Raw genomic sequence first — 57,671 nt, 5'->3', positions numbered from 1 at the left:
ATCACGGTCGAAGGAATAGCCATCCTTCATGATGAAGTCACGGCTGCGCATCAGGCCGAAGCGCGGACGACGTTCGTCACGGAATTTGTCCTGAATCTGGTACAGGTTCAGCGGCAGCTGACGATAGGAACGCACATCGTTCTTAACCAGGGTAGTAACCATTTCCTCATGGGTAGGACCAAGGCAGTATTCATGACCGTGACGGTCCTTCAAGCGTACCATTTCTGCGCCGTAAGCGTCCCAACGGCCGCTTTCCTTCCAGATTTCTGCCGGCTGCATAATCGGCATCATGATTTCCTGGCAGCCTGCATGGTCCATCTCTTCGCGGATAATATTTTCGATTTTTTTAATAACACGCCAAGCCAGCGGCAGATAGGTGTACATGCCATTGGTGGATTTACGCATAAAACCGGCACGCAGCAACAGCTGATGGCTCGGGATTTCAGCCTCGGACGGAACCTCACGCAGAGTGGGTGCATACATTTTAGAAACTTTCATTAACGGGATACCTTCCTCTCAAGTAAAATTTTATCTATTTCAGCAAAAAGCTCGCTTACAAGCTGCTCTTCGGGAACCTTGCGCAGGATTTCGCCCTTGCGGAAAACAAGTCCCTCGCCGATGCCGCCGGCAATGCCGACGTCAGCCTCACGCGCTTCACCGGGTCCGTTGACCACACATCCCATAACGGCAACCGTAATGGGTTCTTCAACATCCGCCAGACGGCGTTCAACCTCCAGCGCCAGCTTTTCCAGACTGATGCGGGTGCGTCCGCAGGTCGGGCAGCTGATTAAAGTAGGTCCGTGCTCACGCAGTCCCAAGGACTTCAGAATATCATAAGCCACACGCACCTCGTTTACCGGGTCACCGGTCAGCGAAACGCGAATAGTATCGCCGATGCCTTCGGCAAGCAGCGTACCGATGCCTACTGCGGATTTGATAATACCGCTGTTGACGGTGCCTGCCTCCGTAATGCCGACATGCAACGGATAATCACACTGCGCTGCCATCAGACGATAAGCCTCCAGTGTCAGCGGCACATCGTGTGCCTTGAGCGAAATCTTAATGTTACGGTAATCCATCGCTTCGAGAATGCGGACGTGGCGCCAAGCCGCCTCCACAAGAGCCTTCGCGGTTGGATGGCCGTATTTTTCCAGCAAATTCTTCGGCAGGGAGCCGGCGTTAACACCGATGCGGATAGGAATATTGCGTTCCTTCGCTGCTTCCACCACAGCGCGCACCTTCTCCTCGCCGCCGATATTGCCGGGGTTTAAGCGCAGGCCGTCAACGCCTGCTTCAATCGCTGCCAAAGCCAGCTTATAATCAAAATGAATATCGGCAATGACAGGAATCGGACTTTCCTTACAAATTGTTTTCAGGCCCTCCGCCGCTGCCATATCAGGCACGGCACAGCGGATAATATCACAGCCTGCATCTGCCAGACGCTGAATCTGCTCCAAGGTTGCAGCAGCATCGTCTGTATGTGTGTTAGTCATAGACTGAACGGCAATCGGAGCATCGCCGCCCACAGCCACGCTGCCTACATGCAGCTGACGGGTTTTTCTACGTTCTATCACTTTCGTTCACCTCTTAACGTGTTATATCCTTAAAGGTGGAAAATACTGTCAGCGCTAAAATCAGCGCAATACCAACCATCTGGATGTTTGTCATAGCCCTGCTGCCGAGCGGTTTACCGCGCAGGCCTTCCAAAAGCAGCAGTACAAAGTGTCCGCCGTCCAGTGCCGGCAGCGGCAGCAGGTTGATAACGCCCAGGTTGATGCTCAAAAAGGCAACAAAGGTAATCAACGGCAGCATGCCCTTTTCCGCCACCTGACCGGCCATCTGCGCCACACCGATAGGACCGGCCACCTCAGCCGGAGCCTTACCGGAAACAATCTTGTACAGGCCGTTCAGCATAGAAACGATAATATTTTTGGTATATACGCAGCCTTCTTTTATTGAGCCGAAAAAGCCCAGGCTGACCTTGTTAAACTTGGGGCTGATGCCGATTAAGGGACGGCCTGCCTCTCTGTCATACACGGGAGTCATGGTGTAGCTTTTTACAGCGCCCTGGCTTTCTGCTGTCAGCGTTACCGGATTAGTACCGCTGGCACGCAAATTGGTAACAACCTCAGTCCAGGTAGCAACAGGCTTATTGTTAATCGTCAGAATGCGGTCGCCGTTACGCAGTCCCGCTCTTTCCGCAGCCATGCCGTCTACAACAGAGCCCAGGATTGGTTCGTTCACCAGCTCCTGTCTGCCCTCCAGCATAAAAATGCCGCTAAAAAGAATAATAGGCAACAGGAAATTCATCAGCGCACCTGCCAGAATAACCAGCATTCTGGAGGGAATCGGCTTAGATTTAAAGGTTCCCGGTTCAGGCGGATCGTCAGGATCCATACCTGCGATTTTATTATAGCCACCCAGAGGAATAGCCCGCAGGCTGTACAGAGTATCGCCGTCCTTTTGCTGATACAACTTAGGACCAAAGCCGATGGCAAATTCATCAACACGCATACCTGTGAGCTTCGCCGTAATAAAATGACCGAATTCATGTACCGTAACCAGCACACCAAAAACAAAAACAGCGGCTAATATTGTTAGCATTTTACCTCCTTACGATAGTCGGCAAGCTTTGCCGGCCTTCAGTCTATAATTTAGCAATAACCACTTGGGCAGCAGCACGCGCCCAGGCATCCGTTGCTTCAATATCCTCCAGCTGCGGACGCAGAACATTGTTATGCTGCGCTGTAACCGTAGCAGTGATATAAGGGATATCCAAATATTTAATTTTGCCTGCCAAAAAGGCATATACAGCCTCCTCGTTGGCAGCATTAAAGGCACAGGGCAGAGTGCCGCCGGCCTTACCGCAGTCAATAGCAATCTTCAAGGAAGGAAATGCTTCTAAATCAGGTGCTTCAAAGGTAAGGTTACCCGCAGCAACAAGATCAAGCTGTTCAAAGCTGTAATCATAGCGCTCCGGCCAGCTCAAAGCGAACTGAATCGGCAGACGCATATCAGGCACACCCAGTTGGGCAATCACACTGCCGTCGCAAAATTCTACCAGACTGTGTACGATGCTCTGCGGATGCACAACGACCGCAATTTTATCATAAGGCATATCAAACAGCCAATGTGCCTCCATAACCTCCAGGCCCTTATTGGCCAATGTAGAGGAATCAAGCGTTACCTTCTGTCCCATGCTCCAATTTGGGTGATTGAGGCATTGCTCGAGGGTAACATTTTCCAGCTCACTGCGTTTTTTGCTGCGGAACGGGCCGCCGCTCGCCGTAATAATCAGGCGCTTGACTTCCTTTTCCGTACTGCCGCGCAGAGATTGGAAAATAGCGCTGTGCTCACTGTCCACAGGAGTCAGGCTTACACCATGCTTACGCACAGCCTCCATAACAATGCTGCCGGCAGCAACAAGCGTTTCCTTATTAGCCAGCGCAATGTTCTTGCCGCAGGCAATAGCAGCCAACGTCGGGCGCAGGCCGGCATAGCCTACCATAGAACCGAGAACGGTATCCGCTCCCTCGTAGGTAGCAGCAGCCAGAAGACCTTCCTCCCCGGCTAAGATTTCCGTCTTGCCGTGATAGCGGTCAGCCAAACGTTTAGCAGCGTCCTTATCCGTCAAAACGGCAATATCAGGCTCAAACTGCTTAATCTGCTGCTCCAAAAGCTCATCGCTTTTATGCGCAGCCAACGCGCGTACCTTCAGCTTTTCAGGATTGGCAGCAGCAACCTCCAGGGTCTGACGGCCGATAGAGCCTGTACTGCCCAAAATAGAAATATTCTTCATTTGCTATCCTCTATTCTTGAAACATAGATAAAGCGCTGATAATCATCAGCAGATAATACACAACCGGTGCCGTAAACAGCAGACTGTCGAAACGGTCCAGCACACCGCCGTGACCGGGGAAAATTTTACCGGAATCCTTGATATCAAAGCTGCGTTTGACAATGGATTCGATCAAATCGCCGACCGGAGCAAAAATTGCCACCGCCAGCGCCACTGCCACAGCATGCCACAGGGCAATGCCCAAGCAGATAATGCACAGAAACAGTACAGTCACAAAGCAGCCGACAAAGCCGCAGACAGCGCCCTCAAAGGATTTCTTCGGGCTGACGCTGCAGAATGGAGTCTTGCCGAAGGCACGGCCGAAGAAATATGCAAAGGTATCGCTGGCCCAAGTGCCCAAAAGCACAATCCACAGGCAGATTTCGCCGTACTCAAATACACGGAAGCCCAAATCGATATGCGGACCGCCGTCAAAGGTGCGCAGCAGAATAATGTGCGCAAACAAAAGACCGCAGTACAGCATACCCCAGGCAGTAAGCGCACTGTTTTCTGCCCAATGCTGCTCACCTCGGTTGCAATGCAGCCACAGGCCCTCAATTGTACTGAAAATGAAGAACAGCGCTGTGAGCATCACAATAAATGCCAGCGTATAAACGCCCTCCAGCTCAAAATAATAGCCTGCACCGGCAACCAGCACCATCAGCAGTGCGCCAACGCCACCGGTCAGCGTGTAGGCATGATAGCCCTTGTTCTCCACCATCTTGTGGTATTCGTACCAGGCAACAGCAGCCAAAACAGCAACAGCAGCATTAAAAAACATGCCACCCTTAGTGATAATGCCGACTGCCGCAATAATACCGATTACACCGGTAATAATACGTGTTAACATAGTTAAAATACATCCTTCTTTGAATTATAAAATTGATTGGAGCCCTGACAAAGTATATGGCGTCTTACCGGCTGACTAAACCGCCGAAACGGCGCTCGCGCCCTTGATAAGCCAAAATTGCCTCCACCAGATGATCCGGCGTAAACTCCGGCCAGTACACCTTGGTCGTCCAGATTTCCGCATAAGCAATCTGCCAGAGTAAAAAGTTGCTGATACGTAAATCACCGCCCGGACGGATAAGCAGATCCGGCGCAGGCAGGCCCTTGGTATACAAATGGTTTTCAATCACATTATTATCTATATCGTCTACGGCAAGAGTACCGTTGGCAGCTTCTGCCGCAATGGTACGCACAGCATGCAGGATTTCTGCCTGTCCGCCGTAGTTTATAGCCAAATTCAAAATAATACCGGTGTTGTTTTTCGTTGCCTCTATTGCGTGCTCCATCTTCTGCTGCACAATCTCAGGCAGACCTTTACGCGAGCCGATAAAACGCACCTGTACGTTATTTTCGTTAAATTCGTCAATCTCATTGGTCAGGTAACGGCTCAAAAGCTCCATGATGAAGTTTACTTCCGTCACCGGACGCTTCCAGTTTTCGGTTGAAAATGCATAAGCACTGATAACCTTAACTCCCAGCTTATCAGCTGCTCTGACAATAGTTTTCAGTGTTTCTGCTCCGGCCTGATGGCCAAAGGTACGCACCTTGCCCTGAGCCTTAGCCCAGCGACCGTTACCATCCATAATAATAGCAATATGCTGAGGAATATTCTGCATATCCAGATCCTCAGTATGCATTACGATATTATTCTTAGTCTTATTTTTTGTTTGAAACAAGCCTCTAAACACAAGCATCAAGCCTTTCGCTAAAATTTGTAACTTGCTTTTAGTTTTCTTTACTTTTTTCCATGATTAAAGAAGAGGCGAGCCTCCCCCTTGCGGGAGGCCGCCTTCCTGATTTTGCATTGCAGTCTTGAATTACTCGATAGCGCCAACCGGGCAGCTAGCAGCGCAAGCGCCGCATTCTACGCAGTCTTCACCGATTTCATATTTGCCGTCAACTTCAGTAATAGCGCCAACGGGGCAGGTAGCAGCACAAGTACCGCAGCCTACGCAAGAATCCTTATCAATTTTCAGAGCCATTCGTCGCACCTCCTTCCTTATCTATACACAATGGTAAGAGCTAATCTATTAGCAGACAACTGCTGTTGTCTTACTACATATCTGCGCACCTCGCGCCCTTCAAAGTCTGCCTCGCTTGCACGTGGCGGCAGCAGAGGCTGCACCTCATAGGTGCAGCCTGCGGCCTCCAGGCGACGGACAGCCTCCTGGAGAGGCAGTGCCAAAACCTGTGGAATTTCCATTATACTTCCATTACTTCTTTTTCTTTGTTAGCAGCTGCAGCATCGATTTCTTTCATAACCTTATCTGTCAGCTTCTGTACCTTTTCAGTACCCTTCTTAGCCTCGTCCTCGGTGATTTCCTTAGCCTTTTCGGTCTTTTTGATAGCATCGTTGGCATCACGGCGCAAGTTGCGGACTACAACACGGTATTCCTCGGCTTTTTTATGTACAACCTTAACCAGATCCTTACGGCGTTCTTCTGTCAGCTGTGGCAGGTTCAGACGAATGCAGATACCATCGCTGTTCGGGTTCAGACCGAGATCAGATTTCATAATTGCTTTTTCGATATCCTTCAGAATGTTTTTCTCCCACGGTTGAATAACAATCATACGCGGTTCCGGTACGGTTACGCTTGCCACCTGAGTCACAGGTGTCGGGGAACCGTAGTAATCAACCATAACCTTCTCCAGCAGAGAGGGAGTTGCACGACCAGCACGCAGGCTTGCCAGATCCACACGCAGAGCAGCAACGGATTTTTCCATCTTGCTCTCGATACCGCTGATAATTTCATTAACTGTTGCCATTATTCCTTACCTCCCACCAGGGTACCAATTTTTTCGCCTGCAGCAGCACGCAGAATGTTACCCGGTTCATCAATATTAAATACTACAATAGGAATGTTGTTATCCATGCACAGGCTGATTGCAGTGGAATCCATTACGCTGAGATGACGTTTGATAACCTCGATGTAAGGCAGCTCATCAAATTTCTTCGCATCCGGATTAACTGCCGGATCGCTGTCATAAACACCATCTACGCCTTTTTTAGCCATCAGGATAGCATCTGCTTCGATTTCCGCAGCACGCAGAGCAGCGGTGGTATCGGTGGAGAAATAGGGGTTACCGGTACCTGCGGCAAAAATAACGACTCTTGCTTTTTCCATATGGCGGATAGCACGGCGACGAATGTAGGGTTCTGCAATCTGACGCATTTCAATAGCGGTCTGCACACGGGTCGGAACCTCTAAGTTTTCCAAAGCATCCTGCAACGCCAAAGAGTTGATAACGGTTGCCAGCATTCCCATGTAGTCAGCAGTAGCACGGTCCATGCCTTTGTTGCTGCCGCTGAGTCCGCGCCAGAAGTTACCGCCGCCGTTAACGATAGCAACCTCTACCCCTGTCTCAACTACAGCCTTGATTTGCTTGGCCAAGGCATATACTACTGTCGGATCAATGCCAAAGCCTTTTTCACCGGCCAGGGCTTCACCACTAAGCTTTAAAACTACACGTTTGAATTTCTTAAGTTCTGTCACGATAGCGACCTCCCATTTTTTTACTTATTCCTATACTCTATTCAATAATTATACCAAAAATACCTGCTTTATTCTACCAAAAATTTTATGAAGAATTAGCGAAAGAAATTCCCCGGCTAATCTGACCATAGATAATTTTTCTGTTCTGGCAATATTATTATAACCAAACAGAGATATAATAGTTTTTATCATCTTATAAAGAGGGGAATGTTTATATGGAACATATAGAACGTAACGCACAAAAAAGTAACGCCACCCTGGCAATCTGCATCACCGCACTGTTTATGGCGCTCAATATTATGATGAGCTCCTTCGGTCTTCCGGTACCGGGCGGCCATTTATATCTCAATGATGTTATCATCTGCACGGCAGCAATTCTGCTGGACAACCCCAAGGCTGCCTTCATCGTCGGCGGCGTTGGTGCCTTCTTGGGCGATTTATTCTTCTACCCGACACCGATGTTCGTTTCTCTGGTTACTCACGGCATTCAGGCTGTTGTCATCTGCCTCTTGGCACACCGCGGTGGCAAGGTAAGCTTCAAGGGCGCTGCTCTCGGCGTAATTTTGGGCGCTGTCATCATGGTTGTAGGTTATTCTCTGGGACGTGCCTTTATTTACAGCACACCGCACTACGCTTATATCAAGCTGCCCTACCAGATTCTGCAGGCAGCAGTCGGCGCTGTCGGCGGCCTGGTGCTTTGCTTCAAGGCCGGTCTGCTGGAGCGCTTCGACAAAATATTCCGCAAATAATTTTTTACCGCTAACACAAAAGCTGTTGTACGCAAGCAAACGTACAACAGCTTTTTTATTTGTGTCTGCCTGCTGCCCCGTCAAACAACCTTGGCAGCAGACCAATCGCAATATTTTGTTTTTGCAATCACAGTGCATCCTTAAACACGCTGCCGCCGATAAATTCGCGCAGGATAGAGTTATTGGGAATAACCTCATCCTCCAACGGCTTAACGTAGCTTAAAATGTTCAGCAGACGGCGCGCAGTAGTATAGGCCATGCCTGCGGACTGCGGTACAGCACGCAGCAGCGGCTCCGCATATTTTTTCAGTACAGCAAATTCGTAAATCAGCGTAGTATTGAAAATAATATCGGCACTGCTCTGATACGGGAAGATATATTTTTCTTCACCCTCACGCACGTCGGACCAGGTTTTCAGCGTAGTTTCCGCATCATGCGAACGGAACTGACTGTCGCGCACCATGCGGCGCAGCAGACGCATATCGGTAGTACGGATGCGGTTGTACTCGTCAAAGGACATGGGCGTCAGCGCACTGACGTAAATTTTAATTTTATGTTCCACCGGTACGGACGGTGTCAGCTTTTCGTTCAGGCCGTGGATGCCTTCGATAACCAGCACGGAATTTTCCTGTAGCTGCAGCTCATTACCACGATATTCACGGCAGCCGGTACGGAAATTGTACTTGGGCATTTTGACCTTTTCACCTGCCAGCAGACGCTGCAAATGATCGTTGAACAGCTCCAGGTCGATAGCCTCCAGGCATTCAAAATCATAGCTGCCGTCAGCCTTACGCGGTGAATCTACACGGTTTTTATAATAATCGTCCATGGAAATGGCAATCGGACGCAGGCCGTTTACAGCCATCTGAATGCTCAGACGCTGTGCCGTAGAGGTCTTGCCGGAAGAGGACGGACCTGCAATCAGCACCAGCTTCAGCTCATGGTGACTTGCCAGAATATCGGCAATATTAGCCAGCTTCTTTTCATGCAGCGCTTCCGCTACCTGAATAATCTTTTCTGCATAGCCTAAATCAATAATTTTATTGAGCTTGCCAACAGTATTGCAATGAATCATGGCAGACCATTCTTCTGCCTCCTGATAGGCATCGTTAAGGCGCGGCTGGTCTACAAAGGGCGGCAGCACCTGCCAGTTGCCGTCATCAGGGTAATTGATAATCACACCATCAGCATACGGCAGCAGCTCAAAATGCGGCACATAGCCGGCATCCGGGCACATGGGGCCGAAGAGATAACCGGGGACGCCCTCCAGAAGGTTAATCGTCAGCACGGTGTCATCGGGCACCTGAGCCAACAGCGCCAGGTTATCATCGCTGCAGTTAGCGCAGGCCATATCAATAGCCTCGGATTTAGGCAGGCGCAACAGCTTGACAGGCTCTTTGCGCTGCACCATCCGGTGCATATATTCTTCAATGCTGCGGATATCCTCTGCGGTGAGCTTACGCTCGCTGTTATCCTTGCAGTAGAGCGCGCTTCCCAGGGAGTTGCGCACCTCCAGATGTACATCGGGATAAAGCTTTTTGGTTGCCGCAATCAGCATAAACAGCAGCGTGCGCACATAAACACGCATGCCTACGGAATTGTTGACTTCCACGAAATCAACAGTGCCGTCGGCAGTAAGCGGACGCTGCAGGTCACATTCCTCACCGTTATAGAGTCCCATAACGATGGGAGAAGCATATTTATCGCTCAATTTTTGAGCTAAAGGCAGCAGTGTGCTGCCCTCCTCTACTTCGATAATTTGTCCATTGGACAACTGCAGCTTAAGCATTTTATTCGCCAACGGCTTGCATTGCAGCGTTGACCTTAGCAGCCATACCCTTGATTTTCTTCAGAGGTACGGCGCAGACAGCGATGCGTACGCCTGCAGCCAGAGGAACTGCAAAAATGTTGTCCTCATGCAGCTTGTCGCAGATTGCGTCCGGGTTTTTAGCAGGAATAGACAGGAAAAAGCCTGCTACGTACGGCAGCATCGGCAGACCGCATTCTTCCGCTTCCTTAGTGAACAAGTCGGCACGGGCTTTAATCATCTGATAATAGTAATCACGTTCAGCGCAAACCTTTGCCAGCAGCTCGGGATCGCTGTAGATGGTTGCCAGAGTGCGCATTGCCGGACGGTTGATGTTGGACCAGGTTGCGCGGCTGGTGTATTGGTTAATAGCAGCAAACTCGTCGATAACGCTCTTGTCGGAGGAAACGCCGATCATAGCGCCGGTACGCTGACCGTACATGGTGAAGCCTTTGGACATGCTGTAGCCGACAATGCAAAGAATGTTGGCAGGCAGACCGGAAAGCTTTTTAAAGATTTTGCGTACTTCTTCTTTTTCGCCTGCATAATCAATGTAAGCAACGTCCAGGAAGAAAACGATATTTTTGCCCGGTACGGCAGCTTCCTTCAGAATTGCCAGCACGCCGTCCATATCCTCACTGCTCAGGCTGTAGCCGGTAGGATTGTGTGCAGGAGTATTCAGCAGATACAGCAGGTTATCCTGCTTAGCAAGCAGCTCGTCAACCTTTTCCTTCAAAGCAGGCAGGTTGAACTTATTGTTTTCATCCAGCATTTTATAGGTGGTAAAATTACGGCCCATATCCTGGCACAGTACTTTGTAAGCGCCCCAATACCAGTCGGAGCAGAGCACGGTGTCACCGTTATCGGTGTAGTTCCAGATAGCATGGTGGATAGCACCGGTGCCGCCTGCGGTTGCAACTGCAGAAATGTAGCCTTCCGGACGGGAGTTGCCGAAGGCAGCAGTCAGAACACAGTCCAGATATTCAGGCAGACCGCTGATAGGTGCGTAAGCAATCATTTCGTTGGTGGAAAGACCGCGGAAAACCTCCTCTACAGTCGGCAGGCAGACGAGCTTTTCATCCTCGTCTAAAATAGCGCCGATGGTAGCGTTGGTAACGGCATCCTTGCCGTATTTGGCAGCTGCTGCCACAGCAGCAGCGTTAGCACCGAAAATTTTATCTTGGGCAGATTTACCCTTAGCGTGTTTTGCAGCAATACTCATAGTCATAGTTAACTACTCCTTTCAAAATTACAAATCAATTACCGTAGCGCCACTGCCACCGGCCTCCAGCGCTGCCGTTTCCAGCTTCTTGACAAAGCGGTTGGTCGACAGATACGCTGTCAGTCCGGCGCGCAAGGCACCGGTTCCCTTGCCATGGATGAGTCGCAGCTGGCCGATACCGGCAATCAGTGCATCATCAATAGCTTTATCTACAACGGGAATTGCTTCATCCAGCGTCATCCCGCGCAAATCAATTTCCTGTTTGGCACTGCCTGATTTGGCAATGAACATCTGGTGTGCGTAATTGGCAGCAGCATTCTTGCTGAAGCCCTTGCGCTTTTTAGGCGCAGCATCGGTATGCGCAGGCTGTGCCTTGGTCAGCAGGCATTTTTTTGCCGGCACAGTCATTTTCAGGATACCAACCTGCACTGTTACATCGTTGCCGTTGACATCGGTAATAACACCATTCTTTCCTAAGGAAACAACAAAGACATTCAGGCCCTTCTTGGCCGTCTTGGCAGATAACGGTGCGCCCTCCGGCAACGGTGCGTCCTCGCTCAATGTCTTGTTGAGCTTCTTGCGCGCCTCTTCGGCCGCCTGCTCCAGGCGCTTCGTATCGAAGTCAGCCTTCATGGAGCGCAGCTCCTTCAGCACTGCTTCGGATTCACGGCGGCTGCGGCGGTAGATTTCGTCCGCCTGCTCACGCGCCTTGCGCAGCATTTCATTCTTACGGCGCTCAAACTCGCTCTTGGAGTACGCCAGCGCGTTACGCAGCTGCTCGCTTTCACGGCGCAGGTCCTCAATCTCCTTGCTGCCGCTTTCATAACGGCGACGTTCGCTGTCCAGCTCCTGCAGTACATTTTCCATATGCACATGCTCCTGGTTCAGCAGCTCGCCGGCATTTTGGATAATATCCTCAGCCAGGCCCAGACGGCGGCTGATGTTGAAGGCATTACTGCTTCCCGGCACGCCCATCAGCAAGCGATAGGTAGGACGCAGTGATACAGGGTCAAACTCCACGCTGGCATTTTCCATGCCCTCGTGACCATAGGCAAAGGTTTTCAGCTCACTGTAGTGGGTTGTTACCATCGTCAGCACGCCCTGCTCATGCAGGTGCTCCAGCATCGCCATAGCCAGCGCAGCGCCCTCGTTCGGGTCCGTACCGGCACAGATTTCGTCAATCAGCACCAAATCTCCTGCTTTAACCTCGTTTAAAATGCTGATTAAATTCGTCATATGGGCAGAGAAGGTTGACAGGCTCTGCTCAATGCTCTGCTCATCGCCGATATCCGCATAAACTGCGCGGAACACCGGCAGCTTGGCACTGCTTGCAGGGATAAACAGACCGATTTGCGCCATCAGCGCAAAGAGGCCTACAGCCTTTAGTGCTACCGTTTTACCGCCGGTGTTGGGGCCGGTAATCAGCAGCATGGTGAATTTATCGCCCAGCTGTACGTCCAAAGGCACCACCGTATCCTTCGGCAGCAGCGGGTGACGTCCCTGCGCAATTTCCACACCTCCGCTCAGCACCAGCATCGGGCGTACCGCATGCTGCTCCTGCGCCAGTAAAGCTCTGGCACAGATAACGTCCAGCGTAGTAAAGATTTCCAGCGAAGCCAGCAACGCCTTCGCCTCCGCGCCCACGTTCTGCGTAAGCTGACGCAGAATACGCTCGATTTCCTCGTGCTCCTCCGCAACATAACGCTTGATATCATTGTTCAGGTTGACAACAGCCAGCGGCTCGATAAACAGCGTTGCACCAGTACCGCTCTGGTCATGCACAATGCCGGGGAAGTTCATCTTATATTCCTGCTTTACAGGGATAACATAGCGGTCACCGCGCATCGTCACGATATTATCCATGAAATACTTCTGGTTATTGGGGTCATGCAGAATGCTGTCGAGCTTTTCCTTCACGCGGTTTTTTGCAATCTGAATCGCAGTACGCAGACCGCCAAGCTTCGGTGAAGCGTTGTCCTTAATTTCGCCATGCTCGTCAATCGCACTGCCAATCTGCTTTTCCAAACGGCTGAACTGCGTCAGCTCCGCACCATATTCAGCCAAATTAGGCGCTGTTTCCGCATTTTCTGCAGTGAAATCCTTCATCGAAGCAAAGGCCTGCACCGTTGTCTGGATATGCTGCAGCTCCTCCGGCTCCAGCACACTGCCAAGCTCCGCACGCTTCACGTCTGCCGTAATATTAAACGCACCGCCGAAAGGGAAACGTCTGCCTTCATCCAAAATGCGCAGTGCTTCCGCAGTTTCCTCCTGCAGGCGCTTAACCTTACTGAATTCACTTTCAATCTGCAGGGAAATTATTGCCTGCTTGCCTAAAAAGGTTGCGGCCTTGGAGGCCAGCATATTTTTTACTTTATCAAATTCTAATGTCTTTACAGCAAAGCGTGCCATAGTTTTTTGCACCTCTAAATCTAAATCATAATATATTATTATAGCATATTTGCAAAGCTTTGTGCTACTGCCTGCAACAGCTATTCCCTCTTACCGAGGCTGCATAAAAACGCAATCCGTTAAAAGTGCAGGCATCACTTAGCGATAAAAAGCTCACCGTCACGCTCGTAGGCATAGCATTCCTGCTCTAAAATGCGGGCAATACGCACAAAATCATCTGTTATATCGGCAGCGGTATAGGCCACCAGCAGCTTTTCCGCATAGCAGCGTCCCTTATAATAGCCCACGGCATCTTGCACGAAAAAGCCGTCCGTATGCTTATACAGCACCTCAGCAAACTCATCTATCACCTGCTGCCACGGAGCAGACTTCAAAGCACCGTTCTCATAAACAGCGCAGGGAATATGAAAAACGTATCTGTGCACTAAGGCAACCTCCTTCAACCCTCTTTATCCAAAAACGGCCACCGGCAGACGCTTTGCTGCCAATGGCCGTTTACTTTCTGACTCACTGCAACAGCAGCTCAGAGCTACACTGATTTAGTTTTCGTGATGGCGTTCCTTGTTCTTGCGCACATACTCCATGATAATGCCGGCGGTTTCTTCAATCGCACGGTTGGAAACGTTGATAATCTGGCAGTGCAGACGGCGCATAATGCCCTTAGCGTAAGCCAGCTCATCATCAATACGCTTCATATCGGCATAGGTTGCAGTATCGGACAGGCCCATGGTTTTCAGGCGCTCGCTGCGGATTTCGTTCAGCTTGAACGGGTCAATCAACAGGCCGATAATCTTATACGGAGGCACCTTGAAGAGCTCTTCAGGCGGAGCCAGCTCCGGTACCAGCGGCACGTTGGCAACCTTAATCTGCTTGTGTGCCAGATACATGCTCAGCGGTGTTTTGGAGGTACGGGAAACGCCGATAATAACAACGTCCGCCTTCAGCAGGCCCAAAGGATTTTTGCCATCATCGTATTTAACAGCAAATTCCACAGCCTCAACACGCTTGAAGTATTCGTGGTCCAGAGAGTGAATCAGGCCAGCCTGATTTTTCGGCAGCAGACCGGTAGACTTTTCAATGGATTTCAGCATTGGTCCCAAAACATCGACTACCTCAACATCACTGCTCATAGCCTTGTCCGCCATATGCTCGCGCAGCTCCGGCGATACGATTGTGTAGCAGATAACCGCATGATTAGCTGCAGCCTCTTCTACAATTTTATCAATCTGTTCCTTGTCTTTAACGTAAGGAACACGGATAACATCAAATTTTTCTTCTACGAACTGACTGGTAGTTGCCTTAACTACGGACTCCGCAGTTTCACCAATAGAGTCAGATACAGCATAAATAACCGGATTAAGCTTCGTTATTATGATAATTACCCCCCTTACCCTCAGCCAGATCTACCAGCAGACGAGTAAAATTAGTTTTTGTGATACGTCCCAGCACCTGATACATGCGCTTCTTTTCATCAATGATTTTTACTACCGGCAGACAGTCGATTTCATTGTCAATCAGTCTGCGAGCTGCCGAAGCGGCAGGCTCATCCGGAGTAGCTACAATGATTTTGGAAATCGGCGTCATCACCATGACCACGGGAATATCACGCAAATCATTATTATTGATAGCAGCCTTCAGTAAATCCTTTCGCGACAAAATGCCGTTCAGCATGCCTTCCTCATCCAGCACGAACACCGTTCCGACATCCTCAAGAAACATGGTAACAACTGCTTCGTAGGCGCTCTTGTCATGTTTAATCGCTACCGGTACCGACTGCAGATCCTGCACAGTAATAGCAGAAATTTCTTCCATCAGCATACCCAAAGTATTTTTACCGGTATAAAAATAACCAACCTTCGGTCTCGCATCAAGAATACCGCCCATAACAAGGATTGCCAGATCACTGCGTAAGGCAGCGCGGGTTACATTCAGCCTTTCGGCTATATGCTCGCCGGTAATAGGTCCGTCCAGACGTACAATTTCAGCAATTTGCTTCTGCCTGTTGCTTAAAGCTATGATCTTCACACCCTTTCTGTCTAATACAATAGTCTATAATATAGGTATAGTATACACTATTAACAGAAAAAATGCTAGATTACGTCACAAATAATTTCTGCAAAATTTAGCTGTATAGCTTAAATTTCTAATTGTGTTATTTTTATCTGCGCCCCTTATCCTGACCGTGACCGCTGGGAATGTAATAGCGCGTTCCCACCAGCTCATCCGGCAGGTACTGCTGCTCCACCCAGCCCCCGGGGAAGTTATGCGGATATTTATAATCTACGCCATGCCCCAGCTTGGCGGCACCGGGATAATGCGCATCACGCAGATGCTTAGGCACACTGCCGCAGTTACGGCTGCGCACATCAGCACGCGCCTTGGCAATGCCCATATAGGCCGTGTTGCTCTTGGGTGCGTTGGCAATATAACACACCGCCTCCGCCAACGGTATCTGCGCCTCAGGCCAGCCTACAAAATCGGCAGCCTGCGCCGCAGCATTGGCTACCACCAACGCCTGCGGGTCCGCCAGGCCTACATCCTCCGCCGCGCAGATAACAACGCGACGCGCCACAAAGCGCACGTCCTCACCGCCCTCAATCATGCGCGCCAGATAATGCAGCGCTGCATCCGCATCGCCGCCGCGCATGCTTTTTATAAAAGCGCTGATGATATCATAATGCTGGTCGCCCTTTTTATCGTAACGCTGCAGCGCCGTACCGATAACGCTGCGCAGCGTTGCCACCGTCAGCACACGCTCGCCCTCCTCCGGCAGCATGAACTCTGCCTGTTCCAGAATATTCAGCGCACTGCGGGCATCACCTGCTGCAAAATCGGCAATAATCCTCAGCGCCTCAGGCTCTGCCTTAAAGCTGTTGCCAAAACCACGCTCCGAGTCGGCAATTGCACGTTCCAAAATCTGCTGAATCTGCGGTGCCTGCAGCTTTTCCAAACGCACCACCTTCATACGCGAAAGCAGCGGCGAATTTATTTCGAAAAAAGGGTTTTCGGTAGTAGCACCGATGAGCACTATCGTTCCGTTTTCCACATAGGGAAGCAGAACATCCTGCTGCGCCTTGTTGAAGCGATGAATCTCGTCGATAAACACGATAGTACGGCCGCGTCCGTTGCGTCTGTCCTCCTGCGCCTTGGCGATGAGCTTGCGCAGCTCGGGCACACCGCTGGAAACGGCATTGATGGCTTCAAACTTTTCGCCGGTAACATGCGCGATGACCTTCGCCAGCGTTGTTTTGCCTGTTCCCGGAGGTCCGTAAAAGAGTACGGACTGCAGCACATCACGCTCAATCATACGGCGCAACGGACTGCCTGCGCCCACGGCGTTCTCCTGCCCTACAAAGTCGCTGAGGCGTTCGGGACGCATGCGGTCAGCCAAAGGCTTTGTCTGTCGCTTTTCAGTTTCAAATAAATTACCGAATAGATTTTCCATGATCGTCACTCTCTATTTTATTCCAAATCCAGATTCTCTAATTGCTTGAGCTGATCTCTTCTGGCATAAATAACTGCGATTACATTCACTAATTTATTATATTCATCAATCCAATAATAAACCAGGAAATTCTTCACAGGAAATCTACGCACACCTTTTTTTCTGCAATTTGCTTCCTCAACTAAAGCATACATACCAGGAGTCCACTGTAAAAGCAAAATTTCTTTTCTAAAAGTCGCCAAAAGATTTTTGGCAGCTTTCGGTGACATCAGCTCATAAGCTATATAATCTCTGATTGTTTCCATCTGCCTATAAGCATCATGCGTAATATTAACTCTGTACTGTTTTTCCATTAGCTACAGACCTCGCATAAGCTTATCCATTGCTTCTCCAAAAGGAATACTCTCTCCTCTTTTAGCCTGCTCCAAGCTGGCACTAATCATTTGCTCAAATTCTTCATCACTCATAGAATCGCGTGTCGGCAAGCTATGCGGTATGGTAACAGCAAAAGGTATACCACGTTTCAGGATAACCTGCCTATAAGTCATGTTAATAAACGATGATGCAGAAATACCTAATTGTTCTAAGATTGCCTCTGCCTGAGCTTTAATATCAGGCTCAACTCTTACACTTACATTTGCACTTTTGGCTACCATAGAAATCCCACCTTTCACACTCATTATAGCATCAATGTATTGCAAAACGCAATACATTGATTTTTGGCAAAAATTAATCCCCACAATGCCGTCCAGCTCCGTGTTTTGAACCTGCATGTGCAGGTGGGTGCCTTCCCTACCAATCGCAAACGTCCACTCAAAGGAGGCATGTTTTTGAAAGAAGGAGTATCAGGCTCCCTAGGTTAGAGTGTTGGCTCAAAACCTTTGGAGCAATGTAACGAACATCGCAGGGGTATAATTAACAACTATTCTTCAATTGTCTTTAACTTCTATCGACATACATATAATACCAAAAATGGAAGCGTTTTTCAACGCTTCCATTAAAAATTTTTGAATATTTATTTTGCTTTATCCTCTTGACAGAAGCAGGCTAAAGTGCTTATTTGTCTTCTTTGTCCTTCTTCATCAGCAGGCTGGTTTTGATGTGCAGCTCACGCAGCTGTTTTTCATCAACATCGTTAGGAGCCTGAGTCATCAGGTCAGATGCGCTCTGAGTTTTCGGGAAAGCAATTACGTCGCGGATAGAATCGCGCTGAGCCATAATCATGATCAGACGGTCAAGACCGAATGCCAGACCACCGTGTGGCGGAGCACCGTATTCGAATGCGTTCATCATGAAGCCAAACTTCTCTTGTGCTTCCTCATCGGACAGGCCGATAGCTTCGAATACCTTCTTCTGTACGTCGCGGCGATGGATACGGATGGAACCGCCGCCGATTTCAGTGCCGTTCAGAACCATATCATAAGCTTTAGCATAAACCTTGCCGGGGTTGGTCAGCAGCAGCGGCAGGTCCTCGTCACGCGGAGCGGTGAACGGATGGTGCATTGCAACATAACGTTTTTCTTCCTCGTTGTACTCGAACATCGGGAAGTCAACAACCCAGGTGAAGGCCAGCTTATCCGGATCAATCAGACCACGGCGTTTAGCCATTTCGATACGCAGTGCGCCCAGAGAAGCAGCAACTACAGACGGTTTATCGGCAACGAAGAGCAGCAGGTCACCTGCTTCAACTTCAGCAGCTTTTTTGATTGCTTCGATGTTTTCATCGCTGAAGAATTTAGCGATGGAGGATTTTACGCCGCCTTCTGCCGGGAATTGCAGCCAAGCCATACCCTTAGCACCGTAGATGCCGCAGAATTTAACGAGCTCATCCAGCTGACGACGCGGAATATCTGCATAACCCTTAACGTTAATGCATTTTACCTGACCGCCGTTAGCGATAACATTGTTGAATACCTGGAAGGTGCAGCCTTGAACAGCTTCGCTGACATTTTTCAGCTCCATGCCGAAGCGCAGGTCCGGTTTATCGCTGCCGAAACGATCCATAGCATCGTCCCAGGTCAGACGTTGGAAAGGAATCTGGATATCCTTGCCCAGAGCACCCTTGAAGATGTGGTGGATTAAGCCTTCCATCAGCTCCAGGATTTCGTCAACTTCCATGAAGGACATTTCCATATCCAGTTGGGTGAATTCCGGCTGACGATCGGCACGCAGATCCTCATCACGGAAGCAACGTGCGATTTGGAAATAACGCTCCATACCAGCTACCATCAGCAGCTGTTTGAAGATTTGCGGAGATTGCGGCAGTGCATAGAACTTGCCGGGGTTTACACGGCTCGGAACGAGGTAGTCACGAGCACCCTCCGGAGTGGATTTGCACAGCATCGGAGTTTCAATCTCGAGAAAATGATTATCATCAAGATAGTCGCGCATCAGCTTAGCAACTTTGTGACGCAGAATCAGATTGCGTTGCATTTCCGGACGGCGCAGGTCCAGATAACGGTATTTCAGACGCAGGTTTTCATCAGTATCAATGCCGTCTTTGATGTAGAACGGAGGAGTTTTAGCACCGTTCAGCACTTCGATATCATGTGCCAGTACTTCGATAGTACCGGTAGGAATGTTTTCGTTGATGGTGTCCTCATCACGCAGACGTACATTACCAATTACTTTGATAACATATTCGTTACGGATGTCTTCGGCAGTTTTGAAGCTGCTGCCTGCGCTTTCGGGATCGGCAACAACCTGCACGATACCGCTGCGGTCACGCAAATCGATAAAAATCAATCCGCCGTGGTCACGTCGTTTAGCAACCCAGCCGCACAGTACAACCTGTTCGCCGGCTTGCTCCTTGGTCAGCACACCACAATGATGGCTGCGTTTTTCATTAATCATCTTTAGCACCTCTACTTATAAAGTATTGAAATAACTAATAATATCATTAACAGCGATTTCATGTTGCTCGCTTGTTGCCATGTTACGCACAGTAACGGCATTACGGCTGAGCTCATCCTCGCCAAATATTAACACTTGCTTAGCTTGGAATTTGTTGGCCTGCTTCATCTGAGACTTCATGCTGCGGCCGTTAAAGTCGTATTCAACTTTAAAGCCTGCGCGACGCAGCTCGATGGCAGTTTTGAAGGCCAGCGCAAAGTTTTCCTGCTTGGGGCAGACAACATAAGCGTCAATGCTTTCATCAAATTCCGGCAGCAGATTCTGCTTCTCCAGAGCCAGCAGCACGCGCTCCATACCCATAGCAAAACCGATGCCGGGGCGGGCTTCGTCACCGCTGATTTCCTGTACCAGTCCGTCGTAACGGCCGCCGCCGCAAACAGCGCTCTGTGCGCCCAGCGGAGCGTACTGGATTTCAAAAGCAGTTTTTGTATAATAATCAAGGCCGCGCACAAGATTGTGGTCAACCTCATATTCAACACCTGCAGCGGTCAGCAGCTGCTTCAGGCCCTCAAAGTGTTCCTTGCATTCATCGCACAGGCATTCTTCCAGGCTCGGTGCGCCCTCGCCCAGCTCATGGCAGTGCGGATTTTTGCAGTCCAAAAGACGCAGCGGATTACGGTCGAAACGGCCCTGGCAATCCTTGCACAGCTCGTCAAAATTAGGCTTGAAGAAAGCCTGCAGCTTTTCTCTGTGCTGCGGACGGCATTTGGGGCAGCCTACGGAATTGATTTTCAGCTTTAAATCCTTCAGGCCCAGGCTTTGCAGTACCTGCACAGCCAGCAGAATGATTTCCGCATCGACATTCGGACCGGTTACGCCCAGAGCTTCCACACCGAACTGGTGGAACTCACGCAGACGGCCTGCCTGCGGACGGTCATAACGGAACATAGGTCCGATGTAATAGAACTTCGTGGCAGCGTCATCCTTGCTCAGCTTATGCTCAACGTAAGCGCGGACAGCACTGGCGGTGTTTTCCGGACGCAGGGTAATACTGCGGTTACCGCGGTCGGTAAAGGTATACATTTCCTTTTCAACTACGTCGGTGGTATCACCGATACCGCGTTGGAACAGCTCTGTATGCTCAAACACAGGAGTTCTGATTTCTTTGTAGCCATATTGCGCGCAAATCTTGCGCATGGTTTCTTCCAGATAACGCCATGCGTTAACGTCGGAAGGCATAATATCCTTCGTACCTCTGGGTGCTGTTGTCAGCATATTCTATCCTCTCCTAACGGCACTCATACCCATTTACAGGTCTGTGCCTTCTATATTAAACAAATCACGGCGACGCTCTGCCAGCTCCTGCAGGCGCGCCCCATACACTGCCACATTTTTCGGCATATTCAGTTTATGCAGATGGTGTCCGTCAGGCAAAGGCACCTTGCTGGCAGATGCAGGTCCCACACCAATCACCGGATGACGTTCCTCCATCATCTGGATATTATAGATACTTTCCGTACCGGGCTTGGCATAACCGATGTTTGCCAGATGCCCCAACATATAATGCTGGCGGTACAGATAGTAAGGCTCTAACCCTATCGCAGCAGCCATCTCAGCGGCCCGCTGCACCATTTTTTCCGCTGCCTGCGTAGTCAGCACTGCCTGCTCCTGCTTTTGAAAGAGCGGCGCACTGCGCTTCAGCGTAAGCGTATGCACAGTAAGATTCTCCGGCGCCAGCTTCACTGCCTGCTCCAGAGAATATGCAATCTCCTGCTCCGTTTCCTGCGGCAGACCGATAATCAGATCCACATTCACAACAGGAATCCTGCTTTTGCGCACAAGCTCATAGGCATTGTAAAAATCCCTGACGCTATGGCGCCTGCCTATCAGCTGCAGCGTTTTGTCATGGAAGCTTTGCGAATTGACGCTGATGCGGTTCACTCCCGCCGCCTCCATTGCTGCCAATTTAGCCGCACTGAAGCAGTCCGGGCGACCGGCCTCCACCGTAAACTCGCGCAGATACCGCAAGCCTTCGCAGTTGCTTTGCAGCATTCTTCGTTCCACTGCCTGCAGCAAACGTGCAAATACTTTATCACTCAGGCTCGTGGGCGTACCGCCGCCGATATAAAGTGATTTTACACGCAAGCTATGCATACCTATTAATTGTACCACATTTTGCAGGTCTTGTTCAATCATATTTACAAAGTTTTGCTGAGATTCTTCGTCCTGCGGCACAATTCCCGCCGGGAACGAGCAATAGCTGCAGCGCGAAGGACAATACGGCACGCCGATATAAATACCGGTATCCGTAAGGCGCGTACTGTCGCTGAGGATGTGCTTCTGCTTCAGAGCAATATCCGTAAGCAGCCTTCCCTGCGCCATTGGCAGCAAATAATTTTCGCTCAGATATTCCGGCAAGGCCGCAGCATCCACACCGCTGTCCAGCAGCTTATGCGCCAGCTTCGTCGGGCGCACGCCTGTGAGAATCCCCCAGGGCAGCTTAGGCTGCAGGCCGGTAAGCTCGGCAAAAACCTTCAGCACGACAAGCTTCACGCAACGCGTTACCTCGCCGCTCGCCGCAGCTTCGCTGCAAGGCTCGCTAGCTGTAAAGCTTTGCTCCGCACCTTGCAGGCAGGCGCTGACGCAGCCGTGCCCGCGCACAAGCGTCAGCGTCAGCGCGGCAGACGGCGCCGGCTGATAGCCAAAAAATGCGGCCATGTCGCTCACAGGCCGCGTAACATCCAGCTCCAATGTATTACGTAAGCAAAAAAACATTTAATTCTCCCGTCCTTCACCGGCATGCCACAGCTGCTTGTACAGCACTCTGTAGATTGCTGCTACCGGCACGGCAAAAACCATACCGAGAATACCGAACAGCTTAGCACCGATGAGCAGGCTGATAATCAAAACTACAGGATGCAAATCAATCTTTTGACCCATGAGCTTAGGCATAATAAAATTGGCATCCAGCTGATAATATACCAGATAAAAAAGCGCTACATGGAAGGCAGCCTCCGGCGCCTGACCGTATGCGATAAACACGGCAGGCACAGCGCCCATCAGTGGTCCTACTACCGGTACCGTTTCGGCAAGGATGGCCCAAAAGCCGAGCACCAGTGGAAAGTCTATACCCAAAAAGGCCGTGCCGATGGTAATAACGAAGCCGGAAATCAGGCTCAGCTTGCCCATACCGCGCACATAGGCGCTCATGGTTCTGCCGATTTCGTCCACAACCTCCGCCGCCTTCTCCTGCGCGTCGTAGTTGAACAGATTAATCACCATCAAGCGCAGCTCACGCCAGTCCTTAAGAAAATAAAAGGCAAGGAAGGGCACGATAATCAGGCCTATCAAGCTCTGCACAATCCCCAGACTGGACTGCACAAGATTACGCAGCACCGTTCCTACAAAGCCCATCGCCCAGTTCAGCAGACCGTTGACCAGCATATTGAAATCGGACGGCAAGAGCGGAATGGTAGACGGGTCCTTAAGCATGCTGTCCAAATCCTGGATATTGGATTTGGCGGCCAATGCCGGCAGCTTTTGCAGGAACTCGTTCATCTGCCCGAAGAGCGGCAGAATGATGAAGCCGATAATCATAACAATAAAGATACAAAAGGCCAGCAATGCCAGGATAATCGCCACTACGCGCGACAGCTTAATCATGCCGTGCGCCATGCGCACCTGCGCGATAGCATTAACCAGCGGATAAAGTGCGAAGGCCAGGCCTACTGCCAGCAGCAACGGCAGCAGGAAGCCCGCCATTAAATATAAAACATAAGAGATTGCCGTAACAACACCCAGCTTAAAGAAGGTGCTTTTACGTATTTGAGGCCAATATTTCAGCATGATGTTTTATTGCAGGAAAGGATTCCTGCGACGCTCCCAGCCCACGGTAGTAGTAGGTCCGTGGCCCGGCAGCAGCTTAACGTCATCATCAAGCACCATCAGCTTTGTTTTGATGGACTGGATGAGTGCGCGATAGCTGCCTCCCGGCAAATCGGTGCGTCCGATAGATTCGCAGAAAATAGTATCACCGGCAAAAACTACCTTGCCCGGCGCGTAGTAATAGCAGAAGCCGCCTTTGGTATGTCCCGGCGTAGCAAAGGCTTCAAACTTCATGCCTGCCAGCTCCAGCACATCACCGTCATGTACAAGGTGGTCCGCAGGCTCATTTTTCAATTCTTCACCGATAAAGAAGGACAAGTTTCTGTTCGGCTGTGTCAGGCAGTCGGCATCATCCTCGCCGATATATACCGGCGCACCTGTAGCCTTGCGCAGCTCTGCCAACGCACCGATGTGGTCGCTGTGGCCGTGAGTCAGCACAATAGCGACAACCTTGGCTTTGGCCTGCTCAATCATTCGCATAATGGTCGGGCAATCTCCGCCCGGATCGAAAATAACTCCTTCACCGATAGCTTCGTTTACGGCAAAGTAACAGTTGGTAGCAAGCATACCTGCTTCAACATGATAAATCTTCATTCTTCAACCTCCGTTGATAAATCTATGCACAATATAATTATAACAGCTTCGTGCTGTCCAGCAAAATAGTTACCGGACCGTTGTTCACCAGCTCTACCAGCATATGCGCACGAAAGATGCCTGTTTCTACCGGCAATCCTGCCTTGCGGCAGCCGTCGACAAAGCGCTCATAGTAAGCGTTGGCCACATCGGACGCTGCAGCAGCCGTAAAGGACGGACGCTTGCCGTGGCGGCAGTCACCGCACAGAGTAAACTGAGAAACCGCCAGAATCGCACCGCCTACATCCTTCACCGACAGGTTCATCTTGCCTGCCTCATCCTCAAAAATGCGCATGCCGCACACCTTGTCGATAATATAGGCCAGATCCTTATCGGTATCGCCCTCGGCCACACCCAAAAGCACCAGAAGGCCCTTCTGTACCTCGCCGGTAATCTTTTCATCTACAGTAACACTGGCGCGGTCTACACGCTGCACAACTGCTCTCATTTCTTCTTGCCTCCGCTGCCGTTCGCCGTAGAAATCAGGCGTTCAACAGAATAAACACCCTTCATGCGGCGGATACGGTTCATAAAATATTCCAGCTGCTCCAGGCTCATGATATCAAGTCCCATGTGCATGGTAGCAATTTTATTTTTATCTGTATGACATGCAAGCGAGAAAATATTAATCTTCGTTTCGCTCGTCACATTCATAATATCGCTCATCAGTCCAGTTCTGTCTATGGACGTAATCACGATATTAACCTTATAGACATCATCAATGCCTACATCCCAGGCAACCTCAATTAAGCGACGCTGCTCCTCGGGATTATTGGTCAGAATATTGGGGCAGTCCGCACGGTGTACGGAAATGCCGCTGCCACGCGTAATATAGCCGATAACCGGGTCGCCGGGAATCGGGTTGCAGCAGCGCGCCAGCTTAACCATGATGCCTTCCTCGCCCTTAACGAGGATGCCGTGGCTGGCCTTAGCCTTAGATTTACGCGGCTTCAGCTCTGCCAGTACCTGCGCCAGGTCCTTAGTCGTTTCCAGCTTCTGCTCTTTTTTATAGATTTCCACCAGCTTGGACATAACAGTGTTCAGTGTAACACCGCCGTAGCCCAGTGTTGCCAGCAGATTTTCATCCGTATCGATGCGGATTTTGCTGCCTGCTTCCTTCAGTTTTTCTGGAGACATCAGCACCTTAGGCTCGTATCCGAGGCGTTTAACCTCACGCTCCAGCATTTCACGGCCCTTGACGATATTTTCCTCACGGCGCTCCTTCTTGAACCAGCTTTTGATTTTGTTGCGTGTATCGGAAGAGCCTACGACATTAATCCAGTCACGGCTCGGGCCGTTGGACTGCTTGGAGGTGATAACCTCTACGATATCGCCGTTCTTCAGCTGGTAGTCAAGCGGTACGATGCGTCCGTTGACCTTGGCACCTACGCAGCGGTTGCCTACATCCGTATGGATGCGGTAAGCGAAGTCAATCGGCACACTGCCAACAGGTAGGTCGATAACATCACCTCGCGGCGTAAAGACAAAGACCTCATCGGCGAAGATATCCATCTTGACCGTGTTGACAAAGTCACGCGAATCATTCATATCCTTGTGCCATTCCAGCAGCTGACGCAGCCAGCTCAGCTTGGCATCAAAGCCCTTGTCACCGCCGGCAGACGGCTTGCTGCCGCCGCTTTCCTTATAGCGCCAGTGCGCAGCGATACCGTATTCGCTGATGCGGTGCATCTCAAAGGTACGGATTTGGATTTCCAGCGGCTGACCGCCATTAGAAAGCACAGTCGTATGCAAGGACTGATACATATTGGATTTCGGCACCGCTACATAGTCCTTGAAGCGGCCCGGAATAGGACGCCACATGCTGTGTACGATACCCAGCGTGCCATAGCAGTCCTTCACGGTGTCTACCAGCACACGGATAGCCAGCAGATCATAAATTTCGCTCAGCTGCTTATGGTCACGCAGCATTTTCTTATGAATGCTGTAAAAGTTTTTCGGTCTGCCCTGAATTTCGCAGCGGATACCGGCCTTCTCGACAGCGTCCTTCAACGTTGTCATAGCCTCGTTAATCATATCCTCGCGCTCACGGCGTTTAATTTTTACCTGCTCTACCAGGTCGTAATAAATATCCGGCTCCATATAACGGAAGGCCAGATCCTCCAGCTCCCATTTAATGGTATAGATACCAAGACGATGTGCCAACGGCGCATAAATCTCCAATGTTTCCCGGGAAATAGACTGCTGCTTATGCACCGGCATATACTTCATCGTGCGCATATTATGCAGACGGTCAGCCAGCTTAATCAGTACAACGCGGATATCGCGTGCCATCGCCAAAAACATTTTGCGGTAGTTTTCAATCTGGCGGTCTTCCTTGGAAATATATTCGATTTTACCCAGCTTGGTAACACCGTCTACCAGGTTTGCTACCACGGTGCCGAACTGCTCTTTGATATAGTCCAGCTTATAATCCGTATCCTCTACTACATCATGCAGAAAGGCAGCAGCCAATGTTTTGTCATCCATCTGCAATCCCACAAGGATGCTGACAACGCCAATCGGATGGATGATGTACGGTTCACCGGATTTACGTGTCTGCGCAGCGTGTGCCTTGGCTGCCAGCTCATAGGCCTTACGGACAAAAGCTACCTGCTCCGGCGTAAGATATTCTTCTATACGCGCAAACAATTCATCTATATCAGTAATATTAGTTATTGCGTTTGTTGAGGGCATTCTCCCCACTCCCATCTGCACTTCATCAGCAGCGCAACAGCTCGTGCTGACTCAGGCGGTAATTTTCTTTATAAATGTGCTCCAAACGCTCTCTTTCCTGCTGCAGGGTTACATATAGGGGTGCATCCTCCAGCGAGCAGCGTTTAATAGCAGCTTTTTCTATTATACCATTATTATAGCGGATAAAGCCAAGCTCTTCCATAATTTTTACAGCTTGTTCACTTATTTGTTCCGCATGAGCAGACAAAAGCTCTTCGACGCTCACAGTTGTCCGCATTTTAAGTGCATTCATCACCAGCTTATAGGCCTGCATCATCGCATCCCTGTCCGGATGCGTCAAAGCCAGTCGCTGCAAGCGCTCCTGCAAATCCGGCTGATTAAAGAGCAGCGTTACATGTTTTGCTCCCTGCTGCCGCAATCTGCGCATAATATCCGCCAGCGGATAAGCAGGCAAATCCAACAGCACTATTTCTTCGGCCTGCTGCAGCCTTTCCTTGCTCATCCCGGCAGCCTCCTCATAAGAAGCCAGCTCCAGATAATCCCCCGCAGTCTGCAGCACCTCGGCGGGCAGCGACTGCTTATCTTCGGTATAAGCAAGCACCTTGTTATGCACCTTGGCCAAGCCCAGCAGCAGACGCCATTTATCATCGGCAGCCTGACGCATATCCCCCAGCGTCACCTGCTGATGAATGCTTACGGCCTGCAGCTGCACGCTCGTTTCGTTATTCCAGACATTTATTTTCGGCTGAAAGGCAACATCAGCCACCATATTTTCAAACATATACGGCAGTAAATCCGCATTGTTCCACATCAGACCGCGATAGGAATTATAGCCCTTATCCAGCACAAACTGCAAATGATTGCGCTCCTTACCCATAGCGCGCTGATTGTGCAGCAGCGCCTGACGGAAGGCAAATACAGGTGCCTGATTTTCGCAGCCGCAGGGCTCCAGCAGTGCCAGCTGCTCCAAATCCCTGATACTGATTTCACTGCTGCCGCTCAAAACACAGTCAATCGCCTGATGCGGCAGATAATCCTCCGGACGCAGCTTTTGCGCAACGTATTCGCGGAAGCGACGCGTAAATTCCGGCAGCTTATCTGCCGGCAGCGTGAGACCCGCAGCCTGATGGTGACCGCCGTACTGCGTCAGCAAATCACGTTCGGCATCTATTGCTTCGTAAAGATTGAGCGCCGGAATACTGCGGCAGCTGCCCTTGGCAACGCCGTTGTTCAGGCTTATCAGAATCGTCGGCAGGTGGTACTTGTCTACCAGGCGCGATGCTACGATACCGATAACGCCCTGATGCCAGCCCTCGGAAGCAAGCACGATTGCCGTATCTATATGCTTTTCCTGCGCCAGCTGTGCTTCTGCCTCTTCCATAATCTGACGGCTGATTTCCTGCCGCAGTGTGTTTTCACGGTTAAGCTCGGCGGCAATTCTCTCCGCCTTTACGCTGTCGTCGGTTACCAAAAGCTCCACCGCCAGCTGCGCATGCTCCAGCCTGCCCACAGCGTTCAGGCGCGGTGCCAGACCAAAGCCGATGTTATCGGAAGCAATGCCCGTTTCCGGACAGCCGCTGGCCTTAATCAAAGCACGCAATCCCACCAGCTTCGTTGTTTCCATAGCCTTCAGGCCACGGCGCACCAGCTCGCGGTTTTCGCCAACCAGCGGCACAATATCCGCCACCGTTCCAAGCGCCGCCAGCTCTGTAAGTTCCTGCCACTCCGGCAGCCTGCCCGGCTCGCGCTGCTCCAGCGCCTGACACAGCTTGAAGGCAATACCTACACCGCTCAAATCCTTAAACGGATAGCCGCAGTCACGCTGCTTGGCGTTGATAATTGCGTAGGCAGGAGGCAGAACCTCCGGCACCGTATGGTGGTCCGTAATAATAATATCCAGAGATTTCGGTGCATTGGCTACCTCGCGCAGACCGCTAATGCCGCAGTCCACGGTAATAACCAGTGTCGTACCCTTCTCCGCAATATTTTTCAATGCTTCGTCATTAAGGCCGTAGCCCTCGCTTTTACGCTGCGGAATGTAGGTGGCAACCCTGCCGCCGCGCTGCTTCAGATACAGGTACAGCAAGGAGGAGGCACTGATTCCGTCCACATCATAGTCGCCGTAAACCGTAATCTGCTCGCCTGCCGCCAAGGCCCGCTCTATACGCTCAACCGAGTGCTGCATATCCTTCAGCAAAAACGGATCATGAAAGGGTGTAGCACTGCCGTAAAGAAAATCACGCATTGAAGCTGCATCCTGCAGACCGCGCTCCAGCAAAATACCGGTGACCATCGGCGAAATATTCAGCTCCTCCGCCAAATAGTCAGCCATCTGACTGTTATATTCTTTTATATCCCAAATTCGTTCCTTGTGCATCATTGGCGGCTACCGCTCTCGGCAGCAGTCTTTTCTGCAGCCGGCTCAGCCTGCTTGGCAGCATCTGCCTGTGCCGCCTCGTTGTGCAACAGCTGGGTGTGCTGCAGCATGGCAACGCGCTCCTGCAGGCGTTTGTTTTCTGCCTGCAACTGCTGCATTTCCTCACGCATTTTTTTATCCTTCAGATAATGCTTGGCCTTCATTGTCAGCAAGAAGCAGGTGGCAACCAGCACGCCCATTAAAAACGCACCGAGTATTACCAGCACCAGTGAAGCGCTGAAGCTCCAGAAAACAAAGTTCAAGGACACTGCTACCGCATTCTGCACGGCAAACAATGCTACTATCATACAAATAATTATAACTAAGATTAAAAACGGCATTCAGCTCAACTCCTTTAGTATAAATTTTAATATATTATAACTGTTATAATTCTGCCAGCACACAAAAAAATCCTGCTTATGAAGCAGGATTTTTAGTGTATACATACTCATTTAAGGCCTGGTTGTATCTTGTCTGCAAAGACTGAGCGCAGACTGTTATTTTTCCCTCAGCTTCTCCAGGATAAAGGCTGTCACACGGCTCTGCTTGTCAACCTCCAGCGCAAAACGCAGCGGCTGCTCCTTATCATCCTGCCAAAAATATTCGTAGGTCGTATTATCGGCAGCATAAACAACCGCATCAGGCAGGCCGTACTGCCCCACAGCTCGGCCGGCACTGTCACCGATGCTTACGCCACGCATTGTAATATACTTGGGATCGACTACGCGGATTGCCTCCACAGCCTTTTTTTTGCGGGCAACACTGATTACGGCACCCTCAAATGTATAGTTTATCTGCTTACGCTTTTTATCTACTTTCTCCTGCTTGACGGCACCTAAGCGCTTCTCGGCCTCCTGCTCGTCAAACTGCTGTCCGAGTGCTGCATAGCCAAGAGCAAAATCCTCCTGCGTCAGCTCGTCCCTGCTTCCGGCAACGGTATAGGGCGCGTAGATAAAACCGTCCACACCGTCCGATTCGGCCTCCAGCCAGTCACCGCTTTGGCGGATAACACGCAGCAGTGAATGATGCGGCAGCACCTTCAAAACACTGCCGTCCTCGGCGGCGCTGCGGAAGTTAATATCATCCTCTTCCAGCACAACAAAGCTGCCCTTGTCATATCCTTTGATTTTTTCACCCGTATAAAACGCTTCCTGCTTCTCGGCAGCAGCACACAGCTGCATTCCCACTGCCAATAAAAGTGTCAGACCAATTGTTTTGAGCAATCTCATTGCCACTGCATCTCCTAACTAAATTCCGTAAGCGGCATGTGCCAGCTCCTGCACAGCCTTGACAGTATATTGCGAAGTACTGTATAAATAATTGTCATGCAGGCTTTGTACGCGGCCGTTTTTTACAGCCTTAATGCTTTTATAGGCCGGATTTTGTAAAATGCGCTGACGGAATTGCTCCGGGTCGCCTTTTTTACTGTAATCCCAGCTCGGAGTGATAATCAGCTCCGGATTAAGCTCCAGCATTTTTTCCTCCGACAGGTTCCCCTGATACGGAATATCCATGCCGTCCAGCGCGTTATGTACGCCTGCATAATAGCACAGGCCGCTGAAGGTGCCCCTCATGCCCAGCGGTCCGGTAAAGGACAGCGCCAGCACATTAAGCGGCTTATCACCTGCAGCCTGCAGCGCCTGCTTGCGCACAGCCTCCAGCTGCGCTTCCATGTTTTTTGCCATCTCCTCGCCCTTAGCTTCTTCACCTACGGCAGAGCCGATTTCCTTGATAAACTTGAAGATATCCTGCACATTGTTCGGCGTATGGCACACATAAACCTTGAGTCCCGCGCTGCGCAGTCCCTGAATCGGCTCCACGGTATAATCCGGGATGATAACAAGATCAGGCTGCATGGCCAGCACGCTTTCCAGATTGCTTCCTTGCGCTCTGCCCTTGACGGATTTGACCTTGTCACCGGCACTGCAGATACCGGAATCGTCAGCCAGCAGCGACAAGGCTGCCAAGCGCTTACTGTCAACCATATCCAGCAAAATTTCATCGGCAGATACGTTCAGGCTCACAATGCGCTGCGGCTTTTCGCTGAAGCTCAGCTTGGTGCCTGTTGCATCCGTCACCGTGTACAAAATCTTACCGCTGTCGGCGGTATTCTTTTCCTGCGGTCCGCAGCCGGCAAGCAGCAGACACAGCATCAGGCAAACTAAGAACAGAATTTTTTTCATAATATACCTCACCCAAAAATAATATTTGTTTCTATCTGTTACTTATTATACAAAAAAGGTGGAAAATATGCAAATTCACAGGCTGCTTGCAGCTGACTACTGCATTTTAACGCTGTAAAAAAGCACCTGCCATCCCCGCATATTCGTGTAAAGCCATACAGGTAACGTCAAAGGCCTGCAGCTGCGGCACCAGCCAGCGCGGGTTAAACTTACCCTGCGGGTTGAGTGTATAATCACAGGGATAGGCGGCAACCTTAACGCCCTGCTCACCTAAATAACGCTCAAAGAACTGCATGCTGCGAGGCATATGCAGCGCACTTGTCAGCAGCAGCACGTTTTTATAGCCACGTTCATGGCAGAGCGCAGCAGTATAGGCAGCATTTTCCTTCGTTGTTCTGGCCTGCGTTTCGACGATAATCTGCTCCTGCGGCAGCCCCAGCTGCAGCAGAATACGCTCGGCGACAAGCGCCTCGCTCACGCCGTCGCTGAATACCTGCCCGCCGCTGATGATCACCGGCAGCGAATGCTGCTTTGCCAGACGCGCTGCCGTCAGCAGGCGCGCCGCTCCGGCCGACATCAGGCCGCCGCGCTCAGTACCGTCCGGTGCGGAACCGACGCTGCCGCCGCCCAGAACAACTATAACCTGCGCAGAAGCAGGCTGCTGCTGGCTGTAACGGTTCTCCAACGGCTGCCCCAACAGCTTGGCTCCCAATAAGGTAGAGCTGAAATATAACAGCAGCGTCAAAACAGCGCTTAAGCTGAACGTAAAACGGCCGAAGCGCTTGCGCTGCCGCCATAAATAAACACTCAAGATTATTCCCAGCAGCACAAACAAACCCGGAGGCAGCAAAAAGGCTGCGATAAATTTCAAAATATAAATCATTCCAGTTCTCCTTAACAACACCAATAAAAGCAAAAGCTTCTCTTGCGATATCACCTATTATTGTAGCTTTTTCAGCCGCCAAAAACAAGAAAAATAGCCTGCGGCATTCGTTTTTCCGAATGCACACAGGCTATAGTTTTAATTTTAATCTCTGCCGGGTTTCAGCTTACGCAGCATCATCCATAACGGACCTGCGAGGAAGGTGGAGGTATAAGCACCACTGGAGAAGCCTACCAGCATAGCAAAGGAGAAGTTGCGGATAGTTTCACCGCCCCAGATAAAGATAGCTACAACAGCAAACAGAGAGGTACCTACAGTATAGATACTGCGTCCCATGGTCTGCCAGATGCTATTGTCTACCATTTCCGTCATGCTTTCGCTACGGCGATGGATTTTCAGGTTTTCACGGATACGGTCGAAGATAACGATGGTACCGTTGACAGAATAACCTATAACCGTCAGCAAAGCTGCAACGAAGGAGGAATCAAGCTCCATATGGAACAGGGAGAAATAGCTCAGAGTTACCAGTACGTCGATAATCAAAGCGACAATAGCTGCCAGAGCAAAGCGGAATTCAAAGCGGATGGTGATATAAGCAATCATCAGGAACCAGGAAAGCACAATCGCCATAACAGCCTGTTGAATCAGCTCGCTGCCGACGGTAGCACCAACGTTTTCAACACGCTGGATAGCAAAGTCACCAACCTTGCTCTTCAGGTCGGTCATTACCTGCTGACGCTGCTCGTCGCTGATAACGCCGGTACGAATCAGCACGCCCTTAGAGCTCTTGGCATTGCTGTCGCTGCTTTCCAGCTGGATAATAGCATTGCCCAGATCCTTTTCTTTAAGCACCTCACGTACCTGAGAAACGGTAACAGGATTTTTGAATTCCAAATCCATGATACTGCCGCCGGTAAAGTCAATGCCCAGGTTAAAGCCCTTGAAAAGCATGGAGCCGATACCGATAATCAGGAAGGTGATGGTAATAGCGAAGAAAATTTTATAACGCTTAACGATAGAGAACTTCATTATTTAGCCACCTCCTCTTTTGCTTTCGGTGCTTTTGCACCAAACAGGAAGGGACTCTTGGTGATGTTACTGTAAATCAAAAAGCGCAGCAGGAATTTGGTAACGGTTACTGCGGTAAACATACTCAGCAAGGTACCAAGTGCCAGGGTAACAGCAAAGCCCTTGATAGGACCGGTGCCCAGGTAGAACAGTACGGCTGCAGCCATGATAGTAGTAAGGTTGGAGTCAAGGATGGTTACGATAGCGCGGCCAAAGCCGGAATCCATCGCACTGCGCAGAGTTTTGCCGCGCTTAACCTCTTCCTTGAAGCGTTCGAAAATCAGTACGTTAGCGTCAACCGCCATGCCGACAGACAGGATAATACCTGCGATACCGGGCAGTGTCAGTGTTGCACCCAGATAACGCATTACCAGCAGCAGCAGCATTACGTACAGCAGCAGAGCAATGTCCGCAACTACACCTGCCAGACGGTAGAACAGAAGCATAAATACAAATACGCCGATGATACCGATGCTGAAGGCCTTAACACTCTTGTCTTTGGAATCCTGACCGAGGGTAGGACCAACGGTACGGTTTTCCATAACTTCGATTTTAACCGGCAGACTGCCGCTGCGCAGCAGGATTGCCAGATGCTCGGCTTCCTCAACGTTACGGGAGCCAGAAATCTGTGCATGACCGCCGGTGATAGCTTCCTGTACTACAGGAGCTGTCAGTACCTGGCCGTCAAGCTCGATAGCGATTTTTTTGCCTACATTGCGGGCAGTAAGGTCAGCAAATTTTTTGCCGCCCTCATCATTAAATTCCAGGCCTACTACAGCCTGATTGCCTTGGGAAACCTGTGCCTTAGCGTCCTTCAGGTCACTGCCTGTGAGAACAACCTTGCCGCTTTCATCCTTGAACTGCAGCATAGCGGTACGGCCCAGCATAGCAATAGCTTTTTCAGGGTCCTTTACGCCCGGCAGCTCAACAATAATACGATCCTTGCCCTGACGCTGAATAACAGGCTCGGTCAGGCCCAACTCATTTACACGACGCTCAATAACCTTTACACTGCGGTTGACAGCGTCATCGTCAACCTTAAGTTCCGGCGTATCCACAGCCTGTAAAACTACATGAGTACCACCTTGCAGATCCAAGCCCTGTTTAATGGAATTAGCCAGAGGCGAGATGTATACGCAGAAACCGCCGATAATCGCCAAAGCGACAATCAGAAATTTCCCGAATTCATTCCAACGCAAAATAACTTCCTCCTTAAGATTTTTTTGGATTAACTGGATTTAATTTATAAGCTAAGCGGACTGAGAGTGGTAATCCCGCTTTCACTTGCTAAAAGCTGTACAAGCACGTCAAATTCATCCCGCGGCAGACTCGGCTGAATAAAAGCATCGTAAGCGATGCCCATGAGCAATGCGTTTTCCGCCTGCGGCAGAAAACGGTCGTAATAGCCCGCGCCCATCCCCAGTCTGCTGCCGTCGCGGCCGAAGGCCACTCCTGGCACCAGTACAAGGTCAAGCTGCTGCGGCTGCAGCAGCTTCGCCGGTTGGCGGACGCTGCGGATGCCGTAACGGTCAAGCTCAAAGTCCAGCATGTTTTCCAGCTGAACAGGAGCCATCTCCGTTGCCGACTGCACAAGAGGCACGGCAACAGTCTTGCCGTCGCACAAGGCCTGCTGCAAAACCAGGTCTACAGACAGCTCATTGCCAAAAGCCAAATAGCCCATGATGCAGTTCGCTTTGCGATATGCATCACAGGCCAGTATCTGACGGGCAGTCAGCAGGCTGCCGGAGGCAGCCTGCTCTGCGGTCAATTGTGACCGCAGCCTTTTAAAATACTTGCGCAGCTCAACTTTTTCTTCTGCAATCACCATCAGGCATTTTTAGCGGGGTTTTGGAAGCCGCTGACAGCGTTGCGTGCCATTTCGATTACTACGCCTTCGGCAATCTCTACCTTAACGCGTTTTTCGGAAATAGCAGTAATCTTACCATAGATACCGCCTATGGTAATGATTTCGTCGCCTTCCTTAAGGCTATTTAACAAATCCTGTCTTTTCTGCTGCTCTCTTTTTTGGGGTTTCCACAGCATGAAATAGAATATGCCGCCCATTAAAACAAAGGGCCAGAGAGAATTGAGCAAAGCCATTGTATCTCCACCTTGCATATTGAACACCTCCACATTTTATCACTTCCCGCAAATTCGGACATATTTGCAGGTTCCTCTTGCAAACCTTTTAGTATGCAATAGTTTGGTTTATTTATACCACTTCTATATATTCTCTGTAAATCGGAAAAATCCTTGTTATCAACGATAATTTTCTAAGAATCTTTCGCGGAATTCAGGGAAGCAGTCATTAGCGATTGCCTCACGGATTTCCTTGGCAAAATGCAGCAGGAAATGCAGATTGTGAATAGACAAGAGTCTCAGACCGAAAATCTCCTCTGCTTTGAACAGATGACGGATATAAGCACGGCTGAAGTTGCGGCAGGCATAGCAGTCGCAGCCTTCCTCAATCGGACGGAAATCCTCTGCGTAGGTTGCGTTGCGTACTACCAGACGGCCGGTATGCGTCATAGCGGTACCGTTTCTGGCAACACGTGTCGGGAATACACAGTCAAACATATCAACGCCCAGGTTTACTGCCTCTACAATGCAGTCGGCAGTGCCTACGCCCATCAGATAGCGTGCCTTATCCTTCGGCATCAGCTCGGTGGTTTGCGAAAGGATATCGTACATCATCGGCTTAGGCTCGCCTACGGACAGACCGCCAATACCGTAGCCAGCGAAGTCAAGCTCCGTCAGCTGCTGCACGCTCATGCGGCGCAGCTCAGGATACATACCGCCCTGCACGATACCGAACATGGACTGGTCCTCTCGCATATGCGTTTCTAGGCAGCGCTTAGCCCAGCGAGTAGTACGCTCGGTAGAACGCTTGGCGTAATCAAAATCTGCGGGATACGGAATGCATTCGTCAAAGGCCATCGCGATATCAGCGCCCAGTGCCTCCTGCACCTGAGTAGAAACCTCCGGGGAGAGGAACTGCTTGCTGCCGTCGATATGCGAGCGGAACATTACGCCCTCTTCGGTGATTTTGCGCATAGCGCCCAGGCTGAATACCTGGAAGCCGCCGCTGTCGGTAAGCATACCGCGTTTATAGTTCATAAACTTATGCAGACCGCCTGCCTTGCGCACCAGTTCGTGACCGGGACGCAAAAACAGATGATAGGTATTCGACAAAATAACCTGGCTGCCCATATCGTACAGCTCTTCCGGTGCCAGAGTTTTTACCGTTGCCTGTGTGCCGACAGGCATAAACATCGGAGTTTCAAAGGTACCATGCGGCGTATGCAAGCGGCCAAGACGCGCACCGCTGCGCGGACATTCTTTAATTAGTTCGTAGGTTACTGCGTGTTTAGTCATATGCATCTCCTAAAAATATTTATCAGCGCCTTCGGCTTTGCGACGAAGGCAAAAAATCTTATTTATTGAGGTCTGTAATAAACATGGCATCGCCAAAGGAGAAGAAGCGATATTTTTCTTCAACCGCCTTCTTGTAGGTCTGCAGCATAATCTCACGGGTAGACAGAGTGCTTACCAGCATCAGCAGTGTGCTCTGCGGCAGATGGAAGTTGGTTACGAGGTCATCCACCAGACGGAATTTGTAACCGGGGTAGATGAAGATATTCGTCCAGCTGCTGCCGGCGTGCAGCTGACCGTCAGCGCCCGCAGCCTCCAGGGTGCGTACTGCCGTAGTACCTACTGCGATGATGCGGCGTCCTTCAGCCTTCGCCTTATTAACAGCATCCGCAGCCTCCTGCGATACCGTGTAGAACTCCTTATGCATCTTGTGGTCTTCAATCTTCGCCTCGCTTACGGGACGGAAGGTACCAAGGCCTACATGCAGAGTTACAAAAACCTCTTCGCAGCCGATTTCCTTGATTTTCTGCAGCAGCTCTTTGGTAAAGTGCAGGCCTGCAGTCGGAGCGGCAGCACTGCCGCGCTCACGGTTATAAACAGTCTGGTAGCGCTCCTTATCCTCCAGCGGTGCCGTGATATACGGCGGCAGAGGAGTTTCACCCAGACGGTCAAGAATTTCTTCGAAGATACCGTCATACTTAAAGCGTACTACGCGTCCGCCGAAGTCGGTGTGCTCGATAACCTCGCAGCTTAATTCATCGCTGAAGTTAATCTTGGCACCAACCTGCAGCTTTTTGCCGGGGCGTACCAGAACCTCCCAGTCGGTTGCATCTCTACGGGTCAGCAGGAATACCTCGACATGGGCGCCGGTATCCTTCGTGCCGTGCAGACGCGCGGGAATAACACGGGTATCATTAAACACCAGCACATCGCCGGGCTTAAGATAATTTACCAGATCATAAAAATGCTTATGCTCAATTTCACCGGTCTTTTTGTCAACAACCAGCAGGCGCGAATGATCGCGCGGCTCCATAGGATGCTGAGCAATAAGCTCCTGTGGAAGCTCATAATCAAAATCAGTTACTAACATGCAAAATTCTCTCTTTTCTTATATATTACAGGACACATAGCTTCCTGCTAACGAACAAGCTGAATTCCGGGATAATAGTGTGCCAGAATCGTTTTATAGGTAGCCTTGGCATCGGCGTTAGCCATACCGCGCGCACCCCAGGCACTCAAACCGAGGCCGGAGCCTTTGCCCTTGCCGCGGAAAATAATTTTCTCTTCCTTACCGCCGCTCAATAAATGGTAGCTGCGCACTAAATTTTTCCAGACGGGCTTTTTCGACTCATTGACCTTAATGCCTATATCCTTGCTGCCTATTTCCATACCGTAATGATCTTCGATAGGCACCTTGAGCGTTTCCGGTACCGGTGTACCGGTTTCGATATCAAATAAGGTGCTGTTAAGGCCTAACAGGTCCTGCAGCTCGCTGCCGCTGATTTTGACAGCGCCGGCCTCACCTGAAAGGATAATATATTTTACCCGTCCCGTGGGCGTTCTGTCAACACCTGCATCATCGAGCGGTGACAGACGTATGCTCGTCAGCTTGCCGGTGGTATAACCGCGCTGCGCTGCCAGGCTTTCCAGAAGCACCGGAGCAATGCGACTTTCCCAGGTATATTCCGGGCTGTCGCTGTCGTAATCCTCTACCGACTGCAGATAGCTTACGGCAGTACCGCGCAGATTCAGCGCGCTTTCGGTTCTGCCGCCGCTGCTTGAAGTAGTGACAGCCTCTATCGCATTACCGTAAGCATCAGCAAGATACTGTCCCTTCGTCGCCTGAATCAGCTTCGTCACAGCATCCTTTTCAATACGCTTGCCGGTGCCTCCGTAAGGCAGCTCCCTGTCGGTCGCAAGTAAAGCATAGGCCTTATCGCTGTGCTGCATTTTATATAAAGCGTAGCTGCGGGCAGCAACCGCCTGCGCCTTGATAACCTCATCAGGCCATACGGACATCGTTTTGGCCGGCAGCACGCTCGCCAGATAATCCTCCAGCGGCAGTCTGTTGACTACTAAAAGCTTATCGCCCTGCTCGGCCTGCAGTTGAAAATCCCCTTTATAACTGCGTTTATTGATTTGCGGTGACTTTTTGCCTGCCGCCGCAGCAACAACAGCTTCATTACCAAATACATTGTTATCATCAAAGAAAAGCTTTCCCTGCTGCGCATGGATGAAATATTTTCCCTTGGGCATCGTTGTCGTTTTGCCCGATGAATCACGCACTGTGAATTCATCCTCACAGCTCAGCTCTGCCGTTGCCTGCCCCACAACAATTCCTATGCGGATTTGCTCGGCGGCAACTGCAGCAGAGGCAAATATAAAAGTAAATAACAGTACAGACAGTATCAGTAATTTTCTAAGCATATACTTTTCCTCGATTTTCGCACAACCCTTCCGTCTGCTCGCTTCGCTCGCAGCCACCTTCCCTTTCAGGGAAGATATCATGGGCTATCATAAAGATTCCAGTTGGCAATTACTTCGGACTTCTATATGCTCCCTGCAAGGGAGCTGTCAAAATCACTGACGTGATTTTGACTGAGGGTTATTTTACCCTAATTATCTGTTCACCATTTTAATATTTTTGCTTACAACCACAAACTTATCCTTCGTTGCTTCCGCCTTAGGCTTTTTGCGGATTTCGTAGCGGTCACGCTCGCTGAAGACACAGCCGCAGTACTGCTGGCGATACAGCCCCAGCTCCAGGCTGATATCCACACCGCGCTGATAGCCGACGCGGAAGTCCTCATAATAGAACGGAATACCGAACTCCGCCGCTGCTGCCTCTGCCTCTTTTTTAATCAGCTCATGCTTTTGGTACGGACTGACAAGCAGCGTAGTAGAAAAAGCATCATAGCCGTTTTCTTTGGCAAACTGCGCCGCATAGCGCAGACGCATACGGTAGCAGAAGGCACAGCGCACGGTAGGCTCTGACAGCATACCGCGGATGCATTCCTCGATAGGATAGCTTTTGTCGATAATAAGATTGTAGCGTTTCTTCTCACAAAACTCCCGCAGGGTGCTCAGCCTGTGCTTGAACTCCCTGTACGGATGAATGTTAGGATTAAAAAACAAAATATCAAAATCCGTTCCCGCCGCCGTCAGCTGCTCCGTAGGGTAGCAGGCACAGGGACCGCAGCAGGCATGTAATAATAATTTCATTTTTCCTCCTGAGCAGCTTGGCTGCTTTACTGATTTTCGGGAAACGGCATTCCCAGATATCTATAGGTTTCGCGTGTTGCCATACGTCCGCGCGAGGTGCGGTTCAGCATTCCCTGCTGCATCAGATACGGCTCGATTACATCCTCAATGGTTGAGGACTCCTCGCTCACGGCTGCGGCAATCGTTTCAATGCCAACAGGGCCGCCGCCGAAGGTTTTGACGATGGTCGTCAAAATTTTGCGGTCGTTGCGGTCGAAGCCGTAGCGGTCAACCTCCAGCTTGGCCAGCGCTTCGTCTGCCAGCTGACTGTTGATGACCTCCACACCCAGCACCTGAGCGAAATCGCGCACACGCTTCAGCAGACGGTTCGCAATACGCGGGGTACCTCTGCTGCGGCGGGCAATTTCCATAGCGCCTTCCTTGTCAATTTTTACATTAAGGATTTCCGCTGCACGCGTAATAATGAACTGCAGCTCCTCCGGCTTGTAAAACTCCAGGCAGCACTGCACGCCGAAGCGGTCACGCAAAGGTGCTGCTATCGCACCCAAGCGCGTGGTAGCGCCGATAAGCGTAAAATGCGGCAGGTCCAGACGCACGCTGCGCGCCGCAGGACCCTTGCCGATAATAATATCTAAGGCAAAATCCTCCATAGCGGAATACAGGATTTCCTCTACCGTCTTGGACAGGCGGTGGATTTCGTCAATAAACAGTACATCATTGTCGCCAAGGTTAGTCAGAATTGCTGCCAAATCTCCCTGACGTTCAATCGCCGGTCCGCTGGTAACGCGGATGTTGACATTAAGCTCATTGGCAATAATGTTGGCCAGCGTAGTTTTGCCCAAACCCGGAGGCCCAAACAGCAGCACATGGTCAAGCGCTTCGTGGCGGGCAGCGGCAGCCTTAATGAAAATAGACAGATTATCCTTGACCTGCGTCTGACCTATATATTCATTTAACAGACGCGGACGCAGGCTGTACTGCCAGCCATCTGCTTCCTGTTCCGCCCCGGCAATAATTCTATCATCAAATTCCATAAGTTCCTCCTAGTAAGCCTTGTGCAGCCTACTGCTGCAGGCTCAAATACCGCCAGACTATTTATCTGCGGGAAATTACTTCATCATCAGCCTTAAGGCCTGCTTCAATATTTCCTCGCTCGTCTTGGTTTCTGCGCCTTCGATTTTCTTGATTACTGGCATAATCTCGCTGTTGCTGTAGCCCAAGGAAGCAAGCGCTTCGATTGCCTCCGCTACAGCGCCGCTGCCTCCGGCAGCTACTGCTTCGCCGAAGCTGTCGCCGCTTTCGGCGGCCACGGGGCCGACCTTGTCCTTCAATTCCAGCAGCAGACGCTCCGCCGTCTTTTTACCGATACCGGGCAGCTTGGTGAGCACCTTGATATCACGGCTCTGCACCGCCAGATAAAAAGCATCAGGCTTGACTGCGGATAAAATACCCAAGGCCATCTTGGGACCTACGCCGCTGATAGTCAGCAGCAGCTCAAACAGATCATAATATTCCTGGCTCAAAAAGCCATAAAGAACAATGGCGTCCTCACGCACTGCAGTGTGAATATGCAGGCGCACAGCAGCGCCAGGCGTCAGCTGCGCCAGCTGTGCTGCCGGCATGAAAACACGGTAGCCTACACCGCCTGCAGTTTCGATTATGCAGTTATCTATGCCAAGGCTATCAACAGTGCCCTTCAATGAACCTATCATTTATCTGCCCTCCTGCCATCTGCGCGTAGACGCAGTATTGATGCCGCAGATTGCCGCTGCCAATGCATCGGCAGTATCATCCGGTTTAATTTTTTCGCGGATATTGAGCAGATGCATCACCATATAGATAACCTGCTCCTTCGTTGCACTGCCTGTGCCTACTACCGACAGTTTAATCTGCATCGGCGTAAATTCCATCACCGGCAGTCCCTTGTTGGCCGCAGCCAAAAGCACAACGCCGCGCGCCTGTCCTACAGGAATCGCAGTAGTAACGTTGCGGTTGAAAAACAGCTTTTCGATACTCAGCAGATCCGGCTTGAAGTGGTCAATGATATCCGAAATATCATCGTAAATCTTCTTCAGCCTCAGCTCCGGCAGCATATCCTTATCCGTCAGCACCGAGCCGTAAAAAACGGGGCGCAGACGGTTGCCTGTCATATCTACCAAGCCATAACCGCAGATGGCGGTACCGGGGTCAATTCCTAAAACCAGCATAAAAAACCTCTCAAAAAACAGAAAGCAGACATCAACTGCCTGCTTTCCTTTCTGCAACTATGCTTCGTGCACATTGCAGTTACTTCGTAATAATAATATTATTCCTCGTCGTCTTCCGGCAAGTCAGCGTTGGTGTAAACGTCTTGTACATCATCGCAATCATCCAATGCGTCCAGCATCTTCTGAACCTTTTCAGCGTCCTCACCGGACAGCTCAGCCATAGTATCGGGAACCATGGTGATTTCGGACATTGCAACTTCAATATTGTTATCAGCCAAAGCTTTTTCTACATCGTCATAAGCAGCCGGATCGGTGATAATTTCGAAGCCGTCTTCGCTGCTCTTGATATCCTCAGCACCTGCATCCAGAGCGATCATCATCAGATCGTCCTCGCTCACACCGGTCTCGGCGCTTACTGCGAAGATACCTTTTTGTTTAAACATGTAGCTTACGCAGCCGCTGGCACCCAGGTTGCCGCCGTGCTTAGAAAATACGTGACGTACATCGGCAGCGGTACGGTTACGGTTATCGGTCAGGCAGCTGACCATCATAGCAACGCCTGCAGGACCGTAGCCTTCATAGGTAATCTCTTCGAAGCTTTGGCCTTCCAGAGCACCTGCACCCTTTTGGATTGCACGTTGAATGTTGTCTTTAGGGATATTGTTAGCCTTAGCTTTGGACAGAGCCAGCTTCAGCTTCATGTTACCGGTAGGATCTGCACCGCCCATACGAACGGCAATAGTGATTTCACGGCTGATTTTAGTAGTGATTTTGCCGCGCAGAGCGTCAGCCTTGCCTTTTTTATGTTTAATGTTCGCCCATTTAGAATGTCCTGACATTGTAAATTCCTCCAAACTTTCTCTTTGCCATATTTATTTAAGCATTTACCATAATATTTTACCACGCCGGCTGTGTTTTTTCAACAGCAAACGCCGACAGATAGCTTTATTTTGCAAAAACATCCTTAATACTGTCATAATGCAAAAATATTCCCTGTTGCGCCAGCTCCTGAATCTCCTCCAAGGTCGCCAGCTTGTATTCCAGTGCCTCATTAGAGCGGATTTTTACCTGCTCCGGTGCAAAGGGCAGCGTAAAAAGATAGCAGTCGACGAAATAATTATCACCCTCGCCCGGATTCTCACGGTGATAGGTCAGCGCCGGTCCGCCTGTGCAGGCCGAAACATCCAGGCCGGTTTCCTCCCACACCTCACGGTTCACAGCCTCGCGTGAGCTTTCGCCAGCCTGTACCGCACCGCCGGGAACCTCCCACCAGCCGGCAGCCCAGGCCTTCGTCAGCACGCGTCTGGTAATCAGAAAGCGTCCGTCTGTGTTGCGCACAACGCCAAGCACCGTCAGATGATATTCCCCGTCTTGCAGTATCCAGTCATTTTTCTTCATCGTCCGTCCGGTAAGACGGCGTTCACTGTCATAAATATCCCATTGCTCCATGATAAATTCCCCCTCTTAAAGCAAGCGCGGCAAATATTTGAAAATCAGCCAAAAGCCACAGGTCATGGCGAAGGCAATGCTGCCGCTGTCATAATCTATATAACCTAGATACAGGCTGTTTAAGCCCGTAACAAAAACCATATTCAGCCACATAAAGCCGTAGGCCCATAATAATATCTGTACCCACAGCGGCGGCTTTTTATAGGGATGGGGCTCATTATTCTTTGTCATGCTTATCTCCCTCATCCAACATCTGTACAGCCTCCAGCTGCTTCTGCAAGCGTGCTGTATAGCGCTTGGTGGTATGCAGGGCGTTCTGCCCCTCCTCCAGCTTTTTGGCTGTTTTATCAAGAGCTGTTTCCAAGCCGGCAAGCTCCTGCTTAACCTTGTTCAGCAGCTGCCAGACCTCGGTAGTACGCTGCTGCACCGCCAAGGTACGGAAGCCCAGCTGCAGGCTGTTCACCAGCGCTGCCAGCGTCGTCGGCCCCGCTACGCACACTCTGAACTTCAGCTGCAGCTCCTCTGCCAGTCCCGGCAAGGCCAAAGCCTCCGCAAACAGGCCCTCACTCGGCAGATACATCACGACAAAATCTGTCGAATACGGCGGACAGATATATTTTTCGCAGATATCCTTCGCTTCGCTCTTCAAGCGTCGCTCCAGCTGCTTTGCCGCCGCATCCGCCGCCTGCGTATCACCGGCCTCACGCGCCTGCTGCAGGCGCTGGTAATCCTCCAGCGGAAACTTGGCGTCAATCGGCAGCAGCACCTCCTGCTCCCGCTGCCCCGGCAAACGCAGGGCATATTCCACGCGCAGGCCGCTATGCGGACGCACCTCAGCATTTTCTACATATCTTGCACGGTCAAGAATATCCTTGAGAATATTGCCAAGCTGCATTTCGCCCCAGGTACCGCGCACCTTAACGTTCGACAGAACACGCCGCAGCTCATCCACACCACAGGAAAGGCTTTGCATCTGTCCCAATGACTGGTGCACCTCGCCCAGGCACTTGTTGACCTGCGCAAACTTCTGCTCCAGCGATTGATTGAGGCGCTCGTCCACAGTCATGCGGATGCGCTCCAGGTTCTGGTCCGTCATATCCGCCAGACGCGCCACACGCTTGTCAATCTGCTCGCTCAGCCTGTCGCTCGCCGCCTGGTTTTCCAAGCGTGCCGCCCGCGCCAGTGTGCTCTGCTCGCCACGCAGGTCGTACATGCTTTCCGCAAGCCTGCGCTCCAAAAGCTCCAGCCGCTGCGCCGTCATGTCCGCCTTCGGGCGTCCCTGTATCAATAATATTATCACACCTGCCAGCAGCAGGGCTATGACAATCATCAAAGCTATAGCCAATGTACTCATTTTTTCTATACTGACCTCCGTTATTTTTTTATTATAGCAGAAAACCAGTACACAGCCAATATATTAACGAACAGAATTTTCATATTTAACAAGATATTTTCATAATATCACTTTTTTAACAAAATCAGCTTACATCTGCGCCTAAATCGTGTATAATATATTCATACATTATTTATTCCAACGAGGTATTACGTTATATGATAGATGAAAGTCCTAATCTCAATTCTGCTGATAAAATTCTTGAAGCCGCAACCAAGCTGTTTGCCATGGACAGCTTCGCTGCCGTATCTATTAAGCAGATTTCTGTTGCCAGCGGCGTCAACAGCGCGTTGATTTCCTATTATTTCGGCGGCAAAAAGAATTTATATCAGGAGGTTTTATATACCGAGGCAGAAAAATTTCTGAAGCTGCAGGACAAAATCCGTCAGCAGCCCGGTTCACCGCTTACCAAGCTGCGTACCTATGTAGACGGCATTGCCGAAATGCAGCAGCAGAACCCTTACAACATTCATCTGATTTACCGCGAGCTGCTGACTCCGCAGCCCATGTTTGAAAATTATGTGCGCAGCAAGCTGTACCGCATCCATCAGTTCATGACCGAGCTGGTTGAGGAAGCGATTGCCTGCGGCGAAATCGTTGCGGATATCAAAGCAACCCACGTTGCCTTCACGCTGGAAGGTATTATCATGTTCTTCTTTTTGATGCATAGCCATATCTGCGAGCTAGGCAATTTTCAAAACGGCGCTGAGCTTGACTACCTGCTGCAGGCGCTCAACACCTACCTTGCGTCACTTAGTAAAAAGTAAATATATTCCTTAAATAAAGCTGCTTCAAAGCAGCTTTATTTTTGTTTACAACTTTGTTGCTTGACGCTATCTTCTTTAGAACCTATAATTTAATTGAACGATTAAAAATTTTTCAACGATAAAACTATTCTGCAAGGGAGCTGTTAAATCATGCAGTCTATTATGGAAAAACTTCCCAAACTTCCTGATAAAAAGAAACTTGTTGCCGGAGCTGCCGTTGTCATACTGGCAGCCGCAGGCTGGCAGCTTTACAGCAGTATTACGCATAAGCCGCAGGAGGCAAACTACATCCCCATCGTCCGGACAATGACGATAGGCGAAAGCATTGTCGATTCCTCCGCCGTTTATCCCGGTGAGGTGCGCGGGCGCTACGAAAGCCAGCTGGCCTTTCAGACTGCCGGCAGAATCGCTTCCCGTCTTGTCAACGTAGGCGACCGGGTACACGCCGGCCAGATTCTGATGACCATTGACCCGAAGGATGTAAACCAAAGCGTAGAGGCCGCTAATGCACAGCTAGCATCTGCCATTGCCAATCAAAAGCTGGCGGCTGACAATGCAGCGCGCTTTAACAAGCTGTATGCCGGCGGTGCTGTGAGCGAAGCAACGCGCGACCAGTACAACACCCAGCTGGAGGCAGCCAATGCTGCGCTGCGCCAGGCACAGGCCAACGCCAACGCCAGCGGCAACCAGCTTGGCTACACGCAGCTGACGAGTGATGCCGACGGCGTTGTAGCAGCCATCACCGGCGAAGCAGGCCAGGTAACGGCAGCCGGTACGCCGATGGTCACCATCGTGCGCAGCGGTGAGCGTGAAATACAGATTAACGTGCCGGAAAACGTCAAGCTGAGTGTCGGCCAGCAGGCGGAAATCAGCTTCTGGGCACTTCCCGATGTTACGTCGAAGGGCACTGTCCGCGAAATTTCGCCTATTGCCGACAGCATCACCCGTACCTATAAGGTGCGCGTTGCGGTGCCGCAGCTGCCTGCAGAAGCGAAGCTCGGCATGACTGCCAAGGTAAGCTTTAAGGACGCTGCTGCGTCCGAGGACGAGCTGGTTATCCCGGCAACAGCACTGTATCAGGTAAACGGCAAGACTCAGGTCTGGCTGGTGCGCAATAACCGCGCTGTGCTGCAGGACGTTAAGGTTGCCGGCTATGTAGGCAACAATGTGCGTCTGGCAGGCGGCTTAAACAAGGGTGATATTCTGATAACCGCCGGCCTCAGCAAGCTTGTCGATAACCAACAGGTGCGTCTGACCAAAGGCGGTGATATCTGATGTCAAACAACGAAAAGCATCATGCGAACTGGGCAGAATGGGCTATTAACCATCGCCAGTTAGTTTACTTCTTCGCTGTGCTTGTGCTGATTATGGGCATATTTTCCTTTAAATCGCTCGGACGCAGCGAGGACCCCAGCTTTGCCGTCAAGCAGATGGTAGTATCCGCAGCCTGGCCCGGTGCCAGCGCCAAGGATGTCGAGATGCATCTGACCAATACGTTGGAAAAGCAGATTCAAAGTCTGCCGCAGGTTAAGAAAATCACCAGCTATTCGCGCCCCGGCGTCTGCGTTATTACGGTAGCGCTCAAGGATGAGGTTGCCGGCAACACGGTACGCCAGCGCTGGCTGGAGCTGCGCAATATCGTCAATGACGGCAAGAAGGACTTGCCTTCGGGTACCGTAGGTCCGTTTTATAACGACCGTTTTGATGACGTTTACGGCAATATCTACGCAATTACCGGTGACGGCTTCACCTATGAGGATATGCGTAAATACGCCGAAAAAATTAAGCTCGACTTCTTCAGCGTGCCTGATGTCAAAAAGGTTGAGCTGGTGGGCGTGCAGCCGGAGAAAATCTTCGTGCAGATGCAAACCGCCAAGCTGGCACAGCTGGGACTGGATATCAACAGCATTGCCAACACCATCAAAGCACAGACCTCGGTCAATGCCAGCGGTATGATTGAAGCCGACACAGCCAACTCCTACCTGCGCATTACCGGCAGCCCTGACAGCGTGGAAAATATTGCTGCCATCCCCATCAATGCCAACGGACGTATCTTCCGCCTGGGTGATATCGCAACCATCACCCGCGGTTATGCAGACCCGCCGGAAACAATGATGTACTATAACGGCAAGCCCGCTGTCGGCATCGCACTTTCTATGGAGGACGGCGGCGATAACATTAAGCTTGGCGAAAATCTGGCCAAGGAAATCGCCCGCATCCAAAAGGAGCTGCCGCTCGGACTGGAGCTTAATCAGGTTGCCAACCAGCCTGAGGTAGTAAAGAAATCCATAAGCGAATTCTCCGAAAGCCTTTACGAGGCAATTATCATCGTGCTGGTAGTCAGCCTGATGACACTCGGACGCCGCAGCGGTTACGTAATTTCCTGCTGCATCCCGCTGATTTTGCTAGGCTCCTTCTGCGCCATGTTCGCTTTGGGCATTGATTTGCATAAGGTATCCCTGGGCGCACTGGTTGTTTCCCTGGGTATGCTGGTCGATGACGCCATCGTCGTTGTTGAGCTGATGGAGGTAAAAATGTCCGAAGGCATGCCGCGTAAGGAAGCAGCCTCCTACGCCTTCAAAACCTGCGCCTGGCCGCTGCTGACAGGCACCACCATCACCTGCCTCGGCTTCATGCCGATTGCCTTCTCCAAGGCCAGCGCTTCGGAATTTGCCTACAGCCTCTTCCCGGTTATGACCGTTACACTGATGCTGTCCTGGCTTGTTTCCGCAACCTTGGCACCGGTATTAGGCTATGAATGGATACGTCCTACCGTTATCAAGCAGGAATCTTATGACAACAGCTTCTACCGCGCCTTCCGCAAGCTGCTGCACTGGGCATTGGGACACCGCATCACGGTTATCGGCATTACTCTGGCGATGCTGGGCCTTTCCATGTTCATGCTGCGCTTCGTCAGCCAGGAATTTTTCCCTGCCTCCGTACGTCCGGAGCTGTTGGTAGAGCTTAATATGCCTGAGGGCAGTTCAATTAAAACTACAGATGCCGCAGCGCGCAAGCTGACGAATCTGATTAAGGATGATAAAGAATTAGACCACGTTTCCACCTACGTAGGCGAAAGCGCACCGCGCTTTGTGCTGGTAATCGACCCGGTACAGCCGCGCGATAACTACGCACAGCTCGTTGTTGTAGCCAAGAGCGTTGAGGACCGCAAAAAACTGGAGAAGCGCATCAGCGAGCTTGCTGCCGAGCATTTGCCGGAGGCTATCGTCTACTCCCGCTCGATTCCGCTCGGTCCGCCTGCTCCCTATCCTGTTATGATCCGCGTCAGCGGCAACAACGACGCGCAGGTTAAGGAATATGCGCAGAAGGTGCGCAAGGTTATGGCCGCTAATCCCTATGTCAACATGACACGTCTTGACTGGCTGGAGCAGACCAACGCCGTTAAGCTGAAGGTCGACAATGACAAGCTGCTGCAAATGGGGCTCACACGTCAGACTGTAGCCAACGCTCTGCAGGCCCAGGTATCCGGTTATACCGTGGCAACCTATCTGGAGGGCGACCAGCAGATTGGTATCGTTTTCCGCCTGCAGCCTGACCAGCGTGCAGATATTTCACAGTTGGAAACTATTTCCATTCCTACGAGCCAGGGTGCTGTGCCTCTGTCACAAATTGCGCATCTTGACTACACCAGCGAGGACAATATCATCTGGCGCCGCAATCTGCGTCCTACGATTACCGTCAACGGCGGTATTGTTGACGGCGTTACCGGCAACGATGTTACCAAGCAGGTGTATAAGGAGCTGGAGCCGTTGCGCAAGGAGCTGCCTGCCGGCATGAGCATCGAAGTCGGCGGTTCGCTGGAGGACAGCAACGATACATTGAATTATCTGATGAAGCCTATACCGCTGATGCTGCTGCTGATTGTCGTTCTGATTATGCTGCAGATGCAGGATATCCGCAAGCTGCTGGTTATTATGCTGACGGCGCCGATGGGTATAATCGGCGTTATCTTCGGCCTGCTGCTGTTCAATTCCGCGTTGGGCTTTATGGCAGAGCTGGGTATTCTGGCGCTCACCGGTACGATTATCCGTAACAGTATGGTGCTGGTTGACCAGATTCAGCAGCATCTTGATGCCGGAATGGAGCCTGCCAAGGCGATTACGGAATCGGCGATTGTGCGTTTCCGTCCGATTATGCTGGCGGCCTTCACTACGGTACTGGGATTGATTCCGATGTTCGCCAGCCAGTTCTGGAATGCGATGGCTGTGGCTATTGCCTGCGGCCTGACCGGTGCAACGCTGCTGACGCTGGTGGTGCTGCCGGTGCTATACGCGATTGTGTTTAAGGTTAAAGCTGAATAGAGCTGAGATTGTAAGATAGCCTTCTTCCCTCTTCCCTTGACATTCTCCTGAATTTCAAGTAAACTTAAACCATGTTCTTCCCAAACTGCAGGTAACATTACGCTTCCAGCTACATTACCTACGGACAAGAAAATAAGCAGTATATCCTGCAGCTCCACTTTAGCTGCAGAAGCTTAAGCAAGGCCATTTATCTGGTACATTCTAAGAGTAGTACGAACTGACGATTTTTTAATCGCCAGGGTACTGCTCTTTTTTGTTTTTGCGCTGCTTATGTATTTTTTATTGCATCTGTGTTAAAATGAAAGGAGAGAAACCATGCAAGACCTACTAACAAAATTTGCCAACCTGACGATTCAAAGTGACTTCATCTTCAAAAAGGTTATGTCGCGCAAGCGCATCTGCAAGCATCTGTTGGAGGAGCTGCTGCAGATTGAGATTGCGGACATCAAGTACCTGGAGGCAGAAAAGACGCTTGAGCCTGAGTACACCAGCCGCGGCATCCGCCTTGATATCATCGTAGCGGACGACAAAAACACGCATTATAATCTGGAGATGCAGGTGAAAAACAATAAAAATCCCGATACGGACACCTACGTCCTGCCCAAGCGCTCACGCTATTATCAGGCGCTGCTTGATATTGATTTGCTGCAAAAGGGACAGCCTTATGACCTGCTGCCACCGACATTTATCATTTTTATCTGTGTTTTTGATTTCTTTGAACAGGGTAATTATGTCTATACCTTTAAAAAATGTTGTCTGGAAAATCGGGAGTTGGAGCTTCCCGATGAAGCGACAACCATGATTTTAAACACAAAAGGTACGCATGGCGATATCTCCAAGGACATCAAGAGCTTTTATGATTATGTAAACAACCACATTGTAACTACTGATTTCACCAAGCAGATTGACGATGAAATCAGCTATCTTAAATTAGATACGAAAGTGAGGCGGGAATTTATGCTTATGGAAGCACGTTTGTTAGATGAAAGACGTGAGGGCGAAGCTGTGGGTATTGCCAAAGGCAAGGAAATAGGCATTGCTGAGGAAAAACTCGCTACTGCTAAGCGCATGTTGGCTAAGGGATGCTATTCTCTCGAGGTTATCGCTGAGCTTACAAATTTATCTCTCGCTGATGTGGAGAAGCTGAAGAAAGAGGCTTAACCACTCTAATACTGATTTCACCAAGCAGATTGACGATGAAATCAGCTATCTCAAATTAGATACGAAAGTGAGGCGGGAATTTATGCTTATGGAAGCACGTTTATTAGATGAGAGGCGTGAAGGCATTGCTGAAGGCAAAGACGTAGGCCTTGTTGAAGGCGAAGCTAAAGAGAAACTCGCTACTGCTAAACGTCTTTTCAGCATGGGCCTTTCTGTGAAGGATATCGCCAAGGCTACTTCTCTCCCGATTGAGCAAGTTGAGGCGTTGCAAGCTGAGCAAGCCTAATACGAAAAATTAAACACAAAGCACTAAAACCCATGTCCCGCCGAAATCGGCAAGACATGGGTTTTCTGTATTCTCAATGCACACTTTAAGAGCGTGCGCTATTTTTATTTTATTATCTTCTGCAGGATGCCTGCAGCTGCAAGCTTCTTCCTTACTCCTTCTGATACAAATCATAATAACGCCCTTTGCGCGCCAGCAGCTCCTCATGGCTGCCGCATTCCGCAACAGCTCCCTCGTCAAGCACCACAATCTTGTCCGCATGACGGATAGTGGAAAGACGATGCGCAATAATCAGCGTGGTGCGTCCTACCGCCAGCTCGTCGAGCTCCTTTTGTATCTGCTGCTCCGTAATATTGTCGAGCGCACTTGTAGCCTCATCCAACACTACTACCGGAGGATTTTTGAGGAAGACACGCGCAATCGCCAAGCGCTGCTTCTGGCCGCCGCTCAGCTTCACGCCGCGCTCCCCCACCTCGGTATCGTAGCCCGCAGGCAGCTTTTGAATGAACTCATCGGCCGCCGCAGCCTTCGCTGCCGCCTGCACCTCGTCCGCTGTCGCATCCGGTTTAGCATAGGCTATGTTGTAGCGCACGCTGTCGCCGAAGAGAAAGACATCCTGCTGCACCAGACCGATTTGCCTGCGCAGTGATTCCTGCGTAAATTCACGGATATCGCAGCCGTCCAGCAGAATTCTGCCGCTCTGCGGCTCGTAAAAGCGCAGCAAAAGGCTGGCAATGGTTGTTTTGCCTGCTCCCGTAGCGCCCACAAAGGCCACGGTTTCACCTGCTGCCACACTCAGCGAAAGGTTGCGGATAACAGGTCTGCCGTCCGCATAGGCAAAGCTGACGTTATCAAAGGTGATGTTCCCTTTACAGGGCGGACAAATTTTAGCATCCGGTGCATCGGTAATCTCGGGCTTTTCCTGCAGCAGCTCATAAAAACGCTTGAAGCCTGCCATACCGCGCTGATATACCTGAATGAAGCCTAAAAGCTGCATCAGCGGTTTCATAAACAGGCCCACGTAGAGGAAGAAAGCCACCAGCTCGCCGAAGCTCATCAGCCCCTGATTTATCAGCAAGCCGCCCACTACTAATATCGCCACATTGATAAAGTTGCTGAAGAAAATCATACTGCCGACGAAATAGGATGTTATTTTGAAGGATTTTTTGCATACTTTCAGATAGGCATCCGCCTTTTCCATAAACTGCGCCATATCGCTGCGCTCACCGGCGAAGGCCTTGATCAGACGCACGCCGTTAATGCTTTCCGCAGCCTTGCCCGTTACCTCGCCCATTGCCACACGATTGGCAAAGAAGGCCTTTTTCATGCGCAGGTTGACGAAAACGGTATGCACTGCCTTCACCAGAAGCAGGAAGGCGATCAGGCTGCCCAGCATAGGATTCATGTAAATCAGAATAACCATCGTGCCGCCCATCGTCAGCCCGCAGACGATAAGATCAATAGGCGCATTGCCTGCAAAGCCGTTAATTTCGCTCAAATCGCTTGTGAGGCGCGAAAGCAGCTGGCCGCTTTTGTTTTTATCGTAAAAGCCGAAGGACAGCTTCTGCAGATGGCGAAACAAGTCGCGGCGCATATCGCGTTCCATGGAATAGCTCATGGACTGCGCCCAGTAGATGATGCTGAAATGCATGCCGAAGTTTACCAGATACATGGCAAGCAGTGCTGCCGACCATTCAAGGAGCAGCGGCAGATTTTTAAGCGGCAGCTGCTGTTCCAGCATCAGCTTCACTACATAGGGAAAGAAGAGCTCGAGCAGCGCACGCAGCAGCGAGCCTATCACGAGAAAGAGCAAAATGCCCTTATACGGTTTATAATAGCTGAGAAATGTTTTGAACATAAAGCTTTCCTATCCTCTATTTATATATATATTCTAAAGCGCGGGCAGCAGCTTTTGCCAAAACGCTGCCGCGACGTTATATACTTTCTTTTATGATGATACAGTCTACACTATATAGCAGGTATAAAGTCAATAGGATGTGTTCTTAAATAATATCATAAAGCGAGCTATTTGCCAATTGCTATAACACAAGCGCTTCACTAAAAAACTGCCTTTCCTAAAATCGAAAGGCAGTTTTTGGTGTTGCTTAAGCCTTATTCGGCAAGCAGCTTGCCTGCTTCCGCCAGCTTAGCCACGGCTTCGTCATCGGGAGCACCCAGCGCCAGTACGCCGTCAGCCACAAGTGTCGCACCCGCGTCCTTAACGCGTGCTTCCCAATCCTGCATATAGGTTCCGCCCCAGCCATAGGAGCCGAAGAGCGCTACCTTTTTGCCTGCCAGCTTGCCTTCAAGCTCGGTGAAGAATGGCTCGAATTCGCATTCCTCCAGCACCTCTGCGCCCATTGCCGGGCAGCCCAGTGCCAGAGCGTCATAGCTTGCAGCCTCGTCAGCAGTGATTTCGCTGACATTTTTTACAACAGCCTCCGCACCGCCAGCGTTGATTGCTTCCGCAACAGCGTCAGCCATCATTTGTGTGTTACCGGTACCGGTCCAAAAAATTACAGGAATTTGTTTCATGGTAGTATCCTCCTTTTGCTTTAAACTTTACTTTTGATAATAACCCTGGATTTGCTCCAGCAGGAAATCAGCACCCTTTTCGCCCATAAACGGCAGGTGTGTTGCCACTACGCCATTCATAAACGGCGCGCTGATGAGCACCTTCATGTTGCTTGCATCCGCCTGCGTGAGCGCCACGTCATCTGCGAAAAGCAGCGTGTCGCGCAGCTCGCGTACTTCCTGCAGCCACTCGCCCTCTTCGGCGTAGGCTTCTACATCCGCCGCCGGCCCGGTGATAGCCTTCAAACTATGCGCGCACATTTTGTGTGTCACGGTGATGCCTGCCTGCTCTAAAAAGGCGCTCACGCCCTGCACTAGGTCATAATCACCCTTAACTACGGCCTGCCTGGTCTTGCTGCCGCCCATCATGGCAAACATGCTGAGCATGGACATGCCCTTTTCCTTCATTTTGATGCGCATCAGCACCATGGGCTCAGGAGCCTTGCCAACTGCTGCGCCTACCTGCTCCAAAAAGCTTACGGTGCCGCTGTAGCCGTAGGGAACGGCATAAACATATGGCGTACCGAACTTTTCTTCGAGATATTTGGCAGCGGCAAGACCTTCGTTGCCCAGCACAATATTTACCTGTGCCTTGCCCATGGCCTGCAGCTCGTCTACGCTGGTTTCGCAGCAAAGGCAGGCATTACAGCGCAGGCCCAGTGCTTCACCCAGCAGGCTCTTTACCTCCCAGATGTCACTTGCCATGCGGTAGCGCCACGCAGAGGCGCCGATGATGTTGTATACGCCTGCCTCCTGCTCTGCATTCTTCTTTGGCAGATTGCGCACCAACAGCTTGTAGGTTTCCGCCAAACCAACGCTGTAATCACCGCGGAAGCCTCCCTGCTCGAAGGCCACAAGCTTGGCCTTAACCTCATTTTGCATATAACGGCACACGCCCTTGATATCGGTGCCGATGACGGCAGTTACGGAGGAGGCAACAACGAAGATAACCTTCGGCGCATAGCTTTTGTCCAGTTCGATAATTGCTTCCTCCAGACGTGTTACGTCGCCCATGACAACATCGTCCTCGCTCATATGCGTGGTGAAGAGGCGGTTTTGAAAGCGCAGGCCCAAGCCGCCGTATAAGCCCATGCTGTAGTGCGTGGTGCCGGCTGGGCCGTATTCCAGCACGATGGCGCCCTGTACGGCCAAAAGGCTCCAGATAATTCCCATTCTGTCCGACGGTGTCGGTAAAAATCTTACTAAGCTCACAGGCCGGCCTCCTCTCTGAATTTCTTTGCGTCGGCTACAGCCTTCGCCACTGCCTGCAACATGAAGCTGCTGCATTCAAAGCCCAGCATTTTGCCTGCCGGGTCGCTGTGCAGCAAGGCAATGCCCTTACGGCGCAGGCGCTCGCCGAACTCATGGCCCATATAGAACCACGGATGCAGTACGTCGTAAACATATTGCAGCGGTGCGATATTTGCCGCCTTGCAGATGTACGGGTCGGTTTGCGCCAGAATGCTTTCGATATCCGCAAAATTAGCCTCGCTCAGCTTATTGCTCTGAATCAGTTGCGGCACCAGGCCCAGGCTGCACAGATAGCTGTTGAGCTCGAAGCAGTCATACTGCGTATTGCCGTAGATATAGGGCACGCCCTTTACGTCAGGCAGCACCTTCTGCTCCAGCTCCTTACATTCCTCAAATTTAGCGCCAATCTCCGCAGGCAGCGGCAGCTCCAGATAATCAAACAGATGCTGATAGGTCTGCAGGATTTTTGCCGGCGCGGCGAAGCGGTTGAAGTAAACGTAAGGAATGCCGTACTGCTCCTGCATAGCCTGCGCCAACGGAAGCGCGATATCATGCACGACGATGTTCACCTTCGCTGCGGGAGCACGGCGGATTTCCTCGGCAGTGCAGCCGCTGGGCAGCTGCACGCCCAGCTTGACGCCTGCTGCCGCTAAAAATGCGTGCAGCTCCGTGTCGGCAAAGTTGCCCATGCGCTGACCTAGAACGTTGACGCTGCCGTCACATTCCTGCTTTTGCATCATGGCGGCGCAGGCAGTGATGGCGCGCTCCAAGCCGGGGAAATGGTCCTCGCACTTAAAGTGCTCGGTGTGCACCGCCATTACCGGAATGCTGTACTGCTTCGTCAGCTCTGCGGCAATGGCGTCGTAATCATCGCCGATTACCTCAATTACGCAGGTGGTGACGAGCATCACGCATTTCGGCTGATATTCCGCCACTATTTCTTTAAAAGCCTTGTGCATGCTTTCGGTACTGCCGAAGGTTACGTCATGACTGTCGAGCACTACGGAAACACAGCGTCCCGCAATACCGCCGTAGCGCTCATTGATGGTGAGGCTTTTGGTGTAATAGCTGCATTCGTCCGTGCCTACGATTACCAGCAGGCAATCGTCGATACCGCCTGCCACCATCGCCGCGCCCATCAGCGGACAGTGGGTGCCGGGGAACAGCGCTGTTGTGAGCTGGGGCACGTCCTTGATTGTCTGCACCTTGCTTAAGCGGTTAAGACGGCCTAAGATTTCGTTGCCGTCCATGCCTGCAGCCTGCGGCGGCATCCCCATTTTCTCAGCCATTTTGCGCATTTCGTCCTTCTTGTCACCCTTCATGGCCTGCATCATGCTCATCATCTTGCCCATGTCGGGCATAGCGCTCTTGTCGCCGTTTTTCTGCTTAGCCTTGATGGCTTCGATGGCGCTTTTGGGCATGCCCATTTTTTCGGCCATCTTCCACATTGCATCTTCCTTTAAGCCCATGTACTGCCTCCTATTCTTCTTCGTCCTCACTCATAGCCAGCACACGCTCGGCTAATTCGTTGTACACCTGTACCATTGGTGAGTCCTTGACAAATTCGCTGACGGTACCGCCCTGATTTTCGGCGATTTGGATATCGCCGCTGCGCGGTACGTACTGCACAACCTCGGTGCCGATTTCTGCGGCAGCCTTGGCTACCAGTTCCTGCTCATTCTCAATGTTTTTGGCGTTGAGGATGATGCCCTTTAAGCGTGCGTAGCCGCGACGGCCGAAGTTTTTGATGGCCTGGGCGATGTTGCTTGCCGCGTAGAGGGCCATCATTTCGCCGGAGGATACGATGAATACCTCACGTGCGTAGCCTCCGCGAATGGGCATGGCGAAGCCGCCGCAGACTACGTCGCCTAATACGTCGTAGATAACGATGTCAGGCTTATAGGTTTCAAAGGCTTCCAGCTCTGCCAGCTTTTCAAAGGCGGAGATGATGCCGCGGCCTGCACAGCCGATGCCGGGGGTGGGGCCGCCGGCTTCTACGCACAGGACGCCGCCGAAGCCTTCAAAGACTATGTCTTCTAATTTCAAGGCTTCGCCTTTTGCTTTCAGTTGTTCCAGTAC

At 50.8% G+C, this 57,671-nt stretch carries 57 protein-coding genes and 1 other RNA gene (1 of these 58 running past the window's edge); 6 read left to right on the top strand and 52 right to left on the bottom strand.

All coding sequences use genetic code 11. The features are described from left to right. From RDW05_RS02640 to pyrH, 10 genes are all read right to left on the bottom strand, one after another. Positions 1-498, bottom strand: partial view of a proline--tRNA ligase gene (locus RDW05_RS02640; protein ID WP_307977743.1) — the 5' portion only. The gene continues 1,212 nt to the left of window position 1, outside the view; the window shows 498 of its 1,710 coding nt (coding positions 1-498); its start codon is at positions 496-498; its stop codon lies off the left edge, out of view. After that, a complete protein-coding gene (gene ispG, locus RDW05_RS02635; RefSeq protein ID WP_374111004.1) occupies positions 498-1,574 on the bottom strand; it encodes a flavodoxin-dependent (E)-4-hydroxy-3-methylbut-2-enyl-diphosphate synthase in 1,077 nt (358 codons plus the stop codon). The genes RDW05_RS02640 and ispG overlap by 1 nt, the downstream gene beginning before the upstream one ends. Positions 1,575-1,587: 13 nt before the next feature. Beyond that, positions 1,588-2,604: an RIP metalloprotease RseP gene (gene rseP / locus RDW05_RS02630; protein WP_307977742.1), complete on the bottom strand. Its 1,017-nt coding sequence runs from the start codon at positions 2,602-2,604 to the stop codon at positions 1,588-1,590. A 43-nt stretch (positions 2,605-2,647) separates the two neighbouring features. Further along, positions 2,648-3,799, bottom strand: a complete 1,152-nt coding sequence (locus tag RDW05_RS02625) for a 1-deoxy-D-xylulose-5-phosphate reductoisomerase (RefSeq protein WP_307977741.1) — start codon at positions 3,797-3,799, stop codon at positions 2,648-2,650. A gap of 10 nt (positions 3,800-3,809) precedes the next feature. After that, positions 3,810-4,688 (bottom strand): phosphatidate cytidylyltransferase, encoded by an 879-nt coding sequence (locus RDW05_RS02620; RefSeq protein WP_307977740.1) that lies wholly within the window; start codon positions 4,686-4,688, stop codon positions 3,810-3,812. 64 nt (positions 4,689-4,752) lie between these two features. Beyond that, entirely contained in the window at positions 4,753-5,541 is a 789-nt protein-coding gene (locus RDW05_RS02615; protein ID WP_374111003.1) for an isoprenyl transferase, read from the bottom strand. Between the two features lie 123 nt (positions 5,542-5,664). Beyond that, positions 5,665-5,829: a 4Fe-4S binding protein gene (locus RDW05_RS02610; protein ID WP_009146289.1), complete on the bottom strand. Its 165-nt coding sequence runs from the start codon at positions 5,827-5,829 to the stop codon at positions 5,665-5,667. A 17-nt stretch (positions 5,830-5,846) separates the two neighbouring features. Then, entirely contained in the window at positions 5,847-6,050 is a 204-nt protein-coding gene (locus RDW05_RS02605) for a hypothetical protein (protein ID WP_293392049.1), read from the bottom strand. Continuing rightward, positions 6,050-6,613 (bottom strand): ribosome recycling factor, encoded by a 564-nt coding sequence (gene frr, locus RDW05_RS02600; protein WP_009146287.1) that lies wholly within the window; start codon positions 6,611-6,613, stop codon positions 6,050-6,052. Before frr ends, RDW05_RS02605 begins: the two co-directional genes overlap by 1 nt. Then, positions 6,613-7,341 (bottom strand): UMP kinase, encoded by a 729-nt coding sequence (pyrH, locus tag RDW05_RS02595; protein ID WP_021721057.1) that lies wholly within the window; start codon positions 7,339-7,341, stop codon positions 6,613-6,615. Before pyrH ends, frr begins: the two co-directional genes overlap by 1 nt. A 215-nt stretch (positions 7,342-7,556) precedes the next feature. Here pyrH and RDW05_RS02590 point away from each other — a divergent pair, with 215 nt between their 5' ends. Then, positions 7,557-8,090 (top strand): ECF transporter S component, encoded by a 534-nt coding sequence (locus RDW05_RS02590; RefSeq protein ID WP_307977738.1) that lies wholly within the window; start codon positions 7,557-7,559, stop codon positions 8,088-8,090. A gap of 127 nt (positions 8,091-8,217) precedes the next feature. Here RDW05_RS02590 and RDW05_RS02585 read toward each other — a convergent pair whose 3' ends face one another. The 37 genes from RDW05_RS02585 to RDW05_RS02405 all read right to left on the bottom strand — a co-directional run bounded on the left by RDW05_RS02585 (position 8,218) and on the right by RDW05_RS02405 (position 45,192). Next, the gene (locus RDW05_RS02585; RefSeq protein ID WP_307977737.1) at positions 8,218-9,891 is read right to left on the bottom strand and encodes a nucleoside kinase; all 1,674 of its coding nucleotides are present in this window, start codon (positions 9,889-9,891) and stop codon (positions 8,218-8,220) included. Continuing rightward, on the bottom strand, positions 9,881-11,125 hold the full coding sequence (locus RDW05_RS02580) for an aminotransferase class I/II-fold pyridoxal phosphate-dependent enzyme (protein ID WP_307977736.1): 1,245 nt from the start codon (positions 11,123-11,125) through the stop codon (positions 9,881-9,883). Before RDW05_RS02580 ends, RDW05_RS02585 begins: the two co-directional genes overlap by 11 nt. A gap of 21 nt (positions 11,126-11,146) precedes the next feature. Then, positions 11,147-13,528 (bottom strand): endonuclease MutS2, encoded by a 2,382-nt coding sequence (locus RDW05_RS02575; RefSeq protein WP_307977735.1) that lies wholly within the window; start codon positions 13,526-13,528, stop codon positions 11,147-11,149. A 134-nt stretch (positions 13,529-13,662) separates the two neighbouring features. Continuing rightward, complete coding sequence (locus tag RDW05_RS02570; protein WP_307977734.1) at positions 13,663-13,953, bottom strand: hypothetical protein; 291 nt, start codon at positions 13,951-13,953, stop codon at positions 13,663-13,665. A 114-nt stretch (positions 13,954-14,067) separates the two neighbouring features. Beyond that, positions 14,068-14,904 (bottom strand): pyruvate, water dikinase regulatory protein, encoded by an 837-nt coding sequence (locus RDW05_RS02565; RefSeq protein WP_367181690.1) that lies wholly within the window; start codon positions 14,902-14,904, stop codon positions 14,068-14,070. Beyond that, positions 14,885-15,553: a helix-turn-helix transcriptional regulator gene (locus tag RDW05_RS02560; RefSeq protein WP_009146278.1), complete on the bottom strand. Its 669-nt coding sequence runs from the start codon at positions 15,551-15,553 to the stop codon at positions 14,885-14,887. The genes RDW05_RS02565 and RDW05_RS02560 overlap by 20 nt, the downstream gene beginning before the upstream one ends. 133 nt (positions 15,554-15,686) lie before the next feature. Next, a complete protein-coding gene (locus RDW05_RS02555; RefSeq protein WP_307977733.1) occupies positions 15,687-16,973 on the bottom strand; it encodes a replication-associated recombination protein A in 1,287 nt (428 codons plus the stop codon). Positions 16,974-16,990: 17 nt separating this feature from the next. Next, positions 16,991-17,326, bottom strand: a complete 336-nt coding sequence (locus RDW05_RS02550) for a type II toxin-antitoxin system RelE/ParE family toxin (RefSeq protein WP_298881185.1) — start codon at positions 17,324-17,326, stop codon at positions 16,991-16,993. Positions 17,327-17,329: 3 nt separating this feature from the next. After that, positions 17,330-17,629, bottom strand: a complete 300-nt coding sequence (locus tag RDW05_RS02545) for a type II toxin-antitoxin system RelB/DinJ family antitoxin (RefSeq protein WP_293813224.1) — start codon at positions 17,627-17,629, stop codon at positions 17,330-17,332. 73 nt (positions 17,630-17,702) lie between these two features. Next, a non-coding RNA gene (ssrS, locus tag RDW05_RS02540) (6S RNA) lies at positions 17,703-17,886 on the bottom strand. Between the two features lie 143 nt (positions 17,887-18,029). Further along, on the bottom strand, positions 18,030-19,826 hold the full coding sequence (aspS, locus tag RDW05_RS02535) for an aspartate--tRNA ligase (protein ID WP_009146276.1): 1,797 nt from the start codon (positions 19,824-19,826) through the stop codon (positions 18,030-18,032). Positions 19,827-19,841: 15 nt separating this feature from the next. After that, a complete protein-coding gene (hisS, locus tag RDW05_RS02530; protein WP_009146275.1) occupies positions 19,842-21,101 on the bottom strand; it encodes a histidine--tRNA ligase in 1,260 nt (419 codons plus the stop codon). A 33-nt stretch (positions 21,102-21,134) separates the two neighbouring features. Next, positions 21,135-22,601 (bottom strand): coproporphyrinogen dehydrogenase HemZ, encoded by a 1,467-nt coding sequence (gene hemZ, locus RDW05_RS02525; protein ID WP_307977732.1) that lies wholly within the window; start codon positions 22,599-22,601, stop codon positions 21,135-21,137. Next, a complete protein-coding gene (locus tag RDW05_RS02520) occupies positions 22,602-23,672 on the bottom strand; it encodes an AI-2E family transporter (protein WP_293809795.1) in 1,071 nt (356 codons plus the stop codon). It abuts the gene before it with no gap. A 6-nt stretch (positions 23,673-23,678) separates the two neighbouring features. Next, entirely contained in the window at positions 23,679-24,305 is a 627-nt protein-coding gene (locus RDW05_RS02515) for an MBL fold metallo-hydrolase (protein ID WP_307977731.1), read from the bottom strand. A 37-nt stretch (positions 24,306-24,342) separates the two neighbouring features. Beyond that, positions 24,343-24,792, bottom strand: a complete 450-nt coding sequence (gene dtd, locus RDW05_RS02510) for a D-aminoacyl-tRNA deacylase (RefSeq protein WP_307977730.1) — start codon at positions 24,790-24,792, stop codon at positions 24,343-24,345. Then, positions 24,789-27,038 carry a bifunctional (p)ppGpp synthetase/guanosine-3',5'-bis(diphosphate) 3'-pyrophosphohydrolase gene (locus RDW05_RS02505; RefSeq protein ID WP_307977729.1) on the bottom strand — a complete coding sequence of 750 codons (2,250 nt, stop codon included), beginning with the start codon at positions 27,036-27,038 and terminating at the stop codon, positions 24,789-24,791. Before RDW05_RS02505 ends, dtd begins: the two co-directional genes overlap by 4 nt. Positions 27,039-27,063: 25 nt before the next feature. Continuing rightward, complete coding sequence (gene recJ, locus RDW05_RS02500; protein ID WP_307977728.1) at positions 27,064-29,418, bottom strand: single-stranded-DNA-specific exonuclease RecJ; 2,355 nt, start codon at positions 29,416-29,418, stop codon at positions 27,064-27,066. After that, positions 29,415-29,762: a LapA family protein gene (locus RDW05_RS02495; protein ID WP_307977727.1), complete on the bottom strand. Its 348-nt coding sequence runs from the start codon at positions 29,760-29,762 to the stop codon at positions 29,415-29,417. The genes recJ and RDW05_RS02495 overlap by 4 nt, the downstream gene beginning before the upstream one ends. A gap of 189 nt (positions 29,763-29,951) precedes the next feature. Next, entirely contained in the window at positions 29,952-30,683 is a 732-nt protein-coding gene (locus RDW05_RS02490; protein ID WP_307977726.1) for a hypothetical protein, read from the bottom strand. A gap of 18 nt (positions 30,684-30,701) precedes the next feature. Further along, positions 30,702-31,637: an ABC transporter substrate-binding protein gene (locus RDW05_RS02485; protein WP_304103211.1), complete on the bottom strand. Its 936-nt coding sequence runs from the start codon at positions 31,635-31,637 to the stop codon at positions 30,702-30,704. A gap of 106 nt (positions 31,638-31,743) precedes the next feature. After that, positions 31,744-32,520, bottom strand: a complete 777-nt coding sequence (locus RDW05_RS02480) for a YdcF family protein (RefSeq protein WP_307977725.1) — start codon at positions 32,518-32,520, stop codon at positions 31,744-31,746. Between the two features lie 144 nt (positions 32,521-32,664). Then, a complete protein-coding gene (gene secF / locus RDW05_RS02475) occupies positions 32,665-33,549 on the bottom strand; it encodes a protein translocase subunit SecF (protein ID WP_307977724.1) in 885 nt (294 codons plus the stop codon). Further along, positions 33,549-34,787 (bottom strand): protein translocase subunit SecD, encoded by a 1,239-nt coding sequence (gene secD, locus RDW05_RS02470; protein ID WP_293721622.1) that lies wholly within the window; start codon positions 34,785-34,787, stop codon positions 33,549-33,551. The genes secF and secD overlap by 1 nt, the downstream gene beginning before the upstream one ends. A 44-nt stretch (positions 34,788-34,831) precedes the next feature. Next, positions 34,832-35,416 carry a 5-formyltetrahydrofolate cyclo-ligase gene (locus RDW05_RS02465; RefSeq protein ID WP_307977723.1) on the bottom strand — a complete coding sequence of 195 codons (585 nt, stop codon included), beginning with the start codon at positions 35,414-35,416 and terminating at the stop codon, positions 34,832-34,834. Further along, positions 35,416-35,688, bottom strand: a complete 273-nt coding sequence (yajC, locus tag RDW05_RS02460) for a preprotein translocase subunit YajC (protein ID WP_307977722.1) — start codon at positions 35,686-35,688, stop codon at positions 35,416-35,418. The genes RDW05_RS02465 and yajC overlap by 1 nt, the downstream gene beginning before the upstream one ends. 159 nt (positions 35,689-35,847) lie before the next feature. Next, a complete protein-coding gene (gene tgt, locus RDW05_RS02455) occupies positions 35,848-36,963 on the bottom strand; it encodes a tRNA guanosine(34) transglycosylase Tgt (RefSeq protein WP_307977721.1) in 1,116 nt (371 codons plus the stop codon). 58 nt (positions 36,964-37,021) lie between these two features. Continuing rightward, positions 37,022-38,050: a tRNA preQ1(34) S-adenosylmethionine ribosyltransferase-isomerase QueA gene (gene queA / locus RDW05_RS02450; RefSeq protein ID WP_021721032.1), complete on the bottom strand. Its 1,029-nt coding sequence runs from the start codon at positions 38,048-38,050 to the stop codon at positions 37,022-37,024. Positions 38,051-38,097: 47 nt separating this feature from the next. Continuing rightward, complete coding sequence (locus RDW05_RS02445) at positions 38,098-39,387, bottom strand: SpoIID/LytB domain-containing protein (RefSeq protein ID WP_307977720.1); 1,290 nt, start codon at positions 39,385-39,387, stop codon at positions 38,098-38,100. 192 nt (positions 39,388-39,579) lie between these two features. After that, positions 39,580-40,182, bottom strand: a complete 603-nt coding sequence (locus RDW05_RS02440; protein ID WP_307977719.1) for an epoxyqueuosine reductase QueH — start codon at positions 40,180-40,182, stop codon at positions 39,580-39,582. A gap of 26 nt (positions 40,183-40,208) precedes the next feature. Continuing rightward, positions 40,209-41,216, bottom strand: coding sequence for a Holliday junction branch migration DNA helicase RuvB (ruvB, locus tag RDW05_RS02435; RefSeq protein ID WP_307977718.1), 1,008 nt, complete (start codon positions 41,214-41,216; stop codon positions 40,209-40,211). Between the two features lie 75 nt (positions 41,217-41,291). Next, positions 41,292-41,894, bottom strand: coding sequence for a Holliday junction branch migration protein RuvA (ruvA, locus tag RDW05_RS02430; RefSeq protein WP_307977717.1), 603 nt, complete (start codon positions 41,892-41,894; stop codon positions 41,292-41,294). After that, positions 41,895-42,389 carry a crossover junction endodeoxyribonuclease RuvC gene (gene ruvC, locus RDW05_RS02425; protein WP_021720245.1) on the bottom strand — a complete coding sequence of 165 codons (495 nt, stop codon included), beginning with the start codon at positions 42,387-42,389 and terminating at the stop codon, positions 41,895-41,897. 98 nt (positions 42,390-42,487) lie between these two features. Beyond that, positions 42,488-43,228, bottom strand: coding sequence for a YebC/PmpR family DNA-binding transcriptional regulator (locus RDW05_RS02420; protein ID WP_009146253.1), 741 nt, complete (start codon positions 43,226-43,228; stop codon positions 42,488-42,490). Between the two features lie 106 nt (positions 43,229-43,334). Continuing rightward, entirely contained in the window at positions 43,335-43,838 is a 504-nt protein-coding gene (locus RDW05_RS02415) for an NUDIX hydrolase (protein ID WP_307977716.1), read from the bottom strand. Positions 43,839-43,853: 15 nt separating this feature from the next. Beyond that, positions 43,854-44,069: a hypothetical protein gene (locus tag RDW05_RS02410; RefSeq protein ID WP_210684651.1), complete on the bottom strand. Its 216-nt coding sequence runs from the start codon at positions 44,067-44,069 to the stop codon at positions 43,854-43,856. Continuing rightward, the gene (locus RDW05_RS02405) at positions 44,056-45,192 is read right to left on the bottom strand and encodes a DNA recombination protein RmuC (RefSeq protein WP_307977715.1); all 1,137 of its coding nucleotides are present in this window, start codon (positions 45,190-45,192) and stop codon (positions 44,056-44,058) included. Before RDW05_RS02405 ends, RDW05_RS02410 begins: the two co-directional genes overlap by 14 nt. Positions 45,193-45,389: 197 nt before the next feature. Here RDW05_RS02405 and RDW05_RS02400 point away from each other — a divergent pair, with 197 nt between their 5' ends. The 5 genes from RDW05_RS02400 (at position 45,390) to RDW05_RS02380 (ending at position 51,767) form a co-directional block, all read left to right on the top strand. Continuing rightward, the gene (locus RDW05_RS02400) at positions 45,390-45,998 is read left to right on the top strand and encodes a TetR/AcrR family transcriptional regulator (protein ID WP_304098929.1); all 609 of its coding nucleotides are present in this window, start codon (positions 45,390-45,392) and stop codon (positions 45,996-45,998) included. A 150-nt stretch (positions 45,999-46,148) separates the two neighbouring features. After that, a complete protein-coding gene (locus tag RDW05_RS02395) occupies positions 46,149-47,273 on the top strand; it encodes an efflux RND transporter periplasmic adaptor subunit (RefSeq protein WP_307977714.1) in 1,125 nt (374 codons plus the stop codon). Next, positions 47,273-50,320 carry an efflux RND transporter permease subunit gene (locus RDW05_RS02390; protein ID WP_307977713.1) on the top strand — a complete coding sequence of 1,016 codons (3,048 nt, stop codon included), beginning with the start codon at positions 47,273-47,275 and terminating at the stop codon, positions 50,318-50,320. Before RDW05_RS02395 ends, RDW05_RS02390 begins: the two co-directional genes overlap by 1 nt. Before the next feature lie 315 nt (positions 50,321-50,635). After that, a complete protein-coding gene (locus RDW05_RS02385; protein ID WP_307977712.1) occupies positions 50,636-51,481 on the top strand; it encodes an Rpn family recombination-promoting nuclease/putative transposase in 846 nt (281 codons plus the stop codon). Positions 51,482-51,569: 88 nt separating this feature from the next. Further along, entirely contained in the window at positions 51,570-51,767 is a 198-nt protein-coding gene (locus tag RDW05_RS02380; protein ID WP_307977711.1) for a hypothetical protein, read from the top strand. 151 nt (positions 51,768-51,918) lie between these two features. Here RDW05_RS02380 and RDW05_RS02375 read toward each other — a convergent pair whose 3' ends face one another. The 5 genes from RDW05_RS02375 to RDW05_RS02355 all read right to left on the bottom strand — a co-directional run. Next, the gene (locus RDW05_RS02375) at positions 51,919-53,625 is read right to left on the bottom strand and encodes an ABC transporter ATP-binding protein (protein ID WP_307977710.1); all 1,707 of its coding nucleotides are present in this window, start codon (positions 53,623-53,625) and stop codon (positions 51,919-51,921) included. A 254-nt stretch (positions 53,626-53,879) separates the two neighbouring features. Next, on the bottom strand, positions 53,880-54,302 hold the full coding sequence (locus RDW05_RS02370) for a flavodoxin (protein ID WP_307977709.1): 423 nt from the start codon (positions 54,300-54,302) through the stop codon (positions 53,880-53,882). A gap of 27 nt (positions 54,303-54,329) precedes the next feature. Beyond that, positions 54,330-55,553, bottom strand: coding sequence for a nitrogenase component 1 (locus RDW05_RS02365; protein ID WP_307977708.1), 1,224 nt, complete (start codon positions 55,551-55,553; stop codon positions 54,330-54,332). Next, on the bottom strand, positions 55,550-57,061 hold the full coding sequence (locus RDW05_RS02360; RefSeq protein ID WP_307977707.1) for a nitrogenase component 1: 1,512 nt from the start codon (positions 57,059-57,061) through the stop codon (positions 55,550-55,552). The genes RDW05_RS02365 and RDW05_RS02360 overlap by 4 nt, the downstream gene beginning before the upstream one ends. Before the next feature lie 10 nt (positions 57,062-57,071). Beyond that, positions 57,072-57,671, bottom strand: a 600-nt coding sequence (locus RDW05_RS02355; RefSeq protein ID WP_307977706.1) for a nitrogenase iron protein, incomplete at its 5' end; no start/stop codon positions are given.

Origin of the sequence: uncultured Phascolarctobacterium sp. (assembly GCF_902463975.1) — a bacterium.
In the GTDB taxonomy this organism is placed as follows: Bacteria; Bacillota; Negativicutes; order Acidaminococcales; family Acidaminococcaceae; genus Phascolarctobacterium_A.
This window is presented reverse-complemented; position numbering and strand designations above follow the sequence as displayed.

Excerpts from the sequence above, each read along its gene's own strand:
- rseP (WP_307977742.1), bottom strand. The coding sequence starts at position 2,604 with ATGCTAACAATATTAGCCGCTGTTTTTGTTTTTGGTGTGCTGGTTACG.
- RDW05_RS02625 (WP_307977741.1), bottom strand. The coding sequence starts at position 3,799 with ATGAAGAATATTTCTATTTTGGGCAGTACAGGCTCTATCGGCCGTCAG.
- RDW05_RS02620 (WP_307977740.1), bottom strand. The coding sequence starts at position 4,688 with ATGTTAACACGTATTATTACCGGTGTAATCGGTATTATTGCGGCAGTC.
- RDW05_RS02615 (WP_374111003.1), bottom strand. The coding sequence starts at position 5,541 with ATGCTTGTGTTTAGAGGCTTGTTTCAAACAAAAAATAAGACTAAGAAT.
- RDW05_RS02610 (WP_009146289.1), bottom strand. The coding sequence starts at position 5,829 with ATGGCTCTGAAAATTGATAAGGATTCTTGCGTAGGCTGCGGTACTTGT.
- RDW05_RS02605 (WP_293392049.1), bottom strand. The coding sequence starts at position 6,050 with ATGGAAATTCCACAGGTTTTGGCACTGCCTCTCCAGGAGGCTGTCCGT.
- frr (WP_009146287.1), bottom strand. The coding sequence starts at position 6,613 with ATGGCAACAGTTAATGAAATTATCAGCGGTATCGAGAGCAAGATGGAA.
- RDW05_RS02590 (WP_307977738.1), top strand. The coding sequence starts at position 7,557 with ATGGAACATATAGAACGTAACGCACAAAAAAGTAACGCCACCCTGGCA.
- RDW05_RS02580 (WP_307977736.1), bottom strand. The coding sequence starts at position 11,125 with ATGACTATGAGTATTGCTGCAAAACACGCTAAGGGTAAATCTGCCCAA.
- RDW05_RS02575 (WP_307977735.1), bottom strand. The coding sequence starts at position 13,528 with ATGGCACGCTTTGCTGTAAAGACATTAGAATTTGATAAAGTAAAAAAT.
- RDW05_RS02555 (WP_307977733.1), bottom strand. The coding sequence starts at position 16,973 with ATGGAAAATCTATTCGGTAATTTATTTGAAACTGAAAAGCGACAGACA.
- RDW05_RS02550 (WP_298881185.1), bottom strand. The coding sequence starts at position 17,326 with ATGGAAAAACAGTACAGAGTTAATATTACGCATGATGCTTATAGGCAG.
- RDW05_RS02545 (WP_293813224.1), bottom strand. The coding sequence starts at position 17,629 with ATGGTAGCCAAAAGTGCAAATGTAAGTGTAAGAGTTGAGCCTGATATT.
- aspS (WP_009146276.1), bottom strand. The coding sequence starts at position 19,826 with ATGATTAATGAAAAACGCAGCCATCATTGTGGTGTGCTGACCAAGGAG.
- hisS (WP_009146275.1), bottom strand. The coding sequence starts at position 21,101 with ATGCTGACAACAGCACCCAGAGGTACGAAGGATATTATGCCTTCCGAC.
- hemZ (WP_307977732.1), bottom strand. The coding sequence starts at position 22,601 with ATGTTTTTTTGCTTACGTAATACATTGGAGCTGGATGTTACGCGGCCT.
- RDW05_RS02520 (WP_293809795.1), bottom strand. The coding sequence starts at position 23,672 with ATGCTGAAATATTGGCCTCAAATACGTAAAAGCACCTTCTTTAAGCTG.
- RDW05_RS02515 (WP_307977731.1), bottom strand. The coding sequence starts at position 24,305 with ATGAAGATTTATCATGTTGAAGCAGGTATGCTTGCTACCAACTGTTAC.
- dtd (WP_307977730.1), bottom strand. The coding sequence starts at position 24,792 with ATGAGAGCAGTTGTGCAGCGTGTAGACCGCGCCAGTGTTACTGTAGAT.
- RDW05_RS02505 (WP_307977729.1), bottom strand. The coding sequence starts at position 27,038 with ATGCCCTCAACAAACGCAATAACTAATATTACTGATATAGATGAATTG.
- recJ (WP_307977728.1), bottom strand. The coding sequence starts at position 29,418 with ATGATGCACAAGGAACGAATTTGGGATATAAAAGAATATAACAGTCAG.
- RDW05_RS02495 (WP_307977727.1), bottom strand. The coding sequence starts at position 29,762 with ATGATAGTAGCATTGTTTGCCGTGCAGAATGCGGTAGCAGTGTCCTTG.
- RDW05_RS02490 (WP_307977726.1), bottom strand. The coding sequence starts at position 30,683 with ATGAGATTGCTCAAAACAATTGGTCTGACACTTTTATTGGCAGTGGGA.
- RDW05_RS02485 (WP_304103211.1), bottom strand. The coding sequence starts at position 31,637 with ATGAAAAAAATTCTGTTCTTAGTTTGCCTGATGCTGTGTCTGCTGCTT.
- RDW05_RS02480 (WP_307977725.1), bottom strand. The coding sequence starts at position 32,520 with ATGATTTATATTTTGAAATTTATCGCAGCCTTTTTGCTGCCTCCGGGT.
- secF (WP_307977724.1), bottom strand. The coding sequence starts at position 33,549 with ATGAAGTTCTCTATCGTTAAGCGTTATAAAATTTTCTTCGCTATTACC.
- RDW05_RS02465 (WP_307977723.1), bottom strand. The coding sequence starts at position 35,416 with ATGGTGATTGCAGAAGAAAAAGTTGAGCTGCGCAAGTATTTTAAAAGG.
- yajC (WP_307977722.1), bottom strand. The coding sequence starts at position 35,688 with ATGGCTTTGCTCAATTCTCTCTGGCCCTTTGTTTTAATGGGCGGCATA.
- tgt (WP_307977721.1), bottom strand. The coding sequence starts at position 36,963 with ATGACTAAACACGCAGTAACCTACGAACTAATTAAAGAATGTCCGCGC.
- queA (WP_021721032.1), bottom strand. The coding sequence starts at position 38,050 with ATGTTAGTAACTGATTTTGATTATGAGCTTCCACAGGAGCTTATTGCT.
- RDW05_RS02445 (WP_307977720.1), bottom strand. The coding sequence starts at position 39,387 with ATGCTTAGAAAATTACTGATACTGTCTGTACTGTTATTTACTTTTATA.
- RDW05_RS02440 (WP_307977719.1), bottom strand. The coding sequence starts at position 40,182 with ATGAAATTATTATTACATGCCTGCTGCGGTCCCTGTGCCTGCTACCCT.
- ruvB (WP_307977718.1), bottom strand. The coding sequence starts at position 41,216 with ATGGAATTTGATGATAGAATTATTGCCGGGGCGGAACAGGAAGCAGAT.
- ruvA (WP_307977717.1), bottom strand. The coding sequence starts at position 41,894 with ATGATAGGTTCATTGAAGGGCACTGTTGATAGCCTTGGCATAGATAAC.
- ruvC (WP_021720245.1), bottom strand. The coding sequence starts at position 42,389 with ATGCTGGTTTTAGGAATTGACCCCGGTACCGCCATCTGCGGTTATGGC.
- RDW05_RS02420 (WP_009146253.1), bottom strand. The coding sequence starts at position 43,228 with ATGTCAGGACATTCTAAATGGGCGAACATTAAACATAAAAAAGGCAAG.
- RDW05_RS02415 (WP_307977716.1), bottom strand. The coding sequence starts at position 43,838 with ATGGAGCAATGGGATATTTATGACAGTGAACGCCGTCTTACCGGACGG.
- RDW05_RS02410 (WP_210684651.1), bottom strand. The coding sequence starts at position 44,069 with ATGACAAAGAATAATGAGCCCCATCCCTATAAAAAGCCGCCGCTGTGG.
- RDW05_RS02405 (WP_307977715.1), bottom strand. The coding sequence starts at position 45,192 with ATGAGTACATTGGCTATAGCTTTGATGATTGTCATAGCCCTGCTGCTG.
- RDW05_RS02400 (WP_304098929.1), top strand. The coding sequence starts at position 45,390 with ATGATAGATGAAAGTCCTAATCTCAATTCTGCTGATAAAATTCTTGAA.
- RDW05_RS02395 (WP_307977714.1), top strand. The coding sequence starts at position 46,149 with ATGCAGTCTATTATGGAAAAACTTCCCAAACTTCCTGATAAAAAGAAA.
- RDW05_RS02390 (WP_307977713.1), top strand. The coding sequence starts at position 47,273 with ATGTCAAACAACGAAAAGCATCATGCGAACTGGGCAGAATGGGCTATT.
- RDW05_RS02385 (WP_307977712.1), top strand. The coding sequence starts at position 50,636 with ATGCAAGACCTACTAACAAAATTTGCCAACCTGACGATTCAAAGTGAC.
- RDW05_RS02380 (WP_307977711.1), top strand. The coding sequence starts at position 51,570 with ATGGAAGCACGTTTATTAGATGAGAGGCGTGAAGGCATTGCTGAAGGC.
- RDW05_RS02375 (WP_307977710.1), bottom strand. The coding sequence starts at position 53,625 with ATGTTCAAAACATTTCTCAGCTATTATAAACCGTATAAGGGCATTTTG.
- RDW05_RS02370 (WP_307977709.1), bottom strand. The coding sequence starts at position 54,302 with ATGAAACAAATTCCTGTAATTTTTTGGACCGGTACCGGTAACACACAA.
- RDW05_RS02360 (WP_307977707.1), bottom strand. The coding sequence starts at position 57,061 with ATGGGCTTAAAGGAAGATGCAATGTGGAAGATGGCCGAAAAAATGGGC.